This is a genomic window from Starkeya sp. ORNL1 (genome assembly GCF_012971745.1).
Classification (GTDB): domain Bacteria; phylum Pseudomonadota; class Alphaproteobacteria; order Rhizobiales; family Xanthobacteraceae; genus Ancylobacter.
Genome location: NZ_CP048834.1, coordinates 4,958,567 through 5,014,883, shown reverse-complemented (window position 1 = coordinate 5,014,883; position 56,317 = coordinate 4,958,567). Strand labels below are relative to the sequence as shown.

Annotated in this window: 58 protein-coding genes and 1 pseudogene (1 of these 59 only partly in view); 36 read left to right on the top strand and 23 right to left on the bottom strand. The window is 65.9% G+C overall.

Translation table 11 applies throughout. The features are described 5' to 3' along the window. From G3545_RS23690 to G3545_RS23670, 5 genes are all read left to right on the top strand, one after another. Positions 1–10, top strand: partial view of a hypothetical protein gene (locus tag G3545_RS23690; protein ID WP_170016275.1) — the end only. It extends 191 nt beyond the left edge of the window; the window shows 10 of its 201 coding nt (coding positions 192–201); its start codon lies beyond the left edge, outside the window; the stop codon is at positions 8–10. 149 nt (positions 11–159) lie between these two features. Then, the gene (locus G3545_RS23685) at positions 160–1,200 is read left to right on the top strand and encodes a methionine ABC transporter ATP-binding protein (RefSeq protein ID WP_170018252.1); all 1,041 of its coding nucleotides are present in this window, start codon (positions 160–162) and stop codon (positions 1,198–1,200) included. Beyond that, on the top strand, positions 1,190–1,855 hold the full coding sequence (locus G3545_RS23680) for a methionine ABC transporter permease (RefSeq protein ID WP_170016273.1): 666 nt from the start codon (positions 1,190–1,192) through the stop codon (positions 1,853–1,855). The genes G3545_RS23685 and G3545_RS23680 overlap by 11 nt, the downstream gene beginning before the upstream one ends. Before the next feature lie 112 nt (positions 1,856–1,967). After that, positions 1,968–2,750: a MetQ/NlpA family ABC transporter substrate-binding protein gene (locus tag G3545_RS23675; protein WP_170016271.1), complete on the top strand. Its 783-nt coding sequence runs from the start codon at positions 1,968–1,970 to the stop codon at positions 2,748–2,750. 55 nt (positions 2,751–2,805) lie between these two features. Further along, the gene (locus G3545_RS23670) at positions 2,806–4,179 is read left to right on the top strand and encodes an LLM class flavin-dependent oxidoreductase (protein ID WP_170016269.1); all 1,374 of its coding nucleotides are present in this window, start codon (positions 2,806–2,808) and stop codon (positions 4,177–4,179) included. A 4-nt stretch (positions 4,180–4,183) separates the two neighbouring features. Here the strand turns inward: G3545_RS23670 and G3545_RS23665 are convergent, their stop codons facing one another. The 10 genes from G3545_RS23665 to gspD form a co-directional block, all read right to left on the bottom strand. After that, positions 4,184–4,747, bottom strand: a complete 564-nt coding sequence (locus tag G3545_RS23665) for a methylated-DNA--[protein]-cysteine S-methyltransferase (protein ID WP_170018251.1) — start codon at positions 4,745–4,747, stop codon at positions 4,184–4,186. Positions 4,748–4,824: 77 nt separating this feature from the next. After that, positions 4,825–5,193 (bottom strand): cytochrome C oxidase subunit IV family protein, encoded by a 369-nt coding sequence (locus tag G3545_RS23660; protein WP_170016267.1) that lies wholly within the window; start codon positions 5,191–5,193, stop codon positions 4,825–4,827. Positions 5,194–5,198: 5 nt separating this feature from the next. After that, positions 5,199–5,921 carry a heme-copper oxidase subunit III family protein gene (locus tag G3545_RS23655; RefSeq protein WP_170016265.1) on the bottom strand — a complete coding sequence of 241 codons (723 nt, stop codon included), beginning with the start codon at positions 5,919–5,921 and terminating at the stop codon, positions 5,199–5,201. Positions 5,922–5,948: 27 nt separating this feature from the next. Beyond that, on the bottom strand, positions 5,949–6,650 hold the full coding sequence (locus tag G3545_RS23650) for a cytochrome c oxidase subunit 3 (RefSeq protein WP_170016263.1): 702 nt from the start codon (positions 6,648–6,650) through the stop codon (positions 5,949–5,951). After that, the gene (locus G3545_RS23645) at positions 6,647–8,419 is read right to left on the bottom strand and encodes a cbb3-type cytochrome c oxidase subunit I (protein ID WP_170016261.1); all 1,773 of its coding nucleotides are present in this window, start codon (positions 8,417–8,419) and stop codon (positions 6,647–6,649) included. Before G3545_RS23645 ends, G3545_RS23650 begins: the two co-directional genes overlap by 4 nt. Before the next feature lie 39 nt (positions 8,420–8,458). Continuing rightward, positions 8,459–9,265: a cytochrome c oxidase subunit II gene (locus G3545_RS23640; protein ID WP_170016259.1), complete on the bottom strand. Its 807-nt coding sequence runs from the start codon at positions 9,263–9,265 to the stop codon at positions 8,459–8,461. A gap of 53 nt (positions 9,266–9,318) precedes the next feature. Beyond that, positions 9,319–10,173, bottom strand: coding sequence for a DUF2189 domain-containing protein (locus G3545_RS23635; protein WP_170016256.1), 855 nt, complete (start codon positions 10,171–10,173; stop codon positions 9,319–9,321). Between the two features lie 340 nt (positions 10,174–10,513). Then, positions 10,514–11,032 carry a tetratricopeptide repeat protein gene (locus tag G3545_RS23630; RefSeq protein WP_170016254.1) on the bottom strand — a complete coding sequence of 173 codons (519 nt, stop codon included), beginning with the start codon at positions 11,030–11,032 and terminating at the stop codon, positions 10,514–10,516. 1 nt (position 11,033) lies between these two features. Further along, complete coding sequence (locus tag G3545_RS23625; RefSeq protein ID WP_246702546.1) at positions 11,034–11,645, bottom strand: A24 family peptidase; 612 nt, start codon at positions 11,643–11,645, stop codon at positions 11,034–11,036. Beyond that, positions 11,645–13,882, bottom strand: coding sequence for a type II secretion system secretin GspD (gspD, locus tag G3545_RS23620; RefSeq protein ID WP_170016252.1), 2,238 nt, complete (start codon positions 13,880–13,882; stop codon positions 11,645–11,647). Before gspD ends, G3545_RS23625 begins: the two co-directional genes overlap by 1 nt. Positions 13,883–14,352: 470 nt before the next feature. On the opposite strand from gspD, the gene G3545_RS23615 reads away from it, so the two are divergent. From G3545_RS23615 to G3545_RS23560, 12 genes and pseudogenes are all read left to right on the top strand, one after another. Then, positions 14,353–16,038: a GspE/PulE family protein gene (locus G3545_RS23615; protein ID WP_170016250.1), complete on the top strand. Its 1,686-nt coding sequence runs from the start codon at positions 14,353–14,355 to the stop codon at positions 16,036–16,038. A 6-nt stretch (positions 16,039–16,044) separates the two neighbouring features. Beyond that, a complete protein-coding gene (locus G3545_RS23610; RefSeq protein WP_170016248.1) occupies positions 16,045–17,256 on the top strand; it encodes a type II secretion system F family protein in 1,212 nt (403 codons plus the stop codon). 22 nt (positions 17,257–17,278) lie between these two features. Then, the gene (gspG, locus tag G3545_RS23605) at positions 17,279–17,743 is read left to right on the top strand and encodes a type II secretion system major pseudopilin GspG (protein WP_170018249.1); all 465 of its coding nucleotides are present in this window, start codon (positions 17,279–17,281) and stop codon (positions 17,741–17,743) included. A 13-nt stretch (positions 17,744–17,756) separates the two neighbouring features. Next, positions 17,757–18,194, top strand: a pseudogene (locus tag G3545_RS23600) (prepilin-type N-terminal cleavage/methylation domain-containing protein); the annotation flags it as partial. Continuing rightward, a complete protein-coding gene (locus G3545_RS23595; RefSeq protein ID WP_170016244.1) occupies positions 18,172–18,573 on the top strand; it encodes a prepilin-type N-terminal cleavage/methylation domain-containing protein in 402 nt (133 codons plus the stop codon). The pseudogene G3545_RS23600 and the gene G3545_RS23595, both read left to right, overlap by 23 nt. Further along, entirely contained in the window at positions 18,570–19,280 is a 711-nt protein-coding gene (locus G3545_RS23590; RefSeq protein WP_170016242.1) for a prepilin-type N-terminal cleavage/methylation domain-containing protein, read from the top strand. Before G3545_RS23595 ends, G3545_RS23590 begins: the two co-directional genes overlap by 4 nt. Before the next feature lie 143 nt (positions 19,281–19,423). Further along, positions 19,424–20,326 (top strand): type II secretion system protein GspK, encoded by a 903-nt coding sequence (locus G3545_RS23585; protein ID WP_170016240.1) that lies wholly within the window; start codon positions 19,424–19,426, stop codon positions 20,324–20,326. Then, complete coding sequence (locus G3545_RS23580; RefSeq protein ID WP_170016238.1) at positions 20,323–21,387, top strand: PilN domain-containing protein; 1,065 nt, start codon at positions 20,323–20,325, stop codon at positions 21,385–21,387. The genes G3545_RS23585 and G3545_RS23580 overlap by 4 nt, the downstream gene beginning before the upstream one ends. After that, positions 21,384–21,947 carry a type II secretion system protein GspM gene (gene gspM / locus G3545_RS23575; protein WP_170016236.1) on the top strand — a complete coding sequence of 188 codons (564 nt, stop codon included), beginning with the start codon at positions 21,384–21,386 and terminating at the stop codon, positions 21,945–21,947. The genes G3545_RS23580 and gspM overlap by 4 nt, the downstream gene beginning before the upstream one ends. Then, complete coding sequence (locus G3545_RS23570) at positions 21,944–22,525, top strand: general secretion pathway protein GspN (protein WP_170016234.1); 582 nt, start codon at positions 21,944–21,946, stop codon at positions 22,523–22,525. The genes gspM and G3545_RS23570 overlap by 4 nt, the downstream gene beginning before the upstream one ends. Before the next feature lie 161 nt (positions 22,526–22,686). Further along, entirely contained in the window at positions 22,687–23,289 is a 603-nt protein-coding gene (locus tag G3545_RS23565; RefSeq protein ID WP_246702545.1) for a TIGR02466 family protein, read from the top strand. Between the two features lie 26 nt (positions 23,290–23,315). Continuing rightward, complete coding sequence (locus G3545_RS23560; protein WP_170016230.1) at positions 23,316–23,801, top strand: copper resistance protein CopC; 486 nt, start codon at positions 23,316–23,318, stop codon at positions 23,799–23,801. Here the strand turns inward: G3545_RS23560 and G3545_RS23555 are convergent. Then, the gene (locus tag G3545_RS23555) at positions 23,707–26,313 is read right to left on the bottom strand and encodes a fused MFS/spermidine synthase (protein ID WP_170016228.1); all 2,607 of its coding nucleotides are present in this window, start codon (positions 26,311–26,313) and stop codon (positions 23,707–23,709) included. The two genes, G3545_RS23560 and G3545_RS23555, sit on opposite strands and share 95 nt — an antisense overlap. A gap of 237 nt (positions 26,314–26,550) precedes the next feature. Continuing rightward, the gene (locus G3545_RS23550) at positions 26,551–28,458 is read right to left on the bottom strand and encodes a hypothetical protein (protein WP_206151332.1); all 1,908 of its coding nucleotides are present in this window, start codon (positions 28,456–28,458) and stop codon (positions 26,551–26,553) included. A gap of 334 nt (positions 28,459–28,792) precedes the next feature. On the opposite strand from G3545_RS23550, the gene G3545_RS23545 reads away from it, so the two are divergent. The 4 genes from G3545_RS23545 to G3545_RS23530 all read left to right on the top strand — a co-directional run bounded on the left by G3545_RS23545 (position 28,793) and on the right by G3545_RS23530 (position 31,935). Then, positions 28,793–29,677, top strand: coding sequence for a peptidylprolyl isomerase (locus G3545_RS23545; protein WP_170016226.1), 885 nt, complete (start codon positions 28,793–28,795; stop codon positions 29,675–29,677). A 110-nt stretch (positions 29,678–29,787) separates the two neighbouring features. Next, on the top strand, positions 29,788–30,654 hold the full coding sequence (locus G3545_RS23540) for a HupE/UreJ family protein (protein WP_246702544.1): 867 nt from the start codon (positions 29,788–29,790) through the stop codon (positions 30,652–30,654). Positions 30,655–30,700: 46 nt separating this feature from the next. Continuing rightward, entirely contained in the window at positions 30,701–31,306 is a 606-nt protein-coding gene (locus tag G3545_RS23535; RefSeq protein WP_170018248.1) for a HupE/UreJ family protein, read from the top strand. Then, positions 31,303–31,935: a HupE/UreJ family protein gene (locus G3545_RS23530; RefSeq protein ID WP_170016222.1), complete on the top strand. Its 633-nt coding sequence runs from the start codon at positions 31,303–31,305 to the stop codon at positions 31,933–31,935. Before G3545_RS23535 ends, G3545_RS23530 begins: the two co-directional genes overlap by 4 nt. A gap of 227 nt (positions 31,936–32,162) precedes the next feature. Here the strand turns inward: G3545_RS23530 and G3545_RS23525 are convergent, their stop codons facing one another. The 11 genes from G3545_RS23525 to G3545_RS23475 form a co-directional block, all read right to left on the bottom strand. Continuing rightward, positions 32,163–32,912: an outer membrane protein gene (locus G3545_RS23525; RefSeq protein WP_170016220.1), complete on the bottom strand. Its 750-nt coding sequence runs from the start codon at positions 32,910–32,912 to the stop codon at positions 32,163–32,165. Between the two features lie 347 nt (positions 32,913–33,259). After that, positions 33,260–34,381, bottom strand: coding sequence for an ABC transporter ATP-binding protein (locus G3545_RS23520; RefSeq protein ID WP_170016218.1), 1,122 nt, complete (start codon positions 34,379–34,381; stop codon positions 33,260–33,262). A gap of 22 nt (positions 34,382–34,403) precedes the next feature. Continuing rightward, entirely contained in the window at positions 34,404–35,198 is a 795-nt protein-coding gene (locus G3545_RS23515) for an ABC transporter permease (RefSeq protein WP_246702543.1), read from the bottom strand. 16 nt (positions 35,199–35,214) lie between these two features. Next, positions 35,215–36,072: an ABC transporter permease gene (locus G3545_RS23510; RefSeq protein WP_170016214.1), complete on the bottom strand. Its 858-nt coding sequence runs from the start codon at positions 36,070–36,072 to the stop codon at positions 35,215–35,217. 58 nt (positions 36,073–36,130) lie between these two features. Beyond that, positions 36,131–37,159 carry an ABC transporter substrate-binding protein gene (locus tag G3545_RS23505; protein WP_170016212.1) on the bottom strand — a complete coding sequence of 343 codons (1,029 nt, stop codon included), beginning with the start codon at positions 37,157–37,159 and terminating at the stop codon, positions 36,131–36,133. A 212-nt stretch (positions 37,160–37,371) separates the two neighbouring features. Next, a complete protein-coding gene (locus tag G3545_RS23500; RefSeq protein ID WP_170016210.1) occupies positions 37,372–38,307 on the bottom strand; it encodes a glyoxylate/hydroxypyruvate reductase A in 936 nt (311 codons plus the stop codon). 163 nt (positions 38,308–38,470) lie between these two features. Then, entirely contained in the window at positions 38,471–39,061 is a 591-nt protein-coding gene (locus G3545_RS23495; RefSeq protein WP_170016208.1) for a HutD family protein, read from the bottom strand. Further along, complete coding sequence (locus G3545_RS23490) at positions 39,061–39,834, bottom strand: aspartate/glutamate racemase family protein (RefSeq protein WP_170016206.1); 774 nt, start codon at positions 39,832–39,834, stop codon at positions 39,061–39,063. Before G3545_RS23490 ends, G3545_RS23495 begins: the two co-directional genes overlap by 1 nt. 145 nt (positions 39,835–39,979) lie before the next feature. Continuing rightward, positions 39,980–41,161: a nickel/cobalt efflux transporter gene (locus tag G3545_RS23485; protein WP_170016204.1), complete on the bottom strand. Its 1,182-nt coding sequence runs from the start codon at positions 41,159–41,161 to the stop codon at positions 39,980–39,982. Between the two features lie 6 nt (positions 41,162–41,167). After that, a complete protein-coding gene (locus G3545_RS23480; RefSeq protein ID WP_170018247.1) occupies positions 41,168–41,446 on the bottom strand; it encodes a metal-sensing transcriptional repressor in 279 nt (92 codons plus the stop codon). Positions 41,447–41,554: 108 nt separating this feature from the next. After that, positions 41,555–42,499, bottom strand: a complete 945-nt coding sequence (locus G3545_RS23475; RefSeq protein ID WP_170016202.1) for a LysR family transcriptional regulator — start codon at positions 42,497–42,499, stop codon at positions 41,555–41,557. A 90-nt stretch (positions 42,500–42,589) separates the two neighbouring features. Here G3545_RS23475 and G3545_RS23470 point away from each other — a divergent pair, with 90 nt between their 5' ends. The 15 genes from G3545_RS23470 (at position 42,590) to G3545_RS23400 (ending at position 56,247) form a co-directional block, all read left to right on the top strand. After that, positions 42,590–44,059, top strand: a complete 1,470-nt coding sequence (locus G3545_RS23470; protein ID WP_170016200.1) for a 4-hydroxyphenylacetate 3-hydroxylase family protein — start codon at positions 42,590–42,592, stop codon at positions 44,057–44,059. Continuing rightward, positions 44,056–44,547, top strand: a complete 492-nt coding sequence (locus G3545_RS23465; RefSeq protein ID WP_170016198.1) for a flavin reductase family protein — start codon at positions 44,056–44,058, stop codon at positions 44,545–44,547. The genes G3545_RS23470 and G3545_RS23465 overlap by 4 nt, the downstream gene beginning before the upstream one ends. A 134-nt stretch (positions 44,548–44,681) precedes the next feature. Beyond that, positions 44,682–45,101, top strand: a complete 420-nt coding sequence (locus G3545_RS23460) for a RidA family protein (RefSeq protein WP_170016196.1) — start codon at positions 44,682–44,684, stop codon at positions 45,099–45,101. Between the two features lie 16 nt (positions 45,102–45,117). After that, complete coding sequence (locus tag G3545_RS23455) at positions 45,118–45,795, top strand: DUF1028 domain-containing protein (RefSeq protein WP_170016194.1); 678 nt, start codon at positions 45,118–45,120, stop codon at positions 45,793–45,795. Further along, a complete protein-coding gene (locus G3545_RS23450; protein ID WP_170016192.1) occupies positions 45,788–46,219 on the top strand; it encodes a heme-binding protein in 432 nt (143 codons plus the stop codon). Before G3545_RS23455 ends, G3545_RS23450 begins: the two co-directional genes overlap by 8 nt. A gap of 284 nt (positions 46,220–46,503) precedes the next feature. After that, positions 46,504–47,598, top strand: coding sequence for a mandelate racemase/muconate lactonizing enzyme family protein (locus G3545_RS23445; RefSeq protein WP_170016190.1), 1,095 nt, complete (start codon positions 46,504–46,506; stop codon positions 47,596–47,598). A gap of 38 nt (positions 47,599–47,636) precedes the next feature. Continuing rightward, complete coding sequence (locus G3545_RS23440; protein WP_170016188.1) at positions 47,637–48,629, top strand: TRAP transporter substrate-binding protein; 993 nt, start codon at positions 47,637–47,639, stop codon at positions 48,627–48,629. Positions 48,630–48,791: 162 nt separating this feature from the next. Further along, the gene (locus G3545_RS23435) at positions 48,792–49,370 is read left to right on the top strand and encodes a TRAP transporter small permease (protein ID WP_170016187.1); all 579 of its coding nucleotides are present in this window, start codon (positions 48,792–48,794) and stop codon (positions 49,368–49,370) included. Between the two features lie 25 nt (positions 49,371–49,395). Next, a complete protein-coding gene (locus G3545_RS23430) occupies positions 49,396–50,676 on the top strand; it encodes a TRAP transporter large permease (RefSeq protein WP_170016185.1) in 1,281 nt (426 codons plus the stop codon). 7 nt (positions 50,677–50,683) lie between these two features. After that, the gene (locus G3545_RS23425; protein WP_170016183.1) at positions 50,684–51,304 is read left to right on the top strand and encodes a glutathione S-transferase N-terminal domain-containing protein; all 621 of its coding nucleotides are present in this window, start codon (positions 50,684–50,686) and stop codon (positions 51,302–51,304) included. A gap of 33 nt (positions 51,305–51,337) precedes the next feature. Beyond that, positions 51,338–51,787 carry a type II 3-dehydroquinate dehydratase gene (locus G3545_RS23420; protein ID WP_170016181.1) on the top strand — a complete coding sequence of 150 codons (450 nt, stop codon included), beginning with the start codon at positions 51,338–51,340 and terminating at the stop codon, positions 51,785–51,787. A 76-nt stretch (positions 51,788–51,863) separates the two neighbouring features. Further along, positions 51,864–52,754: an ABC transporter ATP-binding protein gene (locus G3545_RS23415; RefSeq protein WP_170016179.1), complete on the top strand. Its 891-nt coding sequence runs from the start codon at positions 51,864–51,866 to the stop codon at positions 52,752–52,754. 14 nt (positions 52,755–52,768) lie between these two features. Next, a complete protein-coding gene (locus tag G3545_RS23410; protein ID WP_170016177.1) occupies positions 52,769–53,809 on the top strand; it encodes an ABC transporter substrate-binding protein in 1,041 nt (346 codons plus the stop codon). 210 nt (positions 53,810–54,019) lie between these two features. Then, on the top strand, positions 54,020–54,859 hold the full coding sequence (locus tag G3545_RS23405) for an ABC transporter permease (RefSeq protein ID WP_170016175.1): 840 nt from the start codon (positions 54,020–54,022) through the stop codon (positions 54,857–54,859). Positions 54,860–54,906: 47 nt separating this feature from the next. Beyond that, entirely contained in the window at positions 54,907–56,247 is a 1,341-nt protein-coding gene (locus tag G3545_RS23400) for an LLM class flavin-dependent oxidoreductase (RefSeq protein WP_170016173.1), read from the top strand. Positions 56,248–56,317: the final 70 nt, after the last annotated feature.

Genomic DNA, 56,317 nt, shown 5'->3' with positions numbered 1-56,317 from the left:
TGCGGCTTGACATGACGATCGGCAACGGACTTCGTCGCTGATGCCATGTCCCAGCACACCGCCACCTTCGTCGCCGCCCCGCCGGCAACGCTGCTCCCGCCATTCGCCGCGGTGCCGTCGACAACGGCCGCACGCCGCGCCACCAATGGCGACCGCGCGATGATCGTGCTCGACGATGTCTGGAAGACCTTCCCGGCGCGCGGCGATGATCCGGCGGTGGACGCGTTGAAGGGCGTGTCGCTGGCGATCCCCCGCGGCGAGATCTATGGCGTGATCGGCCGCTCCGGCGCCGGCAAGTCGACGCTGATCCGCACCATCAATGGGCTGGAACAGCCGAGCCGGGGCGATGTGCTGGTCGACGGCATCGCCGTCAACCGCCTCGATGATAGCGCGCTGCGTGCCGAGCGGCGAAAGATCGGCATGATCTTCCAGCACTTCAACCTGCTCTCCTCGCGCACCGCCTTTGCCAATGTCGCGCTGCCGCTCGAGCTCCTTGGCCTGTCCCGCCGTGAGATCGACCGGCGGGTGACGCCGCTGCTGGAACTCGTCGGCCTCACCGACAAGCGCGACCGCTACCCGGTCGAGCTCTCCGGCGGCCAGAAGCAGCGCGTCGGCATTGCCCGCGCGCTGGCGACCGAACCCAACGTGCTGCTGTCCGACGAGGCGACCTCGGCGCTCGATCCGGAGACGACGCGCTCCATCCTCGCTCTGCTCGCCCGCGTGAATGCCGAGTTGGGCGTCACCATCGTGCTCATCACCCACGAGATGACGGTGATCAAGGAGATCTGCCACCGCGTCGGGGTGATCGATGCTGGTGCCATCATCGAGGAAGGGCCGGTGCACGAGGTGTTCGCCCATCCGCGCACCGCGACCGCCCGCTCCTTTGTCGGCAGCCTGCCCGGCCGCGAATTGCCGCCGGCCATCGCCGCGCGCCTCGGTGCGCCGGAGGCAGGCGCCTCGCAGACCGTGCTGCGCCTGACCCTGACCGGCGAGGCGGCGACGCGTCCGGTGGTCACGCAGCTCGGCCGCGGGCTCGGCATCGATGTGACGCTGCTCGGCGGGCAGATCGACAGCATCGGGGGCGAGCCCTTCGCCCTGCTGTTCGTCGGCGTACCGACTATGAACTGGTCGAGCGGCGCGGTCGCCTCCGCCCTCGCCTCGCCCGACATCGTGCTGGAGGTGATCGGCCATGTCGCCTGAGCTCATCGGTCTCATCGTCGATTCCACCCTCGAGACGCTCTATATGGTCGGCATCGCCGCGCTGCTCGGCACGGTGCTGGGCCTGCCGCTCGGCATCTTCCTCGCCACCAGCGGCAAGGGCGAATTGTTCGAGGCCGTCGCGCTCAACAAGGCGCTCGGCGTCATCGTCAATGCGACGCGCTCGACGCCCTTCATCATTCTCGTCGTCGCCATCATCCCCTTCACCCGGCTGATCGCCGGCACCTCGATTGGTACCACCGCCGCCATCGTGCCACTCACCCTCGCCGCGACGCCCTTCATCGCCCGCATCGTCGAGGCCGCGGTCCGCGAGGTCGACCACGGCCTGGTCGAGGCGTCGCTGGCGATGGGCGCGACGCCACTGCAGATCGTGCGCAAGGTGCTGATTCCCGAAGCGCTGCCGGGGCTGGTGCTGGGCATCACGCTGGCCATTGTCAGCCTGTTGTCCAACTCCGCCATGGTCGGCGCGGTCGGCGGCGGCGGGCTCGGCGATCTCGGCATCCGCTACGGCTATCAGCGCTTCATGCCGGAAGTGATGCTGATCGTCGTCGTCGTGCTGATCGTGCTGGTGCAGGCGGTGCAGAGCTTCGGCGAGACGCTGGCGCGGCGGGTGAACCGGCGGCTGCGCCGCAACTGATATCGGCCGAAGCTGATCGACATTTTCCCTCTCCCCATCGGGGAGAGGGAGAAGCCCGCCGCCACGACGTGCATTCGCAACTCACGAGTCAGGTTCCAAGGACACGGGTCCCATGAAGCTCCAAGGTCTCCTCCTGCTGGCGGGCCTGCTCGCGGCCGCCTCCCCGGCGCCGGCCGCGGAGGTCGTGCGGATCGGCGTCACTCCCGGCCCGCATGCCCAGATACTGGAAGCGGTGAAGCCGATCGCCGCCGCCAAGGGGCTGGAGATCAGGATCATCGAGTTCTCCGACTATGTGGTGCCGAACCAGGCGCTCGACGCCGGCGAGATCGAGGCCAACTCGTTCCAGAACCAGCCTTATCTCGACAACCAGAAGGCCGATCGCGGCTACAGGATCGAAAGCGCGGCGCCCACCGTGAACTTCCCGCTCGGCGTCTATTCGAAGAAGTGGAAGAGCTGGGCGGAAATCCCCGACCGCGCCACCATCGCCATCCAGAACGACCCGACCAATGGCGGGCGCGCGCTCCTGCTGCTGCAGGATCGCGGCGTCATCAAGCTGCGCGAGGGCACCGGCTTCAAGCCGACGGTCGTCGACATCGTCGACAACCCGAAGAAGCTCCGCTTCGTCGAGCTCGACGCCGCGCAGACGCCGCGCTCGCTGGAGGATGTCGACGCCGCCAGCATCAACACCAATTACGCCGTCTCCGCCGGCCTCGACCCGACCAGGGATCCCATCCTCAAGGAGGATGCCAAGGGGCCCTACGTCAATCTGATCGTGGTGCGCACCGCCGACAAGGACAAGCCGTGGGTGAAGACGCTGGTCGAGGCCTATCACTCGCCGGAGGTGAAGGCGTTCGTGCTGGACAAGTTCAAGGGTTCGGTGTTGCCGGCCTGGTGAAGCCGCGCGACGGGTGCGATACGGTGCCCGACAATGCCCGAGGGAGCACGCCAGGATGGCCCGCGAGATCAGGCTCAACGCCTTCGCCATGAACTGCGTCGGCCACATGTCGCCCGGGCTGTGGACCCACCCGCGCGACCGATCGAGCAACTATAATCGGCTCGACCACTGGCTCGATCTCGCCCGCACCCTGGAGCGCGGACGCTTCGACGGGCTGTTCCTCGCCGATGTGCTCGGTGTCTATGATGTCCATGGCGGCACCGCCGACGCCGCGCTGCGCCATGCAACGCAAGTGCCGGTAAACGATCCGCTGCTGCTGGTGCCGGCCATGGCGGCGGTAACGACGCATCTCGGCTTCGGCGTCACCTCGACGCTGTCCTACGAGCCGCCCTTCCCCTTCGCCCGGCGCATGTCGACGCTCGACCATCTCACCGATGGGCGCATCGGCTGGAATATCGTCACCGGCTATCTCGACAGCGCCGCCCGCGCCGCCGGCCGCGAACGGCAGACGGCGCATGACGACCGCTACGATGTAGCCGACGATTATATGGAGCTGGTCTACAAGCTGTGGGAAGGCAGCTGGGACGATGACGCGGTGCTGCGCGACCGCGCCCGCGGCATCTTCACCGATCCCGCCAAGGTGCGGCGGGTGAAGCATGACGGCCCGCATTTCAAGCTCGACGCCATCCACCTCGCCGAACCCTCGCCGCAACGCACGCCGGTGCTCTACCAGGCCGGCACCTCGCCGCGCGGCCGTGCCTTCGCGGGAAAGCATGCCGAATGCGTCTTCATCTCCGGGCCCTCGGCCAAGGTGATCGCGCCACGTGTCGCGGCGCTGCGCGCGTCGATCCGTGATGCCGGGCGCGATCCGGGCGATGTGCTGATCTTCAGCATGATGACAGTGATCCTGGGCAGCACCGACACTGAAGCCGAGGCGAAGCACGCCGAGTATCGCCGCCATGTCAGCCATGAGGGTGCGCTGGCGCTGATGTCCGGCTGGACCGGAGTCGATTTCTCCACCTACGACCTCGACCAGCAGATCCGCCACGTCGAGAGCGAGGCCGGCCGCACCGCCATGGACAATGTGAGCCGCGCCGATCCCGACCGCATCTGGACGGTGCGCGAGGTCGCCGAGCATGTCGGCATTGGCGGCATCGGCCCGCTATTGGTCGGCGGGCCGGAGCGTGTCGCCGATGGCATCGAGGCCTGGGTCGAGGAGACCGGCGTCGACGGCCTCAATCTCTGCTACGCCGTGCTCCCCGAGAGCTTCGAGGATGTCGCCGACCTGCTGGTGCCGGAGCTGACCCGCCGCGGCCGCTACAAGAGCGACTACCAGCCCGGCACGCTGCGCGAAAAACTGTTCGGCCACGGCCGCGCGCGGCTCGTACCGCCGCACCCGGGTGTGGTTCATCGCCATGGGGCGCGCTGAAGCTCTAGAACCCGAACGACTGTTGCTTCGGCGGCGGGGGCGCGACATTGACGCCTTCCAGTTCCAGCATGCGGACCTTGGCGGACGAGCCGCCCGGCGCGGAGAAGCCGCCGACCTTGCCGCCCGCCGCCAGCACCCGGTGGCAGGGGATGAGCAGCGCGACCGGATTCTTCGCCATGGCCTGGCCGACATCGCGCGCCGCCTCCGGCCCGGCGCCGAGTTGCTTCGCCAGCGTCCCGTAGGTCGTGGTGTGGCCCCAGCTGACCTGCCGCGCGGCGTCGTAGATCTGCTTGAAGAAGTCGTCCTGGTCGCTGAGATCGAGCGTGAAGCCGGAGAAGTCGATCTCCTCGCCCTCGAAATAGCGCTTCACCGCGGCGACGGCCTCGACGATCTCTTCTGGCGGCGTGCCGGGCGTGGCGTCCGGGATCCGGCGCAGCAGGTTGCGCTCGGTGGCCTCGGCGCTTCGCGTCGGCAGCTGGAAGCGGGTGATGCCAAGAACGTTCCAGGCGATGCCGCAGAAGCCGCCCGCGGTGTCGAAGATGAGATAGTGCTGCACTGACTGGCCCATCATACGGCCCTCACGTTTCGTATCCCCGTGAAGATCGTAGGCAGCGGCCGGAACTTCAACCCGATCTGCGCGGCCGCTCAAAGGCCCGGGTGGATGCGGGTCATCAGCGTGTAGTCCGACTCCAGCACCATGATGGCGACGAACACCAGCACGGCGCCGACGGGGAGCAGGATGGCGTAGACCAGCGCCAATCGCTCCCACGCCATGTGCATGAAGACGGCGACGATCAGGCCGGCCTTCAACACCATGAACAGCAGTATCAGCGAATAGCGCAGATGCCCCTGCAGGTGGAAATAGTCGACCAGGTAGGAGCAGGTGCTGAGCACGAACAGCCAGCCCCACACCACAAGATAGAGCCGGATCGGATGCTGGGTGCCTTCATGCGTTGTCGTCGCATGAGTTGTCGTCTCACCCGTCGTGCCTGCATGCGCGGCTGCATGTGTCATTTTGCTCACCACAGATAGAAGAATGCGAAGATGAACACCCAGACCAGATCGACGAAGTGCCAGTACAAGCCCATGATCTCGACGTATTCGTAATTTCCCCTTCGGCTGGTGAAGAAACCGCGCCGGCCGGTATCGTAATCGCCGCGCCAGACCTTCCTGGCGATGGCGATCAGGAAGATCACGCCGATGGTCACATGGGTGCCGTGGAAGCCGGTGATCATGAAGAAGCTGGAGCCGAACTGCGCGGCGCCCCATGGATTCTCCCACGGCCGGACGCCTTCGTGGATCAGCTTGCTCCATTCGAAGGCCTGCATGCCGACGAAGGTGGCGCCCAGCACCGCGGTCAACAGCATCAGCACCGCCGTCGTCCGGCGGTCGCGCCGGTAGCCGAAGTTCACCGCCATGGCCATGGTGCCGCTGCTGCTGATCAGCACGAAGGTCATGATGGCGATCAGCAGCAATGGAAACGTCGTGCCGCCGATCTCCAGCGAGAACACCTCGCTCGGGTTCGGCCAGGGCACCGTCGTCGACATGCGCGCCGTCATGTAGGAGATCAGGAAGCAGCTGAACACGAAGGTGTCGCTCAGGAGGAAGATCCACATCATGGCCTTCCCCCAGGAGACGTTCTTGAACGCCCGCTGGTCGGACGAGAGGTCCGCGGCGATGCTCGCGAGGCCGGACGATTGCCCGATCTCCTCAGCCTCGTTCCTCAGCGAGATTTCCGCCATCGATCACTCCTTCGGCTCAGGACATCTTCAGCTCAACACTTGGCGGCAGATTTCAAGGAAATCGCCGGCCCAGCCGGCAATCAGCGCGAACAGGATCAGCCAGACGACGAGCAGGAAGTGCCAATAGATGGCGCACAGCTCGAGGCCGAGCCGCACCTTGCCGACCTCACGGGTGCGCTGCGCACGCACGGTGACGCGTCCGAGCGCGATGAGGCCGCCCAGCACATGCAACCCGTGCAATCCGGTCATCAGATAGAAGAACGCATTCGCCGGGTTGGACGCGAGGTAGTAGCCGAGCGCATTCAGTTCTCGCCAGACCAGCAGTTGGCCGATGACGAAGGCGATGGTGAAGACCCCGGCGCCAAGCAGCCCGAAGCGGACGCCATCCATGTCCGCCTGCCGCGAGCGGGCTTTCGCCCATTCGAGCGCGGCGCTGGCGAAGATGAGCAGCGCGGTGTTGAACCACAGGAGCCGCGGCACCGGCAGCGGCCACCAGTCGGCCGCCTGCAGCCGCATCGAATAGGCGCTGATGGACAAGGCGAACAGCGCGCCGACGACGACAAGGAAGATGCCGAGCCCGATCTTCGCCGTCGGCAGCGGCGCATGTGAACGCGGCGCCTCGCCGATCAGGCCGATCTCCAGCCAGGGCTTGGACATCAGCCGCTGCGAGGACAGCCACCAGGCCGCGACGCCGCCGACGATGGCGAGGAAGGCGATGACGATGCTCATGGCATCCGGCCCGCCATCTCGCCGGCGAAGGGCGGCTGGTTCTGCGGGATGAAGTCCTCGGGCGCGCCGGGCACGTGGTAGTCATAGGCCCAGCGATAGACCAATGGCAGTTCCTTGCCCCAATTGCCGTGCGGCGGCGGGGTCTCGGGCGTCTGCCACTCCAGCGAGCAGGCGCGCCACGGATTGCCGCCGGCGTCCCGCCCGTGCCTGAGGCTCCAGATCAGATTGAACACGAAGGCGAATTGCGCCGCGCCGACCACCAGCGCCACGCAGGTGATGAAGATGTTCAGGTCGTGGGCCGACTGCGGATAGATGGCGGTCTCGCCCATCTCGTAATAGCGCCGCGGCACGCCCATCAGCCCGAGATAATGCATCGGGAAGAAGATCGCGTAGGCACCGAGGAAGGTGACCCAGAAATGGAACTGGCCGAGCGGCACGTTCAACAGCCGCCCGGTCACCTTCGGATACCAATGATAGACCGCTCCGAAGATCACCAGGATGGGCGCCACGCCCATGACCATGTGGAAATGGGCGACGACGAACATGGTGTCCGAGAGCGGCACGTCCACCACCACATTGCCGAGGAACAGCCCGGTCAGCCCGCCATTGACGAAGGTGACGATGAAGGCGAGCGCGAACAGCATCGGCACGGTGAGGTGGATGTCGCCGCGCCACAGCGTCAGCACCCAATTATAGACCTTGATCGCGGTGGGTATGGCGATGATGAGGGTGGTGGTGGCGAAGAAGAACCCGAAATAGGGGTTCATGCCGCTGACATACATGTGGTGCGCCCACACCACGAAGCTGAGCGCGCCGATCGCCACGATCGCCCACACCATCATCCGGTAGCCGAAGATGTTGCGCCGCGCATGGACGCTGATGAGGTCCGAGACGATGCCGAAGGCGGGCAGCGCGACGATGTAGACCTCCGGGTGGCCGAAGAACCAGAACAGATGCTGGAACAGGATGGGGCTGCCCCCGCCATAAGGCAGCCGGGTGCCCTGCTCGAGGATGGCCGGCATGAAGAAGCTGGTGCCTAGCAGCCGGTCGAACAGCATCATCACCGCGCCGACGAACAAGGCCGGGAAGGCGAGCAGCGCCATCACGCTGGCGGTGAAGATGCCCCACACGGTGAGCGGCATGCGCATCAGCGTCATGCCGCGGGCGCGCGCCTGCAGCACCGTCACGACGTAATTCAGGCCGCCCATGGTGAAGCCGATGATGAAGATCATCAGCGAGGCCAGCATGAGCACGATGCCCCAGGCGAGGCCGGGCGTGCCGGCAGTGATGGCCTGCGGCGGGTAAAGCGTCCAGCCGGCGCCCGTCGGCCCGCCCGGCACCAGGAAGCTGGAAAACAGTACCACCACCGCCAGCAGATAGAGCCAGAAGCTCAGCATGTTGGCATAGGGGAAAACCATGTCCCGCGCGCCGACCATCAAGGGGATGAGGTAGTTGCCAAAGCCGCCGAGGAACAGCGCGGTGAGCACATAGACCACCATCATCATGCCGTGCATGGTGATGAGCTGGTAATAGGCATCGGCGTCGATGAAGGAGAGCAGGCCGGGAAACGCCAGCTGCAGCCGCATCAGCCAGGACAGCGCCAGTGCGAACATGCCGATCGACAGCGCGGTGATCGAATACTGCACGGCGATGATCTTGGCGTCCTGGCTGAAGACGTAGTGCGTCCACCAGCTCGTCGGATGATAGAGCTCGACATCTTCAACTTCGGCCGGCGGCACGGCACCCGCGCCAAGCGGAACATCGACCATCGGCAAGACCTCCCCGTCTTCTCTCTTTGCTCGTCTTTTCTATTTCTTCGTTTCGTTTTGCTGCGCCATCACCCGGGTCTGCTGGCCTTCCAGCCACGCCTGATAGGCGACGGCCTCCTCGACCACGACCGATCCGCGCATATAGGGATGCCCGGTGCCGCAGAGTTCGGCGCAGAGGATGTCGAACGTGCCGGTGCGGGTCGGGGTGAGCCAGAAATAGGTGCTCGAGCCGGGTATTATGTCCATCTTGGCCCGGAACTCCGGCACGTAGAAATCGTGCAGCACATCGGTCGAGCGCATCAGCACCTTCACCGGCTTGCCCACCGGCAGATGCAACTCGGCGCCCTGGACGACGACATCGTCCCGGCCATTGGGATCGTTCTTGTTCAGCCCGAGCGGATTGTCGTCGGCGATGCTGTCAATGTCGGTAGCGCCGAGCTTGCCGTCCTTGCCGGGCAGCCGAAAGCTCCACTGCCATTGCTGACCGACGATCTCGACCGTCGTCGCATCGGAGGGAACAGTGATGAAGTGGTTCCAGACGAACAGGCCGGGCGCCAGCATCGCCGCCACCCCGATGCCGGTGACCACGGTCAGCCAGCCTTCGAGCTTGCGGTTCTCCGGCTCGAAGATGGCCTTGCGTCCCTCCCGATGGCGGAAGCGCAGCACGCAGTAGGCCATGAACAACAGGACCGCGACGAAGACGACCCCGGTGATCCAGAAGGTGATGATGATGGTGTCGTCGATATATTGCCAATTGGAGGCGATCGGCGTCCACCACCACGGACTTACGAAATGAAACAAGACCGAGCCGACGGCGAGCAGAACCAGCATCAGGACGACATGCATTGCACTTAATCCTTACCCTCGGTCCTGCTCGCGGTCCTTGTCGAGTTCCAATTCTAGGCGATGACCTTGCGATAGAGATGCCAGGTGGCATGGCCGAGCACCGGCATGACCACCACCAGGCCGACAAGCAGTGGAATGGCCCCCAGCACCAGCCCGCCAGCGACGATGAGGCCCCAGGCGAGCATCGGAACAGGATTGACCATGAAGGCGCGGACCGAGGTACGTACCGCGAGCGACACCCCGACGCGGTGATCGAGCAGCAGCGGGAAGGAAACCACGCTGATTGCCAGCACCAGCACGGCGAACAGGAAGCCGGCCCCGCATCCCAGCACGATCAGCGTCCAGCCGGCCTCGGTGGTGAAGACTTCCCGGGCGAACGACGCGTAGGACACGGGCAGTTCCGCGCCGAACGTCATGCGGTAGATCAACATCGCGGTGAGCAGCCAGACCAGGAAAATGCCGACCAGCAGCAAACCGAGCTCGATGATGGCTGCGAGCGAGGGCGAGCTGAGCACGCCGAAGGCGTCGGTCCATGTCGCCGATTCGCCCCGCTCCCGCCGTCGGCTCATCTCATAAAGCCCGGCCGCGGCAAACGGACCGATGAGCGCGAAGCCGGAGATCAGCGGAAACAGCAAGGGCAGCAGACCATTGCCCATAGTCGCGCTGGCGATCACAAGGCCGGCCAGTGGATAGATCAGGCAGATGAAGATCACGTCGGTCCGGTAGGCGCCGAAGTCATCGAACCCCTTGACCACGGCGTCGCGAAGATCGGCAATGGTGATCCTCCGGACCACCGGAACCAGGACTTCTTGCGCAGGGTGATGAAAAGCGTGCTCCGCGGATCGTACAGCACCGAATGTCTGCTTGATCGCGTCCACGCCCCATTCGACAGGATTTCTGACCGTCATTGACACTCCCCCCCGAACGAGTGCTCGAGAAGTCATCGTCGCGAGGATGACGCGTCCGAGAAATAGTAATCACGGACGTGCCGCGACCTGTAGGAAAGATAGTATACGCCTAGTGACACCCCGTGTCAGCTTGCTTCTTGACCGCCAACTGAAACGAAATAGGTAAACCCTACTTATCGAGCAGTGCAGCACTGCGCGCACGTTCGTTGGTGCTTATAGGAATCGTTGGAATACAAGACTGCGGAGGCCTGCTCTTGCGTCAGCGGCGGGCCTGGCGAAAGGCGCCGACCGGATCGGCGACGGGTCGATTCGGGGTGTTTACGCGCTGGCGAAGCGGGACCTAGCGCACCGGCAACTTTGGGGCAGGTACCCACTGCGTCGCCAGCTGCTGCGCCAGGGCGATCTGCGCGATGCTCATCTTGGTGGCGACGGCGTCGCGCACTCGCATGTACACATCGCGATCGCGGCGCTCGGCCCGCGCGGCGGCAAGGATCAGCCATTTGTGCGCCAGCACGACGTCCTCGGGAACGCCGCGGCCCTTGTCGTAGAGGAGGCCCAGCAGATACTGCGCCATCGGATCGCCCTGCTCGGCACCGCAAACGTACCACATCCCTGCGCGTACAAAGTCCTGCGGCACGCCGTGACCATATTCATAGAGGAAACCGAGCAGGCCCTGGGCGCGGGCATTGCCGGCCTCCGCCATCGGCGTCAGGCGCGCCGCGGCGGCGGCATAGTCGCCGCGCGCATAGAGCGCGAAGGGGTCGGCCGACGACCTTGCCTGCGCTGGACCGCCAAACCCGAACGCCACTGCCAGGGCGATGGCGGCGAGCTTCAATCGGCTCCGCTCCACGCGTCTCATGTCAGCCCCCCACCATGAGCCAACGCCCGAGAGCCCAGCCGAGCCATATTGCCGGTGCGAAGAACAGGCCGAACGGCAGCCGCCCGGTCGATCGGACCGCGCGTCCCACCGCCAGCTGCCGCAGGCCATAGGCGGCAAGCGCGGCGCCGGCGGCGATGTCGATGGCGATGGGGATCATCGTCCAGTCGAGCCAGACCCCGGCCATGGCGGCGAGCTTGACGTCGCCAAGCCCCAGTCCGTCCCGCCCACGCAGCCGGCGATAGCAGGAGCGGATCGCGAGGAACGCCAATGCGACAATCCCGCCCCGCAGCGCCGCGAGCATGAGCCCGTCGGTGACGGACGGTTCCGTCAACCCCGCATAAGCGAGGCCGAGAACGATACCCGCCGCGTTCAGCTCGTCGGGGATGATGAAGCTGCGTCCATCGATGACGGCAATCGCGGTCACCACCAGCAGCAGGTCGGCCGCCAGCACGCCGCTGGGTCCGCTCTCGATCGCGAGGCTCGCGACCACGCCCGCCGCGGCGATCACCGCGACCGCCGCCATGGCGCGGCTCTCATGCCGGGCGAGCGTGACGATCGTCCTGAACGGGGTGGCGCGCATGCTCATGGCCATCAGTTGAACCGCGGCGGCACCGGGCCGCCGGGGGGCGAGCCGATCGCGCCGCGCAGCTTGGCGCGCAATTCCTCGGAAGCGGCATGCGCATCGAAGCTGTCGCGGATGATTTGCGGCCGGATGAAGATGATGAGCTCGGTCCGTCGGACCGTATGGTTGGTGTGGGCGAACAGGTCGCCCACACCGGGAAGCTGGTCGAGGATGGGGATGCCGGTGCGCACGCCGTTATGACGCTCGCTGATCAGGCCGGCGAGCAGCACGGTCTGCCCGCTCATCACCGCGATCGTGCTCTTCACCTTGCGTTGCGATACAGTCGGCGTCAGCGTGCTGCTGCTGTTGCTGCTGCCATTGCCGCCACCACCGCCGCTGCTGCTGCCGCCCGTCGCTTCGGTGCTGACATTGCTGATCTCCTGCTCGATATCGAGCCGGACCTGGCCGTTGACGTTCACCCGCGGCACCACGCGCAGGATGATTCCGGTATTCTTGTATTCGATGGTGTTGACGACGGTGTTGTTGCCGGTCAGCACCGTGGCGCTGCCGGTCGAGACCGGCACCTCGTCGCCAACCTGCAGTGTCGCCGGCTGGTTGTCCACCACGACCAGCGACGGATTCGACAGCACCTTAACGTCGGTGACGGCGTGCAGCGCATCGAGAATGAACTTCGGCTGGCCCTCCGGGCCGACCAGCAGGTTGAAGCCGGGCAGGACCTGGTTGATGGCGGCGTCGGCGATGGCGCTCGACAGCGTGTTCACGATCGAACCATTGTTCTTGCCGAGGCCGAGGTCCTGGCTGGTGAGATAGAATTGCACGCCGTAATTGAGGGTGTCGTTGAGCGTGACCTCCGCCACCGTCGCCTCGATGGCGACCTGGAGCTGCTGCCGATCGAGCTGCACCAGCGTGCGCTCGATGATGCGGTAGTGCTCCTGGCTGGCATAGATGAGCAGCGTGTTGTTCACGGTGTCCGCGGTGATCCGCACGCTCGGCAGCAGCGCCCCCGCCGAGCCCTGCGGGCCGGCCGGAGGCGGCGCATCCATGTCCGAGGCGGCGGATTTGGCACCCAGGCCTCCCGAGGCCGATCCGGTCGAGGAGACGCCGAGCCGCTGCGCCGTGCTGAGCCCCCCGCCCGAGGGGCCGTTGTCGGAGCCGGAATCGCCGCTTGAGCTGACGGACACGCCGGAGCCGGGCGCGATCTGGCTGGCGGTCTGGTCGAGCCCGGTCGACGAGCCTCCCATGAACAGTTCGTTGAGAACCTTTGCCAGCTGCTTCGCATCGCCGTAGCGCACATTATAGACGCGCACCCCGGTCGTCGTGTCGGCGCGGTCAAGGCGGCTGATCCAGGTGGCCGCGGTACGCAGCAGCTCCGGCTTGCGGGTCACCACGAGGATAGCGTTCAGCCGACTAACGACCTGGAACTTGACGAGGTTGTGGCTCAGCCCGCCTTCGCCCGCATCCATCACATTCTCGAGCTCGGCGACCAACGGCTCCGGCGCGCTGTTGCGGACCGGATAGACGCCGACCGACTGGCCCCGCATCCAGTCGGCATCGAATTTGAGCACAGTGTCGATGGCGGCCCGTCGCTCGGCCCCGCTGCCCTGGATCAGCAGGATATTGCGTCCGGGATCGGCGCGCACCGCGCCGGTCTTGGTGGCGAAGCTGTCGAGCAGCGGCATCAGCGTCTGCGCCGACACGTAGCGCAGCGGCACCACCGAGAGACCGTAGCCGGGCTCGGCACGCGCCACGCCGACATCCGCATTGCCGGAACCGACCGCCTCGGCAATCGGCACGAGACGATAGCCGACGGCATCGCGGATCATCGCCACATTGCTGGTCCGCAAGGCGCTCTCCAGCACATAGAGCATGTCCGACTTCGGCACCGGGCGCGCCGAAGCGAGGCTGATCGTGCCCTCCACGCGCGGATCGATGGTGTAGCCGACGCCCATGATGTCGCCGAGCACCACCTTTGCGACGGTGGTCAGCGGTGCATTCTCGAAATTCAGATCGTAGCCTTCGCTGCCACCGCTGGCGCTCGCCTGGCCCGCAGCGACGGTTCCGGTGCGATCGCCGACCGCGGGGGCGCCGGGGGCGTAATATTCGGCCGCCTGTCGATTATCGGGGATAGCCGCCGGCGCGGCGACCGGCGCCGGCTGCCGCGGCAGGAGATCGATGGCCTTGACCTGGTCGATGACGTCGGGCGGACGCTTGTCGTCCGGAAACATGCTGCACGCACTCAGGCTCATGGCGACCAGGATCGCGCCCGCAAAGTACTGTCCGGACAAGATCCGAACGAGCCTGGCCTTTCTTTCCACACACGCCACCCGATGTTTCGATTTTCAAATCGACTGCCGCTCCAGGCAGGTCGCCACCGGCAGACACGCGCCGGAAAATCTTAGTTATCGATCGCATATGACAGAAATATTGGGCTGAGCCGGCGCGAGTAATCACGGGCTCTTCTCAACTTCCCGGCTGTATCAGTAACGTCATGCGCTGTAGCACCAGCGTCATGTAACCGCCGCATAAGCTTCACGGGGCGAGGCGAATATGCCGCTCGCTGTCCTGCGGTGTCGTGCATGGCAAAGCCGTGCTCACCGGCGGTCGCGACGGTCGCTCCGACACCGAACAGATCTTCTCGCTCGGCCGAGCCGCATGGCCCGGGCTACGAAATGTGTGGATGGCGCGCGAACCAATGGACGACGACGGGGACGCGACGATGACAGCCGACAGTACCGGCGACTTCGTGAGCTACCTGGCGCAGGGCAATCATGGCGGCCAGGGGCTCGTCCCATCGCTTCCCCCGAGCGTGCCCGCCGGCCCGAACGCGCTACGCAAGATCTGGGAATCGACCGATCTCGCGGCGGGCGATTTTGCCGATGCGGTGGCGCGCTTCTATCGACTGACGCGGATCGGCCTCCCGCAGCTGATGGCGGCGCCGTCGCTGGTAAAGCGCTTCTCGCCGCGCTTCCTGCGCGAGATGATGGTGTTGCCCTATCGCGCCGCCGACGGCACGGCGTGCCTCGCGGTCGGCGACCCCACCGATACGGCGGGCCTGCGCGCCGCCGAGATCGTGCTCGGCACTCCAGTGGTGCTGATGGTGGCTTCGTTCGAGGATATAGCGACGGCGCTGACCGAGCGCCTCGGCGGCGACGATGCGCCGCCCACCGAGACCGCGGACCCCGCCTCCGAGCGCGCCCATGACGACGTCGACAGCCTGCGCGATCTCGCCAGCGGCGCGCCGGTGGTGCGCGCCGTCAATGATCTCATGGAGAAGGCGATCGAGCTGCGCGCCAGCGACATCCATATCGGGCCGTTCCGCAACGGGCTCGAGGTGCGCATGCGCGTCGACGGCCTGCTGCGCCCGGTTTCGGCGCCGGCCGGCGTGCTGCCGCAGGCTGTGATTTCGCGCATCAAGATCCTTGCCGGCCTCAACATCGCCGAACGCCGCCTGCCGCAGGACGGCGCCGCGCGGCTGCGGCTCGGCCGCTCCGAACTCGATGTCCGCGTCGCCATCATGCCGACGCAGCACGGCGAAGCGGCGGTGATCCGACTGCTGCCCAGGGACCGCGGCCTGCTGTCGATCGAAAAGCTCGGCCTCGGCGCCCGCGATCGCGCCACCCTCACCCATTTGCTGAGCTTGCCGCACGGCATGATCATCGTCACCGGGCCGACCGGCAGCGGCAAGACCACGACGCTGGCGACGATGCTGTCGATCCTCAACGAGCCGACGCGCAAGATCCTCACCATCGAGGATCCGGTCGAGTACGAGATCCGCGGTATCTACCAGTCGCAGGTCAAGCCGGCGATCGGCCTCACCTTCGCGGCGGCGCTGCGCGCCTTCGTGCGCCAGGATCCGGATGTCATCATGGTCGGCGAGGTACGCGACCCCGAGACCGCGCACATCGCGGTGCACGCCTCCCTCACCGGCCATCTGGTGCTGACGACGCTGCACACAGAGACGGCGGCCGCCTCGGTGCCGCGTCTGCTCGATCTCGGCGTCGAAGGCTTCCTGCTGAAGTCGACGCTGCGCGCCGTGATCGCCCAGCGCCTGGTGCGCCAACTGTGCGACCGCTGCAAGAGGACGCGCACGCTCACCTGCGACGACATCGACGCCGAGCCCCGCTATGCCGCGCTGGGCTTTGCCGCGGGCGAGACCGTGCATGAGCCCGGCGGCTGCGAGCGCTGCGGCGGCGCCGGCTATCGCGGGCGCATCGGCGTCTTCGAGATACTGACGCTCTCTGACGAGATCCGCGAACTGATCGACCGCCATGCCGGGGCGACCGCCCTCGACAAGGCGGCGGTCGCGGCCGGCATGACCACCATGCTCGATGACGGCATCGCCAAGTGCCGGGCCGGCATGACCTCGGCCGCGGAAGTCCTTCGCGTCACCACCGTGCGCTGATTTCCGATGGCGAATTTCAACTACCGGGCGCTGACGCAGAATGGCGAGCTTGTAAGCGGATCGATCGCCGCCTCCAGCGCGGCGGAGGTGGCACGGCGCATCGAATTCCTCGGTCTGGTGCCGGTCGAGACCGTGCTGGCCGGCGACGCCTCGGCCATGACGCGCCTCAGTCTGTCGTTCTCCCGGCCGCGTCCGGCCGACGTTACCATCTTCACCCGCGACCTCGCCTTGCTGCTCAGGGCCGGCGCCCGCCTCGACGACGGTCTGGAGCTCCTCGCCGACGACGCCGATCTCGGACGGCTGCGGCCGGTGGTCGGCAAGATCCGCGCGGACGTGATGGCGGGTGAAAGCTTCGCCGACGCAATCGCCGTCCATCCGAAGCTGTTTCCCGCCGTCTATGTCGCGCTGGTTCGGGTCGGCGAAGCGTCGGGCACGCTCGATCGCACGCTCGAACTCCTCGCCGGCGAGCGGGCCCGTGCCGAGGAGCTGCGGCGCACGCTGCTCGAGGCATTGCAATATCCCGCTTTCGTGCTGGTGGCGGCCGGCGGCGTCCTCGTCTTCTTCCTGTTGTTCGTGCTGCCGCAATTCTCCAACGTGCTGCGCGACATGGGCGCCAAGCTCGATCCCGGCGTGGAGGCGCTGCTCGATCTGTCCGACCTCATGCAGGCGCACATGATGGAAGTCGCTGTGGCCGCCGCGCTGCTGCCACTCGCGGCATGGCTGGTGCTGCGCCGGCCCGGCGCCCGCGCCACGGTGGTCGCCGGCCTGGCGCGCCTTCCCATTGTGCGGACCATCCTCACCTTCCAGCGCGCCGCCGTGTTCTGCCGCAATCTCGGCATCCTGCTCGGCAATGGCGTAACGCTGACGTCGGCGCTGCGCATCATCGTCGACGTCATGGCGGTGGGCGACGACGCCGTGGCATGGACCGCGGCAGCCGATCGCGTGCGCCATGGCGGCAGGCTCTCGGAAGCCTTCGCGGCGAGCGACATCCTGCCCCCCATGGCGATCCGCATGCTGCGCCTCGGCGAGGAGACCGGGCAGCTCGCCATGCTGTCGGGGCGCGTCGCCGATTTCTACGAGGCCAAGCTGCAGCGCTCGCTCGCGCGGGTGGTCGCCATCATCGGCCCGCTCGCCATCGTGACGATCAGCGTCGTGGTGGGCGGCCTGATCGTCTCGGTCATGACCGCGCTGCTGTCGGTCAGCCAAAGCATTGGATAGAACAGTGAACAGAGGTCTTGTGATGGGTGCTGCCACGTTGAGGCCACCGCGCCGGCGCCGCCGGGAGCATTGCGAAAGCGAAGCCGGCTATACTCTTGTGGAACTGCTGGTGGTGATCACCATCATCGGGCTGATCGTCGCTCTGGTCGGACCACGGGTGCTGAATTATCTTGGCGAGTCCAAGGTCAAGACCGCCCGAATCCAGATCCAGGGTTTCTCCAGCGCGCTCGACCTGTTCTATCTCGACACCGGCCGCTATCCGATGAGCTCGGAAGGGCTCGGCGCGCTGGTGCAGCGCACCGCCGGCGCCGCCAACTGGAACGGCCCGTATCTCAAGGGCGGCACGGTTCCCGCCGATCCCTGGGGCAAGCCCTACACCTACCGCTCGCCAAGCGACCACGGTCCCTATGACATCATCTCTCTCGGTTCGGACGGGCAGGAAGGCGGCACCGGAACGGCCGCCGACATCACGAGCTGGTCGCGGTGACGACCCCGAGGCCGGCTTCAGCCTGCTCGAGGTGGTCTGCGTGATCGCCATCGTCGCCGCCCTCGCGGCGCTCGCGCTGCCGCGGCTGCCGCTCGGCACCTCGCGCCCGCGGCTGCAGGCCTACGCGGTGGAGGCGGCTTCGCTCATGAAGGCGGACCGCACCGCTGCGATGCGGCGGCGGGCGCCGGTCGACACGCAGGTGAACGCGACGTCACGCTCGATCCGGTCCGGTGCCAACGGGCGTGTCGTGCGGCTGCCGGCCGACGTGCGGTTGCGGGCGACGCTGCCGCAGCGCTGCAACAACCAGCCGGCGCTCTCCAGCATCCGCTTCTTCCCGTCCGGCATGTCGTGCGGCGGTGCTGTCATGCTTATGCGCGGCGGCGCCGGCTTCGAGGTGCGGGTGAACTGGCTGACCGGAGGGGTCGAGATTGTCCCGCGCAACGGCTCGTGAGCGGCGGCGCTCGCGCGCCGGCTTCACCATCATCGAGGTGTTGGTCGCGCTCGCCGTGATGGCCACGTCGCTTGCCGCGATCGGGGCAGTTGCGGCGTCGAGCGCGCGCGGCTCGCGTGCCCTCGACCAGCGGGTGGCGCTGCTGCAGACCGCGCGCGCCGTGGAGACGGGAATCCCGAAACGGCGGGATCTCGCCTTCGGTGAGACCGAGGGCGAGATCGCCGGCCATCGCTGGCAGATGGTGGTGCGCCCGCTCGCCGTCGACGGCGTACCCGACTCGCCCTGGGTGCCGAAGGATATCGTGATCCGGGTTCGTGCCCCGTCCGGCGCGACCATCGAGCTGGAGACCGTCCGTCTCACCCGGAGTGCCGCGGAGTGAGCCCGGCAGCACGCCCCGACCGCGCGGCCCTCGCCGGCTTCACACTGGTCGAGGCGCTGGTGGCGATGGCGCTGATGGGCCTCGTCCTCACCGGGCTCGCCATGGTGACCTCGCAATGGCTGCCGAACTGGCAGCGCGGGCTGGCCCGGGTGCAGAACAGCGAACTCGTCGCCCTCGCGATCGACCGTATCGTCGCCGATCTCGCCAGCGCCGAGTTCGTGCCGCCGAACCGCGCGACCAAGAAGCCGCTGTTCGCGGGATCGGAGGCATCGGTGACCTTCGTGCGTACCGCGCTCGGCCCGAATGCCGCGCCCGGCCTCGAAATCGTCCAACTGGGGCAGGCGCGCGAGCTCAAGGGACCGGCGCTGGCGCGCAGCACCGCACTGTTTGCGCCGCGCGCGCCTGATGCGGGAGCGCCGCGCTTCGGCGAGCCGATCGTGCTCTTGAGCCCGCCCTATCGCGCCTCCTTCTCCTATGCCGGACGCGACGGCGTCTGGCGCGCCGACTGGATCGACGCCGACGAGTTGCCGCGAGCGGTTCGCCTGGTGATCCGCGACACTGTGAGCGGCCGGGCGCTCGGCGCTTCCACCGCGACGGTGATCCACACCGAACTGCCGGTGGAGTGCGTCACTGAAGAGACCCGACGCGGCTGCGGCGCCAACAAGGGGGCGCCCAGCGATGCGGCGGACGGGAAAGGTTCGCAATGACGGCACGTGGCTCTTCCTGGAATAACCACGTCATCCTGAGGCGCGAGCGCCAGCGAGCCTCGAAGGATGCTGAAGCAGGGCGACGGCCATGGATGACGAGCATCCTTCGAGGCTCGGGCGACGCCCGAGCACCTCAGGATGACGTGGCTCTGATAGCGCGGTCGGCTTCTAATACAGACGGCTTCATCCTGGTCGCGGTGCTGTGGATCCTCGCCGCGCTCGCCACGCTGGTCTCGGTCTATGCCGTCTATGTCTCCAACACCGCCATGGCCGCCGTCGCACGGAATGACGATCTCGTCGCCCAGGGCCTGGTCACTGCGGCGGTCGAGCTCGCCGCATACCGCGTTGTCTCCGCGCCGAAGGACAAGCGCCCGACCCACGGCGAGGTCGCGTTCCGCATGGCGAAGGCACGCATCGTCGCCGTGTTCCAGAGCGAGACGGCGCGCATCGATCTCAATGCCGCCTCGCAGGAATTGCTGGCCGGCCTGTTCACCACGCTCGGGGCGAAGGCGGAGGATGCCGAGCAGTATGCGGCGCGGATCATCACCTGGCGGACGCCTGCGTCCGCCGGCGCACCGGACGCTTCAGCCTATCCGGAAGCGGGCCTCGACTATGAGCCGCGCGGCGCGCCGTTCGTGCATGTCGACGAGCTCTGGCTGGTGGCGGGCCTGCCGCCCGCGCTGATTGAGCAGGCATTGCCCCATCTCACCGTGTTCAGCGGGGAAGCCGCGGTCCATGCGGTGGACGCCGATCCGGTGGTGCTCGACTCGCTGCCCGGCGTGGCGGAGCGCCCGACCGAGACGCTCTCCGCAGACGGATCGACCGGCGACGTACGCGCGGTGGCACGGCCCGGCACCACGCTGGAAGGCGGCGATGCGGTGCGGGTGACGGTGCGCATCGACTTCGACAATGGCGGGGTCCACGGCGCCGAGGCGGTGATTTTGGTGCGCGACTTCGGCGACGATCCCTACCGGGTGCTGTCGTGGCGCAACGACATCGAGCTGCGCGCACCCGAGCCGCGCGCGAGAGCGGAGGCGGGGCGATGAGCCTGAGCCGGATCATCGACGGCTTCTCGGCCTGGCTCGATCTGGTGGCGGCGACGATCGTCGCCGCGCTGGCGCGGCTGCACAAAGTCCGATCCGTGCAACTGATCGAAGGGGACGGCGGGGCCTTCTCGCTCCGCTCGATGGGTGCCGGCGCGGCACCCGCTCACCCGCCATTTCGGCTTGACGCAACAGCCGCGGAACTGCTCGGCGCTGTGGCCGCCGAGCTGCACGGCCGCGACGTCGAACTGGTGCTGCAACCCACGCATTTCCTGTTTCGCCCGCTCGAACTGCCGAAGCGCGCCGCCGAGTTTCTCGACGGTATCGTCCGCACCCAGATCGACCGTCTGACCCCCTGGAGTGCGAATGAGGCGGTGTTCGGCTGGACGCCTCCGGCGGGGATGGATGACGACCGCATCACCCTGACCGTCGCGGCAACGGCGCGCGCCCGCATCGAGCCGCACATGCAGGCGCTCAAGGCGCTCGGCGCGAAATCGATCGTCGTGTCCACCCGCGCGGCGGGTGGAGGGGCGGAAGCCCTGCCGATCAAGGTGCTCGAACACGCCGCCTCCGGCATGCTCGGCGTTGCCCGTGTCCGACAATTGGTGCTCGCTTTATTGGTGGGCGTATCGGTGGTCGCGACCCTCGCCACGGTGGCATCCCAGATTTTCGGTGGCGACCTCGACGCACAGCTGGAGGAGCTGAACCGCGGCATTGCTACGCAGCGGCTCGTCCTCGCCCGCGCAGACCAGGGCGGCGAAACATCGGCACTACGCGCGTTAGAGCGGCGCAAGCACGCCAGCGCGGCGACCGTGCTGGTGCTGGAGACGCTGTCCAAGGTACTGCCCGACCACACTTTTGTGACCGAGATGCACATCGAGGGCGACAAGCTGCAGGTGGTCGGCATCTCGCCCGAAGCGCCGACGCTGATCCGGCTTCTGGAGCAGTCTTCGCACTTCACGCAGGCGACGTTCTTCGCACCGACCACGCGCATTCCGCAGGAGCCCGGCGATCGCTTCCACATCGAGGCACGGATCAGGATTCCGGTGGAGGTGAACCCATGAGCCCCATCCGATCGCTCGGTGGCCGATACGACTGGCGCGCCGCGGCCGCCGTGCTCCTCTATGCCGGGCTGGTAGTGACCATCGTCCTTGCGGCCGGCGGTACGGTCACGGATCTGCTGGCACAGCGCGCCGCCGTCGCGGAAGCGAGCGAGATTCTCGACCGGCTGCAAGGCCGCCGGGCAACGCCCACCGATACCGGCGTGCCGGCAAATGTGCCGACGGGATCGCCGTTCCTCGAAGGACCGACCGTGACCGTTGCCGGCGCCGCCTTGATGCAGCGCGTTTCCAGCGCCGTGGCGCGGGCGGACGGCCGCATCATGTCGTCCCGGGTGGAATTGCAGGACACCCAGTTCGGCGCCGGCTTCCTCGGCGTGACGGCCAGCCTGGAGATCGCGCAGCCGGAGCTGCAGACATTGCTCTACGATCTGGAGGCGGGCATGCCGTTCCTGTTCGTCGACCAGCTCGTCGCCCAGAGTTCGACGGCGGCGTCCACCGATTCGCAGGACGGGCGCCTGCAGGTGCTGCTGACCGTGTACGGCCAATGGCAAGGTGCGCGATGAGAGCGCTCGCGACGGTAGTGATCGGGCTGGTCCTGTGCGGATGGGCGGCTGAGGCACCGGCCGCCGGGAATCCTGTGGAGCAGCGCGGCAATCCGCTGTGGGCCATTCCGATCGAGACGCTGGCTGCCACGCGCGAGCGGCCGATCTTCTCGCCATCGCGGCGTCCGCCGCCATCGACCGAGGTCGCGGCCTTGCCGCCGCCACCCCCGCCGCCCGCCGCGCCGAGCGACCCGGTGCTGCCGCCGCTCACGCTGATCGGCACCATCGTCAATGTGAGCGGCGGGTACGGCATCTTCCTCGACCAGGCGACCAATACCGTGATGCGATTGAAGACCGGCGAGGATCACGACGGCTGGATCCTGCGCACGGTCAGCATGCGTGACGCCATGCTGCAGAAGGACCGCAGCACTGCCGTGCTGACGCTGCCCGGACATGAATCCGAGCCAGCGCCACGCCTGCCCGATGCATCGGCGCCGTCCCCCGGCGTGCGGGCGGCGAGCGTACCGAACTCCGGCACACCGCCGGCCGGATCGAAGCGCCCTCCCGAGCCGAAGCTCGAACCCTATCCGGACCACTAGATCCGGCGGCGGCGCTCGCGCCTGCGGTCATGCGGCGGTCATGGACGATAGGGAAAGTGCGCGGCGCGGGTCGCGGCGCCCGGCCCTCCGGCCGAGGCCGGATGCGGCACGCTCCCTCCTCCTTGAATCGGGCAGGCGCCATTGTGAGTCAGGTTATCGGATTGTTCCCGACACCCGTGGTGCGGGTGGAGAGATTGCTGAGCAGCGAGCTGATCGCCTCCATCACCAGCGAAATCCAGAATTCGCAGAAGCACACCAACGCCTTCTCCGACCGGCTGTCGCACACGCCGGTTACCAGTGTCGATGCCAACGAAATCTATGCGCAACTCGGCGAGATCGTGATGCCGAGCGTGGTGCAATTCGGCGAAGTGCTGTTCGGCGAGACGCTGCGCTGGCAGATCAAGGAGATCTGGATGAACGTGCTGGAGCCCGGCGGGCGCCAGTCCATTCACACCCACGCCAACAGCTTCATTTCCGGCGTGCTCTATCTGACGCAGCCGCACCCATCCGCGAACCTCGTGTTCCACAAGAGCCTCGGCGGCACCAACTTCATCTTCAGCAACCATCACCAGGGCGCGCGCATCAACGCCTACAACGGCAGCAAATGGATGATGCCGGAGATCACGCCCGGCGATCTCGTGATGTTCCCGAGCTATCTGCTGCACGAGGTGCCGACCAATCAGGGCGAACAGCGCATCTCCATCGCCTTCAACGCGATTCCCGAGCGGCTCGACAATTTCGGCTACGCCATCCGGTTCGCCTGATCGATCACGGACTCAAGGAGACGATGATGCACTCACGATCGATGGTCGCGGCGCTGGCGCTGCTCGGCTTGACCACGTTGGCCGGCACGCAGGCGCAGGCCCAGTGCGCCTTCGACCAGTCGTCGCCGAATGCGGGCGACGTGCTGCGCGATCCGCAGCCGACGGTGACGCTCCAGTTCATGCTCGAACTGGACCTGCAGCAGGTCCGGATCATCGACGAGAACATGACGGAATGGCCGATCGATTGGGTCCGCACCGCGGGTGAAGTCCGCAGCGCCGAGTTTCGTGCCACCAAGGCGCTGCCGCCCGGCAAGTATCTGATCGAGTGGAACGGCTATCTCCGCCGGCACTATCACCCGGACGGCGGGTCGATCCCGTTCACGATTGCCAGCGCCGACGCGACAGACGCAGCGCCGGCTAGCCCGGCGGCAGGCTCGCCAACAGGCGCCGCGCCTCGGGCCGCCCAGGGTTCGCCCTATCGAGCGTTTCTAGGAGCCCGCGCGCCGCAATAGGGTCGCGGGCCGCGAGCTGCCGCGCCATGGCCAGCACCGGAAGATAGGCGGCGTCGAAGTCCGGGCTGATGCGGACCAGTTCCACGAGCTGGGGGGCGATATTGGCGATCACGCTGCGTGGCCCGGCCATTGCGAGGGTGCGCACGCCGATCTCCAGATAGCGGTCGCGGGCCTTCCAATACGCCGCGAGCCGGCGGTTTGTATCTTCGTCGCTCACGACCTCGCCGGGGCGCGGGTGCAAGGCACCGAGCAGCGCGACCAGCCGATCGCCCGGTGTGTCGGCCATGGCGTAGGCGACGCGCGGCGCCTCGGCCGTGACCAATGGCTGGTCGTCGGTGTTCAGGCGGCCCGGCCCGGCGAAAGCGCGTAGCTCGTCGGTGCCGGCGAGATAGAGCCCGAACAGCGACAGCTCGTCCTTGAGATCGAGCGCTGCCAGCCGCGTGGCGAGGCCGTGATCGGTGACGCGGCGCTGCAGCCAGTCGGCCGGATAGGTCTTCGGTGCCCGCCGCCCGATCAGTGCGATCAGCGGGGTCTCGACGCTGAACTGCGCCAGATAGGCACTGGAATCCGGGAACACGTCGAGGAAGGTGCGGACGATGACGCGCAGCGTCGCGATGTCGAGCTGGTGGAGCGGCAGCCACTGGCAGAACACCCCGTCCTGCGCCAACCGATCCCGGATCGCGGCAAAGTGCTCGCGGGCATAGAGCGCGCCGGAGCCGTCGACGGAAGGGTGGTAGAGGTCGGCGACGATCACGTCATAGCGCTCGCCGGGGGCACGGACGAAACGGCGTGCATCGGCGACGTGGATGTTGATATCCGGATTGCGACCGAGCTGCGGGGCCGAGCCTGCGAATAGCGGAAACGATTCGACGACCTCGGGCACCAGTTCGACGCCATCGGTCACCAGCCCGGGATGGTCGCCCGCCGCCGACAGCGTAGCGCCGGTGCCGAGCCCGAGGAACAGCGCCCGCTTCGGGTCCGGGTGAAGCAGCAGCGGGATGTGCGCCTGGCGATGGTCGGAGCGCTCCGACGCGCTGCCACCCATGCGGAAGTGGTTGTTGACCTGGAGATGCTGGTCCCCGGCGCGATTGCGCACCACGCTCACCGCCGCCATGACACCGTCGCGATGCCACACCAGCGCGCCGCCGGGCGGTATCTGCACGAAGCGCAGCGACAATGGGGATAGCAGCAGTGCCAGCGCTGCGAGCGATATCAGCGCGCTGGCAACGACAGCCGGCCGGCGCAGATTCGGCAGTGCCAGCACATAGGCGACGGCGATCAGGATGAAGCCGAGCTTGGCGCCGACCAGCGGGACGAGCACCGGCCCGAACAGGATAGGCGCCAGCGCGGCGCCGAACGTGTTGACCGCGAGCGCCGCCCCGACGCCGCCGATGCGATCACTCGCGGCCTGCGCCAGCTGGGTGAACAGCGCGCCCATGGCGACGGTGGGCGGCAGGAAGGCAAGCGCCGCGATGCCGAGCTCGGCACCGAGCCGTCCCGTCATGGTCGGCGGCAGCATATTGCGCAGGGTATCGAGAATGACGTCCGACATCGCCAGCACGACTGCACCGGCGATGCAGGCCAGCGAGGTCACCGCGACGAGCGTACTGGTCAGTGCATCGGCGTTGCGGATCCGGGCAAACCGGTTGTGGATCGCCGCGCCGAGCGCGGTGCCGAGCAGATAGGTCGCGAGCAGGATCGCGAATGTGTAGATCGTGTTCTCGAGGATCTGGCTGACCACCCGGATGGTCAGCACCTCATAGCCGATGCCGAGCAGCCCGGTGACGAACAAGGGGGCAAGCACGACCGCGCGCGAATCGCTAGCCAGCTTATTTCTAGCCACAGGCTCGTCGCGCATCCCCCCACCGCAGCGCCACATGGCAGCAGCGCAGATGAAATTGAGGGCGGCGCACAGCGCCAGCGTCGCCGAGAGGCCGAGGGTCGGAATGACCAGGAAGGTGGTGGCGAGCGTGCCGGCGACGGCCCCGGCGGTGTTCGCCGCATAGACGCGCCCGACCACGCCGCCGAGCGCGAACCGCCGGGCCAGCACCGCCTCAAGCGCCGGCAGCGTCGCGCCCATCGCCAGCGTCGCCGGCAGCAGCAGCGCGAAGGGCAATGCGAAAGCGATCAGCCATTGCCGCGCCGGCGCTGCATCGATCGGCATCAGCGCGGGAACGAGATCGCCGACCAGCGGGTGCAGCGGGATCAAGGCCAGCGCCCACAGCCCGATCGCAAGCTCGAGCCCGGCGTACCACAGGGCCGGGCGTGGATTGCCGGCGATGCGCCTTCCCGGCATCAGGCTGCCGAGCGCGATGCCGGCGAACAGCGCCGAGATGACGCCGAGCACCGCCACGATCTCGTGCCCGAGCGAGATCGCGAGCATCCGGCTCCAGACGATCTCGTAGCCGAGCCCGGCGAAACCGGAGAGGCCTGCAATCGCGGTGATGGCGAGGATACGGTGTGGCGCGGCCGCGGCTGGCAAAGCGGTCGGGACGGCGCTGATTTCGGACATGTACGAACCCGGCAGAACGTGCAGCGAAATTAGGACGTGCAGAAAAAACGAACCGGGGGCCATCCTTGGCCCCCGGTCGCACCATCAGTGTTGCTTGCCTGCGCTAGAGCCCTATCCGCTCGGATGGAATCATCCGAGCGACAAGATAGTGCTCTAGATTCAATACGCTGGAGCATGTTCTGATCGCAAAAGTCTTCCAACTTCTTGCGGAGCATGCTCTAGGCGCAGGCGATCCGCTCACTTCAGCGACACCGCCATGGCGGCATTGGTCTCGACCAGAAGCTTCGGCTGGTCGGCGACGCGGATGAAGATCGGGTTGGTGTAGAACCACAGGTCCGCCCACGCGGCGACGTCGTAGCTCGACAACTTCTGACCGTTACGCTCGGCCATGTGCGACGGGCAAGCGGCGTCCGTGCAGAGTACGAACGGACCCTGAGCGCTGTTCTCCGGATCCCAGTCGTTGAGCGGGTTGCCCTGCCCGTCGGTCTCGTTCGGCGTGCTGGGCGGCAGATTGCTGCCGCGGGTCCGGACGTACATGTTGTTCTGCACGTTCTGGATATTGACGACCATCGTGCGCTTCTGCCCGCTCACCGTCCAGCTGTTCTGGTTGAACGAGCCGATGATCTGCGCCGTCGGGTTGGTGCCGTTGGTATAGTTGCCGTTGTTCGGCGAGACGACGCCGGTGACGTTGCCGCGGATGAAGTCGACATTGCGCAGCTTCGGCCGGTTGAGCGGCTCCTGGATGGTGAGCTGGGCCAGCGACGGGTTGTTGAAGCTGTAGGGCGAGTGGTTGGTACCGGTCGGCAGGGTGACCTCGAGGGTGAGGCGCACCGAACGGCCGCGCGGAACCACCAGGGTCTGGCCCATCTTGGCGGTGCCGGCCGCGGCGTAGCCGATGACCTCGGCCTTGTAGGACAGCTCGCTGGTGATCAGGTCGCCCATGACCGAATAGGAATTGCCGGAGCGGACGCCGTCGACGACGAGTTCGGGGCGCAGCGTGGTGCCGCCGGCCGGACGCGGAATGTACAGCTTCTGGTATTCGCCCGGATAGAAGTCGTTGGTCGAGCCGGTCTCATAGATGCTGAACTCGCCGCGATTGTGCCAATCCGAGCTCGCATAGAAGAACCAGTTCCGGCCTTCGCCGAGCAGCGCGTCCCACACGCCGCCGATCTTGGCGCCGTAGACGCCGGTGCCGCCATAGGTCGTCACGCCGACCGAGGGGCAGGTGTCGCCGCAAAAATTGAACCGGTACTCGCCGCGATTATTGCTGGCCTGGTGGCCGGGCTGGGTCTCGAAACCGACCGCAACGGTGGGACCGGCATTGTTGAAGTCGCGGAAGTGCTCGACGTTGAAGCCGTTATTGCCGTTCGGATTGAACACGCCGGCACGCTCGACGTGCGCCGGAACATAATAGCTCTCGAGCGGGTAATTCTTCTGCAGCCACTTGACGCTGGGAACCGCCTTGTTGGCGTGGTTGGTCGTGCCCGAGCCGGTGCCGGAAGCATTCGCGACCTTGCCTTCCCAATTGTGGGTCGGCGCGCCCTTGCTGGTGTCGGTGTCGCTGCGGTCGAAGCGGTATTCGAATTCCGCAACGCCACTGGCGTCGCCGATGTCGCCCCCGAAATTCTGCGGCTTCTGGTTGCCGATCACCGCCATGCTGGTGTGCTCATGGCCGGGGACGTTGGTCTCGATGCCGGCATAGAGCATCGGCTTGTTGAGCTGCTTGGCGAGGCGCGCCACTTCCGGATAGATGATGTCCTCGGCCGCCTGCCAGCGCCACATCGCGCGGTGGCCCTGCGAGGTCGCGAGATCGCCCTTGATCGGCGTCGCGGGGGCAACATCCCAGAACTTGCCGGTGCCGGAGTTGGAGCCGTCGCCTTCGGGGTCGTCGATGCGGCAGTCGCGCGGGCTGCTGCCGCCGTGATCGGCAGCGCCGAGCCACTCGAGGCCATAGCTCTGGACCGCCTTCTTGACCATCGTCTCGATGGACGACCGGCCGTCCGAGCACGGCGTGTGGTTATGGAAATCGCCTGCCATATAGCTGTCGGCAACCGACGGCGTCGACGGCAGGACCACCGCCCCCGTCGCCACTGCCAGGACCGATGCACCCGCTATCAACTGCTGCGACAGCGCTCCGCTCTTCATTCTGTAGCCCCTTTGATGGTGGACATTCCGTTGGAGGAGCACTTCCGTAACGGTGTTCTGTGACTGGCGCCTCAACCGCCAATGAAAGTTTGATGACAGTTACGTAATAGATTAGCCGGCACTTAGGTAATATTTCGAAGTATCCAGATAAATTATCCACCGCAGCGCGTATAAATTGTACTCTGCCAGCAGTGCGAGAGACCTTGTACCTGTGCCGATGAATCCCGGCACACTGTCATGATCGCGACACCTCCGCTCCATTAGTCAGACGCTACGGCAGTCGGCAAAGGGAAGTCCGGCAACGTTCTTTTCCAATCGGGCAGGGAAATCGGAATTGACTACATCGGGTGGAGAACCGGCTGTCGACACCGTCGACGTCGATGGCGCGAAATCCCAAGGTGGCGGCAGGCTGAATCCGGTCTGGCGCTTGCTGCGCGAGCCGCTCCTTCAGTTCATGCTGATCGGCGCGGTGATCTTCGCGGTCCATGCCGCCGTCACGCCGTCGGTCAGCAAGGAACGGCTCATCGAGGTGACGCCGGAGGTGCGCCAGTCGATCATCGACACCTTCAAGAGCGCCCACGAGCAGCGCGAACCTGCCCCCGACGAACTCGCTCCCCTGATCGACCTGTGGATCCTCAACGAGATCACCTTTCGCGAGGCGCTGGCGCAGGGCCTCGACAAGGGCGACGAGATGATCCGCGACCGCATCACCCACAAGATGCGCCTGCTGATCTTCGGCGGCGTCGATGTGAAGGAGCCGACGCCGCAGGAATTGCAGGAGTGGTACGAGAAGCGCCGCATCCAGTACGACATCCCGGACCTGGTCAGCTTCATCGAGGTGCCCTTCACCGGTGCGGACGCCGAGACGCAGAGCCGCGCGGTGCTGCAGGAGATCCTGTCCGGCACCGAGCCCGAAGATGTGAGGATGCGCGCGCACATCTTCGGCGAGCGGCCGCGCCATACGCTGATGCCCTCCTTCGGTCAGAACTTCGTGGACGCGCTGGTCGCGCTGCCGATCGGACAGTGGCAGACGCTTCAGGCGTCGGACGGCTGGCACATCGTGCGCCTCGACACCTTCGTGCCGGGCCGCAAGGTCGATCTGAGCGAAGTGTCGGCGCAGGCCGTGCAGACCTGGAAGGACGAGCGCCGACGCATCCTGGCCATCGCCGCCACGCGTGACCTCGGCAAGGCCTATGTGATCCGGCGCGGCGAGCCATGAGCGGGAAACGCCACCACCGCGCCCGGAGCGGGCGCGCGCTGCTCGCTCTCCTGGCCCTGCTTGGCACCTTCGTTCTGCCGACATGGTCCGCATCGGCCCACGAGGCGTCGATGGCCGTGATCACGCTGCGCGAGATCGCGCCGGGGCGCTATCTCGGCCAATGGACCATGCCGCCGGCCGATATGACGCTGCAGCCGATCTTCCCGCCGCACTGCACATGGGAACCGCCCGAACTGATCTGCGGCGAGCGCGGCCTCGTCGGGCGCCTCAGCTTCATGGGCCTCGGCAAGAACCAGTCGGTGGCGACGATCCGCGTGGTTCCGCACGGCGGACCGATGGAGGCCTATACGGTGAGCGTCGCCAAGCCGTTCGCGACGGCGGCGCGCGACCCGGGCACCGACCTCGCAGTCTGGCTCGATCTCGCAGAGACCTATGTCAATCTCGGCATCGACCACATCTTGCGGGGCATCGACCATCTGCTGTTCGTGCTCGGGCTGATCTGGCTGGTGCGCAGCGGCTGGATGCTGGTGCGCACCATCACCGCTTTCACCATCGGACACAGCCTGTCGCTGGCCGCGGCAACCTTCGGCTGGGTCGGCATCCCCGAGCGCCCGCTCAATGCCACCATCGCGCTGAGCATTGTCTTCGTCGGCGTGGAGATCGTGAAGCTGCAGCGCGGCGAGGTCGGCCTGACGGCACGCTATCCGTGGAGCGTGGCCTTCGCCTTCGGCCTGTTGCACGGCCTCGGCTTCGCCACCGCGCTGACCGCGCTCGGCATCCCGCAGGCGACGCTGCCGATCGCGCTGCTGTTCTTCAATGTCGGCGTCGAAATCGGCCAGCTCAGCTTCGTAATGGTGGTGCTGGCGCTCATCTGGGCGCATCGGCAGGCCAAGGCGGAGCTGCCGCGATGGGGCGCGGCGCTGCCCGCCTACGCCATCGGCGGCATCGCATCATTCTGGTTCCTGATCCGGATATGAGCCGGCTGATTTTCCCTGTGACACATCGAGAGAGTATGTCATGAAAATGGTTCCGTCGAAGGCGAGCCTCCACCTTGCAGCCTTGCTCGCCGCCATACCGTTGGTGCCGGCCCTGGCACACACCGGCACCGGCCTCGCCTCGGGGCTCGAGAGCGGTTTCCTCCATCCTCTCACGGGGCCTGACCACCTGGTCGCGATGGTTGCGGTGGGCCTGTGGGGCGCGCAGCTCGGCAATCCGGCGATCTGGGTGCTGCCGATCACCTTCCCGCTGGTGATGGCGCTGGGCGGGTTGCTCGGGATATCCGGCTTTGAGCTGCCCCTCGTCGAACCAGTGATCGCCCTGTCGGGTATCGCGCTCGGGCTCCTGGTGGCGTTGCAAGTCAGGCCGCCGCTGTGGCTGGCCGCCCTGATCGTCGGCGTGTTCGCGATCTTCCACGGCTATGCCCATGGCCGCGAGCTGCCGGAGGCCGCGGACCCTACTTCCTATGCGGTCGGTTTCGTCCTCGCCACCGGCCTGCTGCATCTGGCCGGCATCCTGATCGGCATCCTCATCGCCTGGCCGTCGGGTGCGAAAGTGGTGCGCGCCTGTGGCGCCGCCATTGGCTGCGTCGGCGTCTATTTTCTCCTCGCGTCGGTCGGCGTGATCGAATGAAGACAGCGACACGTCGCGTCACGACATTTGGTTTGCCGGCGATCATGATGATCGCCGGCATGCCGACTGCCGCGCAAGCTCATCTGGTCGACACAAGGCTCGGCGATTTCTACGGCGGCGCGCTGCATCCGCTGACCGATTTTGAGCAGATCCTGCCATGGGTTGCGCTTGCCGCGCTGGCCGCCTTCCAGGGTCCGCAGCGAGCCCGCTGGATGATCGTGGTGTTCCCACTGGCCTTGCTCGCCGGCGGCGCCGCTTCACTGGCGCTGCCGAACCCGCCTTTCGCTCCGATCCTCGGCATCTCCCTGGTCGCGATCACCGGTCTGGCGCTGGCGGCGGCAGTGCGCCTCCCGCTCCCCGTGCTTCTCGCCATCGCCGCGGTGATGGGGCTGCTGCACGGCTATCAGAACGGCGAAGCCATGGTCGCGAGCACCGACCAGCTGCTGTTCCTCTCCGGCGTGACCGCAATCGGCTATGCCGTACTGACGCTGGTGACCGGCACCGCCATCGCCTTCCTGCGCGGTGCCGGCGGCTGGCGCCCGATCGCGCTACGCGCCGGCGGCAGCTGGGTCGCGGCGGTGGGCATCATGGTGCTCGGCCTGCAACTGGTGACCCCGGCCGCCAGTTGAGAGACAGGTCTTCAATTCCGAGACAGTCGTCATCCCCGGCCTTGTGCCGGGGATCTCGATTCTCGACAGTGCGTCAGAGGCCAAGAGGGCCGGGACAAGCCCGGCCATGACGGGGAGATGTTCCACGCGGATTGAGCCGCCTCTTTCCATCTCGTGCGCAGATACTGCGCCGACAAAAAGAAAGCCCCGGCGAAGCCGGGGCTTTTGCAATTCCTGGTCGCGTAATCTCAGAAGCGATAGTTGATGCCGGCCTTGACGATGCTGAGGTGCTGGTCGGCTTCTCCGCTCGCGCCGAAGGTCTGCGGGCTGTAGTCGAACTCGATGCGGTCGTCGCCGAGCTCGATGTAGTTGTATTCGATCTTCACCGACCAGTTGTCGGCGAACGCATATTCGGCGCCCGCACCGATGGTCCAGCCCCAGCGGGTTTCGTTGGGCTGGTCGCTGAAGTTGAAGCCCGGATCGTCGGGTTGGGTGTAGCCGGCGTGGTACTCCGTGTGGGCCCAGGCTGCGCCGCCCTTCACGTAGAAAAGGGCGCGGTCGAAGGCGGCGCCAAGACGGGCAGTGATGGTGCCGAGCGCGTCGATTTTCGTTTCGCAGGCATCGTTGCTCAGCAGGCAGGTATCGTCGGAATACTTGCCTTTACCGTTGATGTCAGCCCAGGAGGCATCGGCCTCAACGCCGAGCACGAACTGGTTGATCTGCCAGTTGAAGCCGATCTGGCCACCGGCGAGACCGCCTTCGATGTCATATTCCGCGTCCGGCCCATCGACGGTCGTGCCGTTGATCGGGTCGACGTAGTTGCTCCATTCATTCCGGCCCCAGCCGTAACCGCCATGGGCGCCGATGTAGAAGCCGGTCCAGCTGAAGGCCGGCGCGACAACCGGCGGGGCCGCCTTGAGCGGCAGATCCGCCGCGTGTGCGGCACCGACGGACAACACCGCCGCAAGAACGTTCGCAACCAGCAGTCGCTTATGCATTTAATACCCTCCAGAAGCGGATAAAACCTTCCGGAAGGGTTCATAACTTAACTCATCAGGGCGGGCTGTATCCTTACGGCAACAGCGCGTAAAGTAACACTGTCATACCAGTGACAAGAACATTATTTATACATTCGTTATATAGAATAGACGAGTTTTCTTACTGTGTATATTGATTTAGACGGCTACAAACTATAGGGAATATTCTGGGCGCAACCACCTCCGGGTGTGGGTCGTTTGCACCGAGCCGGACAACAGCACCGTCCCGACGCGATTCAATCCCCCGACCTTGCCCAGGGCATCGAGGGCGCATGTTAATTTGCCGGCTGTCGGAACCGTACCGCGGGCTATTCGCCGGCAAGTAGAATGGCGTGGCGAAGATCAACCGTCAGCCCCGTCACCGCGTCGACCGGCCATGCGCCGATGATGTCGGAACCCACGGTGCGCAACTCGATGAGGCCGACATTCTCCACGTCCACCCGCGTAATGGTGTGGGCGCCCTGATAGATGTGGGTGGCGACGCGCCCTCGCATCAGGTTTGCGCCGTCCTCGCCGGGCGATGCAAGCCGAACATGTTCCGGCCGGACGAACGCGCGGACGAGTTGGCCGGAGCTGAATGTCCATTCCGGACGACGCGGCGCCTCCAGGCGAATGCCCTCCCCCAAAGCAAGGGCAATATCGCCCTCGCCCATCTCGATCGGCGCGGGCGGCAGCGCATTGATCTCGCCGATGAAGGAGGCGACGAAACCATTGGCCGGGTTCCGGTAAAGCTCGACCGGTGTCGCCACCTGCTGCACCTCGCCGCGGTTCATCACCACGATGCGGTCGGACAGGCTCAGCGCCTCGCCCTGGTCGTGCGTCACGAAGATCGTCGTCAGCCCGGTGGCGCGGTGCAGCTCGGAGAGCTCGACCTGCATCTGCGCCCGCAGATTCTTGTCGAGCGCGGACAGCGGCTCATCCAGCAGCAGCACCTTGGGCTGGATCACGATGGCCCGCGCCAGCGCCACGCGCTGCTGCTGCCCGCCGGAGAGCTGGCGCACGCGGCGGCTCTCGAAGCCCTCCAGCTTCATCATGGCGATGACGCGCCGCACCTCCTGTTCGACCCGTGCCGTCGGCAGCTTCCGCATCTTCAGGCCGAAGGCGATGTTGTCGAACACGTTCATATGCGGGAACAGCGCATAGCTCTGAAACACCATGCCGATGTCGCGCTTGTGCGGCTCGATGCCGGTGACGTCCTCGCCGTCGACGCGGATGGTGCCTTCGCTCGGCGCCACAAAGCCGGCGATCATGCCGAGCAAAGTCGATTTCCCGCAGCCGCTGGGCCCGAGCAAGGTTACGAACTCGCCCTTGCGAATATCGAGCGTCACATTGGCGACGCCGGTGACGCCGCCGAACACCTTGCTCAATCCGACGATCTCGACCGCCTTTGCCTGGCCAGAGATGTCGGCGCGCGCGTTCGTCCCGTTCATTGCGTCCGGTCTCCAGAGCATCTCAATGCGTGTCGATGGCGAGCACGCGCCGCAGGCCGAACAGCCGGTCCGCGAGCAGCATGATCAAAGTGGTGGCGATGATCAGCATCGCCGAGACGGCCGAGACCGTGGGGTCGGCATATTCGCGGATGTAGTTGTACATCGAGACCGGCAGCGTCTGCGTCCGGCTGCCGGTCACATAGAGCGAGGCGGTGAATTCGGTCAGCGACAGGATCGCCGCCACCAGCCAGCCGCCCGCCATGCCCGGCACGATCAGCGGCAGGGTGATGCGGGTGAGCACATGGAGCGGCGAAGCCCCGAGGTTGGCCGCCGCACGCCCGAGATTGGGATCGACATTGGCGAGGCTGACATAGACCGCGCGGGTGACGAACGGCATCACCAGCACGGTGTGCGCCGCCACGATCATCACATAACCCTGGTTGAGATCGAGCATGCCCCCCAGCAGCAGGAAGCCGAAGCCGAGTGTGAAATGCGGGATGATCAGCGGCGACCACAGCACGCCTTCCAGCAGCCGCCGGCCGGTGAAGTCGTAATGATAGATGAGGAAGGCGAAGCTGGAGCCGATCGCCACGGCGAGTGTCGAGGCGAAGCCGGTGACGATCAGCCCGTTCTTGAACGCGACCTGGAAATCCGGATAGGTCAGCGCCTTGCCGTACCATTTCAGCGAGAAGCCGAGCGGTGGGAAGGCGAGGATCTCGGTCGGATTGACCGAGGTCATGAGCACGACAATGGTCGGCAGCGTCATGTAGGTGAGGATCACCGCCACCAGGCTCCAGAACGATACACGGCGCAGCATGACCGGCATCTCCGCTCTAATTGATGGACAGGCGACGCTCGATGCGGCCCGTCAGGGTCTTCATCAAGGCGAGGCTGCCGAGGGCGGCGATCAAAGCGATCAGGCTCAGCGTTGCCGCGAAGGGCAGATTGAGGGTCGAGAAACCCTGCAGATACGCGAGGTTGGAGATCATCAGTATCTTGCCGCCGCCGATCAGTTGGGGCGTCGAGAAGGCGCTCATGGTCCAGGCGAACACCACCACGAAGCCCGACAATATGCCGGGCACCGTAAGCGGCAGCGTGATGCGCCAGAACACCGAAGCGGGGCTGGCGCCGAGATTGGCGGCGGCCTTCTCGCAATCGCGGTCGACATGGCTGATGGCGGTGGCGAGCAGGATGATCATCACCGGCATGGAGAACTGCACCAGCGCGATCACCACGCCGACCCGGGTGTACATGATCTGCAACGGCAGATCGATCAGCCCCAGCTTGCGCAGCAGGCTGTTGATGAAGCCATCGGAGCCGAGCACCAGCATCCAGGAATAGGTGCGCACGATCTCTCCGGTGAAGAGCGGCGTGATCGAGAGCGAGACCAGCAGCGAACGGACCCAGTCGCGCTCGGCCCGCACCAGCGCATAGGCGACGGGGTAGCTCGCGAGCAGCGCGAACACTGCGGTGAGCAGGCTGATATAGAAGGTGTCGAGCAGCACCCACCAATAGATCGGCCGGTTGATCCGCACGAAATTCTCGAAGGTGAAGCCGCCGACATTCAGCGAGCCGGGAATGAATTCCCGAACGCTGTATTGCAGCACTTCGAAGATCGCCGCCGCCAGGATGACAGCGGCAACCACGGCTGGCGCCAGGAAGGTGATGAAGAACGGTCGGCGTTGGGTCATCGGCACAACAACCGGCCGGCGCCCGGGTGGGTGCCGGCCGAGTTCTCCTTGAACGAGATCAGTGCATCATGTTCTCGGTGAACCACGCCTTCCACACCGGAAGCAGCGTCGCATAGGTCTTGTCGTCGAGAATGATGGCTTCCTTCTCCATCTGCGCCTGGCTGGTGAAGATGCCGGGCATGGCAGCCAGTTCCGGCGACAGCTTGGCCTTGGAGTTCATCGGCGAGCATTTGTGGAACTCGCACAGCTGGCGCTGCATCTCGGGATCGAGCGCGAGGTTGATAAATTCCTGCGCCCGTTCCTTGTTCTTCGAGCCGGCATTGATGCCCCAGACGTCGACGCCGACCACGGCGCCTTCCTTGGGGATCTCGATCTTCACCGGCATCCCCTGCTTGATCAGGTGATAGGCGTTGATGTTGAGCAGCACCTGCACCGGGGTCTCGCCGGTGCGCATCAGGTTCTGGCTGGTGGCATCGGATTGGTAGAACGCCTTGATGCTCGGCTTCAGCGCCAGCAGCTTCGGCTCGACCTTCTTCCAGTCAGCCGGGGCGACGCCCGCGACCTTGGTGGCGGCGATGATGATGTGGCTCGGATCGAAGTCGGGCAGGCCGAGCTTGCCCTTCACCGCCTCGCCCCACAGCACTTCCCAGGAATCGATCTTGAAATCCTTGGGCATCAGATCGGTGCGGAAAGCCGGCGCATAGACATAGACATAGTCGCTGATGGTGTAGTCGCTGCGCTTGGCCACCGGATAGAGATCATTGGAGTTCGGGATCTTGGAGAGGTCGAGTTTCTCCATCAGGCCGTCGGAATGGTAGAGATAGCCGACATGCGCGGTCGTATTGATGAGATCGGACTCAGGGTTCGCCCGCGCGACCTTCGCCTTGGCGAGGCGATCCAGCGTGCCGCCGGTGATGTATTCCACCTGGACGCCGGTGCGCTTGGTGAATTCCTTGCCGATGATCTCGACGCCTTCCTTCCAATTGCCGCCCCAGGTGCTGACGACCAGCTTCTCCTGGGCGGAAGCGGGCGTCGCTGCGATGGCGGCCACCATCGCAGCAAGGCCAATCAATAGCTGCCTGTTCATCGTTCACCCTCTGTGTTGGTGCCGGCCGCGTTTCGCGCCGGCACGTGCACGCCGCCCGTCGAGGGGCAGCGAATTCTTGACGGCCGGCCTCGCTCCGGCGGGCCAGAGCATGTTCCGCAAAAGTTGGAAGACTTTTGCGATCAGAACATGCTCCAAACCATTGACTCTAGAGCGCTATCCGCTCGGATGTTCTCATCCGAGCGGATAGCGCTCTAGTAGCCGCGGTGCGCGTCGACGGCGTGCAGAGGCGGCTCGCCCCGGCGCACCCGCTTTATGCTTTCGGCGACATCGCGCGCTGCCAGCGCCGGCACGGTGATGCTGGCGAGGTGCGGCGTGATCAGCACGTTATCGAGCGTCCAGTAGGGATGGTCGGCGGGCAGCGGCTCGATATCGAACACGTCGAGCGTGGCTTCGCCGATCGCCCCGGAGCGCAGCGCCGCGACCAGCGCTGCCTCGTCCACCACCGCGCTGCGCGAGGCATTGATGAATTTGGCGCCCTTGGGCATCAGCGCGAGCTCGCGAGCGCCCAGCATGCCGCGCGACTCCGGCGTCAGCGGCAGCAGCGAGACCACGATCTCGCAACTGGCGAGCAGGTTATCGAGCGCCTCGGGGCCGGCTGAACAGGCGACGCCCGGCAAATCCTTCTGCGTCCGCGACCAGCCGCGCACGTCGAAACCCATGCCGGCCAGCGTCTGAGCGGCGGGCGCGCCGAGTTCGCCGAGCCCGAGCACCCCGACCTTGATCTCGAACAGCGGACGCGGATGCACATAGTGCCATTCGCCGCGCCGCTGCGCCCGCTCGAAGATGTGGATGTCGCGGGCATAGCGGGTGACGGCGAACACCACGTAGCTGGTCATCAGCGCGACCATGCCGGGATCGGACAGGCGGGAGATCGGCACCGGCACGAGATCGTCGCGCCGGACCAGCCGATCGACGCCGGCACCGAGATTGGTGACCAGCTTGAGATTGGGGAAGCGCTGGAAGAAGCCGGTCGGCGGCACCCAGACCAAAGCGTAATCGATGGTCGCGGGGTCGCCGACATCGGGGTCGACGCGGAAATCGAGATCGGGCAGTTCGGACGTCAGCGCCTCTTTCCACGCGCGCGGATCATCGACCGGGCTGTAGAAGACGAGCGCATCGCGGGTCATCGGGAAAGCAGCCCCGGAGCTGTTCGACGTCCACAGAGGGTCCGGCGCATCACCACCTCACATGACTTTCCTGTGAGGAAATGTTGCGTGTGCGAAGTGGATCGAAAAATACTTTTAACTGTTGCTCAAGATAGGAATTGATGATCCAGGCCTCGCCGAAGCCTCACGGTGGAGAGGTCGGGGACAGGAACGCCACGACAGCCTCGCCGTCGCGCTCGCACGTGGCGCGCAGCGTGCCCTCCTCACGGGTGATCAGGGTCTCGCCCTGCTCGACGATGACGGTGCCGGCGCGATCGCTGACCTGCCATTTCCCCGTCACGGCGTAGAGCACGACATGGCCGCTTTCGGGCGGCGAGAGCAGCGGGTCGCTCGCTCCGGTGATCGCCATGACCTGCGCATTCCAGCGTCCCCTCCGCGTCATCACATTGAGGACGCGCACCGGTCCCGCGCCGAGGCGGGACACCGGCGCCTGCACACTGTCGAAATAAAGCGGCTTCAGCCGTTCCAGCGTGCGCTCCTCTCCACCGAACACGAGCGCGAGCCGGCCGTCGCTGATCAGCGTGATGTGCCGGTCGATGCCTGGAAAGGAAGAGAACGGCCCCTCCTCCACGATGGGAGCAAGGCTCAGGCGGATATCGAAATCCTCCTGCGTCGCCCCTCGCGGAAGCAAAAGCACATCCTGGGTCACGCCGGCGCCGTTCTTCCAGGGCGTCAGTTTGTAATCGGCCGGGCGCAGCACCTCGAAGCGAGACATCAGGCAGCCCCGCCGGCAGCGATGCGGCGGTCGAACAGCCGGCCATAGCCGGGCTTCGCGCCATTGACGTCAAGCACCTCCAGGCAATGCCAGAACGAGGCCTGCACCGCCGACACCACCGGCTTGCCGAGCGCCTGCTCGAGTGCCTCGATGGCGCCGACCGAGCGGAAATTGGTGCAGCTGATGAAGATCGCGCTGGCATCGGGATGATCGATCGAGCGGACGAGATCATAGACCTGCTCCAGCGGGACCTCGGCGAGGGCATGATCGGTGTCGATGCCGAGATTGGCGTGCCGCACCACCTCGTGGCCGTTCTCGGCGAGGAAGCGGACGGCGCGCTCATGGACCGGCGTCACATAGGGCGTGGCGAGCGCCACCTTGCCGGCGCCGACCTCCCTCAAGGCCGCGAGCGTCGCGGTGGACGCCGTGGTCGAGGGGCAGTGCGGCACCCAGGATTTCAGCTTGGCCATCAGCGCATGGTCGTAGGCGGTGCCATGCAGGAACGAGGCGCTGGTGCCGCCGAAGCACAATATGTCGATCGGTGCCGAACCGACCAGCCGGGCCGCCTCCTCGAGCTGCGGCGCGTTCATCATCGCCTCGATGCCCTCGATCGTGACCTTGGGCAGCTTGATGCGCGTGGTATGGACCGCGACGCCCTCGCTCGCCATGGCGGCCATCTCGGCATCCATCACGATGCTGGAGGCGATGTAGATCAGGCCGATCCTGGCGTGGGTGCCGCTGCCGTCGGCGTGGAAGGGCGGGTGATCTGTCATAGGCGGGGTGTCTCAAATCTGCGGTTGGAACGGAAGCTCCCTTGAGCCTAGCGACCGGGTTCCCGTTCCGGCAATGCACGCGGCGCCCGTGGTGCAGACAGATAAATGATGCAGGGCATAGGGTGTGCCTATCCGGCGTGTCGCCTCACGCAGCGAGATGCGTCCAGCCCTGGATGCCGACATAGACTCCGACAAGGATGATCAGCACGCTCGAAAAATAGGGCGCGCGGCGGGCGGCCGTCGAGAACCACGACCAGCGCTTCGTCGCATGCTGCACGCTGAGCGCGGCCGCCGCGCCCACCGTCACCAGCGTGACGGCGAGGCCGATGCTGAAGCACAGCACCAGGGCGGCGCCGAGCGTGATCTCCTTCAGTTGCAGGCAGAGCAGCAGCACGGTGACCGCCGCCGGGCACGGGATCAGCCCACCGGTCAGGCCGAACAGGAGGATCTGCCCGGTGGTGACGTTGCGATCGGCGAAACGGCGGCGGATGTCGTTGGCGTGCGCCAGTTCGTGGGCGTCCTGGTAGCCGTCGGTGGCGACGTCGAGGCCGCGAAGCTCCTCATGCAGGTGATCGTGCCCTTTGGCTGTGGCGACGAACGACACGTCGAAATCATGCGAATGATTGCCGTGGCCAAGGCTCAGCCGAACCATGAAATCGTGCGGGCCCGGCACCGCCTCGCGGGATTCGATGTAGCCGTCCTGCTCCGTGAAGGTGAAGGCCTGCCGGCGCCCGTCCGGACGTTCGGTCTCCAGCCGGACCTCGGCCGCGCCCCACGGCTTGCCGCGCTCGGGCCGGAAGCGCCAGTGCGCGCCGCTCGCATCCTCGCGCAGTTCGAGCAGGTGCAGCCCGTGGCCGGTGTCGATCCGGCGCACGTCGGCGCTCGCGTGCGGATGATCGTGGTCGTGCGGATGATCATGATCGTGGGGACGATCGTGGTCATGAGTGCCATGGCTGTGGCCGGCGGCAGCGCGGGCTTCCTGCTGTTCCTGCCAGGTGCGCCACAGCATCCACAGCGCGATGGCGATGATGATGATCGCCGAGGCGATCTGCAGATAGGGCTCGGCATGTTCGGCATCGAGGCCTTGCCACAGATACATGCCGCCCAGCGCGATGGCCCAGACCACCGCCGTGTGCGAGACCGTCGCCGCCAGACCCAGCATCACCGCCTGCGCCACCGTCCCGCGCACCGCGACGATGAAGGCCGCCATCATTGTCTTCGAATGTCCCGGCTCCAGTCCGTGCAGGGCGCCGAGCAGCACGGCGCTCGGAATGAAAAGCCAGGCATGGGCGGAGCTTTGCTGGATCAGTTCGGCGAACGACGGCATCGGTCCTCACAGATATTTGGTGATCTCCTTGAACTCGTCGATGGCGCGGCGCTGGTCGCGGCCGAGGGAACCCACCGTCTCTTCAAGGCAATGATCCAGATGGTCCTGGATCAGCGTTTTCTTCGCCTGGCCGATCGCCTTTTCGACCGCGTGAAGCTGCTGCGCGATGTCGAGGCACGGTCGCCCGGTCTCGATCATCTGCACGACGCTGCGCAGGTGTCCCTCCGCGCGCTTCAGGCGCTTGGCAATGTCGGCATGGTGCTCGTGTTGATTGGCTTCAGACATATCGAGTCCTATCCCCCTGGTATGGATAGAGTCAATGAGATTATTGTCGGCGTCTGCCGCGAGCCAGAGCCCGCGGCACATGAACATGCTCTAGCAGATGCGGACGCCTCAGCGCACCGTGCGGCGCGGCGACAGGGTGCCGGGCGCGAACACGCCGCCCGCCGAGAATGACGATTTGAGGTGGCGGGCGAACACCTCCACTGCCGGACGCGGCGCCTGGCGGCGCAGTTGCAAGCTCACCACCCGCACCGGCTCCAACTTGTCGGTGATCGGCACCGAGGCGACGCGCCCGCCATCATGCGTGGTCTGGGTGCGCGGCAGCACGTTCTGGATGGTGTAGCCCCGGCCATGGCCCACCAGGCCGCGGGTCAGCTCATAGGCGCGCGAGCGGAACGCGATGTGCGGCTCGATGCCGACCGAGCGGAACAGGCTCATGAAGTAGTCGCGCGAATGCGGCAGGTCGAGCAGGATGAACGGCTCGTCGCGCAGGTCCGCCAGGCTGACGCTGTCGCGCCTGGCCAGCGGATGCTCGGCATGCAGCACCGCATAGGGCGCCAATTCAGCCAGCGGCTCCGCAACGATCTCCTCCGGTCGGGCGAACTCATAGGACAGCGCGATCTCGGTGCGGCCGGAAATCAGTGCGTCGAGGATCAGTTGCTGGTCGCCCTCGTCGAGGCTGACGGTGATACCGGGATGGCTCTCGGCAAAGCCGGACAGCAGGCTCGGCATGAAGTGCGTGGCGATGGTCCAGAAGCAGCCGACCGCGATCTCGCCGCGCACCTCGTCGGCCATGGCCCGCGCATTCTGTCCGAAATCGCGCGCATGATTCAGCAGCAGGCGCGCCTCGTTGATGATGCGGGTGCCGGCGATGGTGGTAGTGACGCCCTTGGCGTGGTGGCGCACGAAGATCTGCACGCCGCATCCCGCCTCGAACTGCGCGATGGCCGCAGAAATTGACGGCTGCGAGACGTTCAGCCGCCGCGCCGCCTCGGTCAGATTGCCGGACTCGGCGGTCGCGACGACGTAGCGGAGGGCGCGGAGCGAGATGTTCATCACAAAAATCTATCTCAAGGAACAACCAAAAATATTTTACCGATCCATTTCGTGCGCACAAGATTTGATCACGAGAAAAGGATGGGCAGGATGATCCGCACGGGTGAGGAGTATCGGCAGGGGCTGCGCGACGGCCGCGAGGTCTGGATCGATGGCGAGCGCGTCGCCGACGTGACGAAGCACCCCGCCTTCAAGCCGATCGTCGATGTGCGGGCGCGGATCTACGACATGGCCCACGAGGCGCCCTATCAGGAGCGCCTCACTTATGTCGCCGACAATGAGCGCAACACCATCTTCTACAAGCCGCCGCGCGAGACCAGCGACTGGACCGACAAGGTCGAGGCGGTCGATGCGGTGATGAAGGACATTGGCGGCGTCGTCACGAGGGTCGGCGACGAGACCATCGGCGAGGTGTGGTCGCTGATCGACGGGCGCGACGTGCTGGCCGAGTACGACCCGCGCTTTGCCGACAATGTCGACCGCCACGTCGCCAGCATCCTCGACAACGACATCTTCCACGTTTCCGCCAACACCGATCCGAAGGGCGATCGCTCGCGCGCCCCGCAGGACCAGGACCCGGACATGATGGTCCATGTGGTCAAGGAGACCGATGCCGGCATCGTCATCCGCGGCGCCAAGTACGAGACCGCCGCGGCCTATGCCGACCAGGCCTTCCTGAAGCCCACCGTCGGCGCCTGGACCAACGAGACGCTGTCGGACTATGCGGTCGGCGGCATCGTCCGCATGGGCGCGCCGGGGGTCAAGCACATCTGCCGCTCCGGCTTTGCCGGCAGGAGCGACCCGGCCGACTACCCGCTGGCCAACCGCTTCGACGAGGTCGAGGCGATGGTGATCTTCGACAATGTGCTGATCCCCTGGGAGGACATCTTCTTCTACCGCCACACCAAGGCGGCGCAGCATGTGCGCGGCACGCTGCACCGCTATTCGGCGTTTCCTTACGTGCAGCGCCTGCTCTATGTCGCCGACATGATGATCGGCGCGGCGATGTGGAACGCCAGGCAGACCGGTCTCGACAAGCTGCAGTCGGTCCGCGAGAAGCTGGCGGACCTCGTCTGCTACCGCGAGGGCATCAACGCCCACCTGACCGCCTCGATCGCGATGGCGCAGAAGAGCCCCGGCGGGCTGTTGATGCCGCACCAGTCGATGCTCTATGCCGGGCGGGTGCATGCCTGCGCCAACCTGCCGGCGATGATGCACATCGCCCGCGAACTGTGCGGCGGGCAGATCTGCGTGACGCCGAACGCCGCCGCCTTCAACGCCGAGGGTTCCGGCGACTGGCTGAAGAAGTTCTACACGCTGAACGACCAGTGGGAGGCGGAGGACCGCCGCAAGCTGCTGGCGTTCGCCCGTGACCTGCTCAACTCCGACTATGCCGGGCACCGGCTGACCTTCGTGCAGTTCGCGCAGGCGCCGCACTTCAATCACCTGGCCGCGGTCTATAACAGCTTCGACTTCGACGGCCCGCTCGACTTCGTCCGCAAGTCCGCAGGACTTTCCGACAAGATCCTTTCCGACAAGGTGCGAGGAGCCGGTAAATGAACGCGCTTGATCCCACCCATTTCCGCGCCGCCATGGGCCGCACCGCCGCCGGGGTCACCGTGGTGACGACCGACGGCGAGGCCGGGCGCTTCGGCGTCACCGTCTCGACGCTCTGCTCGCTCTCGCTGGAGCCGCCGTCGGTGCTGTTCTGCATCCATCGCGAGAGCCGGGCGCTGCCGTACCTGATCGCCAATGACGTGTTCGCGGCCAACATACTCGCCGCCGACCAGCATCGTGTCGCCGACAGCTTCGCCGGTCTGATCCCGGAATGGCGCGAGGACCGGTTCCAGGCCGGGACCTGGGACCGGCGCATCACCGGCGCGCCACTGCTGCACGGCGCGCTCTGCCGCTTCGACTGCCGGATCGCCAGTGTGTTCGATTTCGGCTCGCACCGCATCGTCGCCGGCGAAGTGCTGGACGTCGAGACCGGCAGCGGCGAGCCGCTGATCTATTCCGACCGCGCCTACCGACGACTGCACGCAGCCTGACATGGGGCAAGGATGACCAGCCCGACGACTTTAGATCGTTACCCGAGGAAGCCCGCACCTGTCGCGGGCCTTCTGCGTTGCTGCCGGCCCGCCCGCACCACTCCTTGACCCCTACCGCAGAGAGACCGCGTCCCATGGCTCACAAGCGCCTTCGCCCGTTCAACACCAAGGAAACCTATCCCGAGCAGAAGCTCGATAATGATCTCTCGCAGGGCGTGGTGGCGCGGGGCACCATGGTGTTCCTGCGTGGCCAGGTGGCGCAGGACCTCGACACTCGCGAAAGCCTTCATGTCGGTGATGCCGGCGCGCAGACCGCCAAGGCGATGGCCAATATCAAGCTGCTGCTCGAAGAGGCCGGCAGCGAGATGGCGCACATCTGCCGGATCGTCGTCTACCTCACCGACATCCGCTACCGCGAGGCGGTCTACCAGGAAATGGGCAAGTGGCTGAAGGGGGTGTTCCCCTGCTCCACCGGCCTCGTCGTGCCCGCGCTCGCCCGCCCGGAATGGGTGGTCGAGATCGAGGTGACCGCCGTCATCCCCGATCCCTCGTGAAGCGCGGGAAGCCGGAATGACCTTCTCCATCTCCGCCCGCTGCTCCCGGACCGGCATGTTCGGCATCGCCGTCTCCTCGTCGAGCCCGTGTGTCGCCGCCCGCTGCGCCCATGCGCGCGCCGGCGTCGGCGTGGTGGCGACGCAGAACATCACCGATCCGATGCTGGGACCGCGCGGCCTTGCCCTGCTCACTGAGGGATTGTCGGCGGATGAGGTGATGGCGCGGTTCGCAACCGAGGCGCCGCATTTCGACTACCGGCAAGTGGTGGTGCTGGACCGGCAGGGCCGTGCCGCCGGCCATTCCGGCGCCCACACGCTCGGCACGCACCGCATCGCGCTGGCGCCCGATGCCGCCGCGGCCGGCAATCTGCTCGCCAATCCGGACGTGCCGGCGCGCATGGTCGAAGCCTTCCTCGCCGGTCCGGACCAGCACATCGGCAATCGCATCATCGCCGCCATGCTGGCGGCGTTGGAGGCGGGCGGCGAGGAGGGTCCGGTGCATTCGGCCGGCATGCTGCTGGTCGACACCGTCGGCTGGCCGGTCGCGGACCTGCGCATCGACTGGTCTGAGGCCGATCCGATCGGTGAACTCGCCGCACTGTGGCGGCTGTGGCAGCCGCAAATGGACGCCTATGTCACCCGCGCGCTCGATCCCCGGGCCGCGCCTTCCTATGGAGTGCCCGGCGATGAGTGAGACAACCACGCGCCCTGCCCTGAAGCTGACCCACGCCGCGGCGCTGAAGGCGCTCGCCGGCGCCGTGGCCAAGGCCGAGACGCTCGGCGTGCCGCAGAACATCAGCGTCGTCGATGATGGCGGCAATCTGCTTGCCTTCGTGCGCATGGATGGGGCGAAGCTGCTATCGCGCGAGACCTCGCTGTCGAAGGCGATCACCGCCGCCTCGCACCGGCAGCCGTCCTCGCGGCTCGATCCGAATTACGAGATCAAGCTGGCGATCGCGGCCGGCGGAAGGCTGACCAACCTGGAAGGCGGCCTGCCGATCTTCATCGAGGGGCAGTGCGTCGGCGCGGTCGGCGTCGGCTCCGGCACCGGCGCGCAGGATGTCGAGGTGGCACGCGCCGCACTCGCGGCTATCGGCGCCGAGGATCAGGTGCCGTGATGCGCAACGATTAATCACTCGGACGTTCGAATAATAGCCAAATGCATATTTGCCTCGCTTGAATGCATTTTCTGCAATTGCCTGTTGACTTTCCGTAAGATCAGCAAGATCATTGTAAATATACTTGAGGTATTGGCGTGTATATCGCCTCACCTCACCGTCGCCGGCCGGCGATACATAAGGTGGTGGCGTCGATAGCGCGCATATTCGCCTTGAAAGCTGCACAATTGGCTAAGGCGGACCGTTCGAAACAGGTCCGCCCCCTCCAGGGGTGGGGAACCGACGTGAAGATCAAGGATGTCCGCGTAACCGTTCATCGCTTCGACAATTTCATCCCTCTCATCCACAAGCAGCTGGAGGGCGACTACCGCGTCATCTGCCGGATCGAGACCGACGAGGGCCATGTCGGCATCGGCATGGCATCACGGTTCCTGTGGAACGGCGTCGCCGCGATCATCACCCACCATCTCGCGCCCGCCATCCTCGACATGGACCCGCGCGATCTCGAGGCGATCCACGCGCGCCTCCAGCCGATCGTCTCCGAGCGCGGCATGATGTCGGGCATCAATCTGTCGGCGGTGTCGGCGGTCGACCTCGCACTGTGGGACATCATCGGCAAGGCGAGCGGCCGCACGGTTGCCCAGCTGCTCGGTGGCCACAAGGATTATGCCGACGCCTATGTCACCTACGGCTTTGCCGCCTACGACATCGACCAGCTCATCGAGATGGGGCGGCAGCTCATCGCCAAGGGGCACAGCCGGCTGAAAATGCTGGTCGGCAGCAAGGACGGTATCAAGGTCGATGCGGCGCGGGTGAAGGCGGTGCGCGAGGCGCTGGGCGAGGACATCCTGCTCGCCATCGACGCCAATGAGAGCCTCGGTCTGGAAGACGCCATGCGGCTCTGCCCGATGATCGAGGAATACGACATCGCTTGGTTCGAGGACCCGCTGCGCCGCGTCGACGCCCGCGACATGGGCATGCTGCGCCAGCGCACCAGCATTCCGCTCTCAGCCGGCCAGATGGACGGCCATCCGACGCGCTTCCGCGAATGGATAGAGCATGACGGCATCGACATCTTCATGCCGAACAGCATGTACAATGGCGGCATGACCGAGACCCGGCGGGTCGCTCATCTTGCGCAGATCTACAACAAGCCGCTTTCCGACGCCGGCGGTGGCGGCATCTGGTGCCTGCACCATGTCGCCGGCTTCCGCAATGGCACGCTGGCCGAGATTCACCTGGGATCGGAGCAGGTCGAGGAACAGATGTTCCTCGATGCCCCCAAGGCCGTGAACGGGCGCGTCCAGATACCCTCCGCACCCGGCTTCGGCGTCACGTTGAACGAAGAAAAGCTGCGAGAAACACTCGTGAAGAACTGATCCAGAGCAATAGCAACAAGATACAGGGGAACTAACCGATGATGAATATCCAGAGCGTCAGAAGTCTTCTTGGCGCCGTAGCCATTGGCACGGCGCTGCTGTCGGCCGCGAACGCCGCCGAGCCCCTCAAGCTGCGCATCTCCGGCGATTCTCCCGCGTCCGGCCTCGACATCGTCATGGCCCAGAAGTTCGCCGACAATCTCAAGGCCAAGCTCGGCGATGGCTTCACCTTCGAGCTGTTCCACACCGGCGCGCTCGGCGACGAAGTGGTGCACATGCAGCAGGTGCGCACCGGCCAGATCGATGTCTATCCGTTCGGCTCAGACATCGTGCAGCTCGACAAGAGCTTCTCGGTCTTCGACATGCCGTTCCTGTTCAAGGACCGCACCGTCGTCGCCAAGGTCCTCGACGGCGACGTCGGCGATAAGCTGCGCGTCTCGCTGCGCGACAAGGCCGGCCTTGAAGTGCTGGCTTTCGGCGAGATCGGCTTCCGCCAGATCACCAACAATGTGCGCCCCATCACCACGCCGGCCGATTTCAAGGGCATGAAGATCCGCGTGCCCGGCAGCCCGACCCGCGTGCTGATGTTCAAGACGCTTGGTGCTTCGCCGGTGAATATGAGCTTCTCGGAAGTCTATGTCGCGCTGCAGAGCGGGACGGTGGACGGCCAGGAAAACCCGCTCGCCGACATCGTGGCGCGCTCGCTCCAGGAAGTGCAGAAGAACATCTCGATCTCCAACCACGTCTACACGCCGGTCACGCTGGTGATGAACAAGGCGAAATACGACGCCCTGACGCCGCAACAGAAGACGGCGGTGAAGGCGGCGGCGCAGGAGGCGGCCTTCGCGGTGCGCGAGATCGGCGCGCAGAAGGACATCGAGCTGATCAAGAAGCTGCGCGACGAGAAGAAGATCGCCATCAACGACATCGACGTCGAATCCTTCAAGAAGGCGTCTGCTCCGCTCTATGACGCGATCGGCAAGATCGCCGGCGAAGATCTCGCCAAGAGCACGCTGGCCGCGACCAAGTAGAGCTCGCTTGCGGGCGTGGCGCGCCTCTTGCTCGCCACGTCCGCATCCGGCGCGTCCCGTCTCGGTTCCAGTCCCGGCCCCCGAACGGCTCGACGCCGGGCAGGAGCCGCCTTCGGCAAAGTCGAAGGCGGCTGCGCGCCCGCACCTTGAAGGAAGGATGCCATGCAGAAGCACCATGAACTGGCGGACTTTGCCGGCGCCGGCTCGCCGGTCGACATCGACCTGACCGCCACCGACGTTCTTAGCGAATTCGAGCTTGGCCAGCATCAAGGCGAGAACATCATCGAGCGCGTCGTCGACGGCGTGGTCGGCTTCATCGGCGTCGCCATCCTGCTGACGATCACGGGCCTGGTGTTTGGCAATGCGACGACGCGCTACGCGCTCAACTTCACCGTCATCTGGGCGGATGAGCTGATCGTCGCCCTGATCCCCTGGCTCGCCATGTGCGGCATGTATCTGTCGATCCGCCAGCGCCAGCTGATCCGCATCGAGTATTTCCTCACCATGTTCTCCGCACCGATGCGACGTGGGGCCGAACTCTTCGTCAATATATTCTCCGCCGCCTCCTTTTGTTACCTCGCCATTGGCGGGCTTAATTATCTGAAACTGTTCGGCTCCGACACCACGCTCTATCTCGACCTGCCGACCAGCTGGTTCACCTCGGCGCTGTTCATCGGTGCCCTGCTGATCGTCGCCGGCTTCCTGGTCGAGGCCGCCCGCGTACTGGTCAAGAAGACCTGAGCACACCAACCGAGGAGGTCTTCACATGGTCGGCGCCGCGCTCGGCATCTCGTTCCTCGTCATGCTGCTCATCCTCGGCGTGCCGATGGTGGCGGCCCTGGTCGGGTCGGTCGCGGTCGGCCTGTTTCTCGGCGGCCAATGGGCGCTGGTGATGCCGCAATCCATCATCAACGGCATGAGCGACTACACGCTGCTGTCGCTGCCGCTGTTCGTGCTGGCCGGCGTCATCATGAATGTCGGTGGATTGTCCACCCGGCTGTTCGACTTCGCGCATTCGCTCGTCGGCTGGATGCGCGGCGGCCTCGCCCAGGTCGATGTGCTGACCAGCATCTTTCTCGGCGGCATGTTCGGCTCGTCGACCGCCGATATCGCCGGCACCGGCTCCATCACCATCCCGGCGATGAAGAAGGCCGGCTACAAGGCGGACTTCGCCGCCGCCACCTGCGCGGCCTCCTCCGGCGTCGGCCCGATGATCCCCCCGAGTTCGCCGATGATCCTCTATTCGGCGGTGACCGGAACCTCGCTCGGCGCGCTGTTCATGGCCGGCATCATTCCCGGCATTTTGATGGGCCTCGTCTTCATGGGCGTGGTGTTCGTGCTCGCCCGCACCCGCAATTTCCCGCGGCACGGCGACCTCTCGCTTCCCGAGATCTGGGCAACGTTCAAATCCGCCTTCTTCTCCATCGGCATGCCCGCCATCATCGTCGGCGGCACCACCATTGGCGTCTTCACCCCGACCGAGGGCGGCGCCTTCGGCGTGGTCTATGCCATCGCCGTCTCCATGCTGGTGTATCGCTCGATGGGAGTGCGCGACGTCTATCGCGCCACGCTGGCGGCCGTGCAGTTGTCCGGTGAGTTGCTGCTCATGGTCGGCCTGTCCGGCGCGCTTGGCGTCAGCCTTGCCAGCGCTCACGTTCCCGAGGCGCTGGCGCAGATGATCGACGCCATCACCATCGGCGACAGCATGTTCATGCGCCTTGTCGCCTTGATGATCCTCGCCATCATCGCCGGCATGTTCCTTGATCCGCTGATCCCGGTGCTGGTGCCGGTGATCCTGCCGACGCTGCTCGCCTTCCAGATCGACTTGGTGCATTTCGGCGTGCTGATGGTGATGGCGGTGGTCATCGGCCAATTGCATCCGCCGATCGGCATCGCGCTCATCATCTCCGGGCGGATCGCGGGCGTCGATCAGGTCCAGGTGTTCAAGGCCAACATCCCGTATTTCATCGCCATCATCCTGTTCACGCTGCTGCTGATGGCGGTGCCGGAGCTCAGCACATGGCTGCCCAATTACATGAAGGACTGATGCCGCCGTGAAGCTGTTCCATGCCCCGACCTCGCCATTCGTGCGCAAGGTCATGGTGGTCGCGCAGGAGGCCGGCCTCCTCGACGCCATCGAGATCGTCTTCAACGCCGCCAGTCCGGTGAACCGCGACGCGGTGCTCACCGACGCCAATCCGCTCGGCAAGATTCCAGCACTGGTGCTCGATGACGGCACCGCCCTGTATGACAGCCCGGTGATCTGCGAATATCTGGCGGCGCGGGGCTCGGCGCCTTCCCTGTTCCCCCCGAATGGGCCGGAACGGTGGAACGCTCTCACCCAGCAGGCGCTCAGCGATGGCCTGCTCGATGCCGCGCTGACCGCACGCTACGAGGCGGTCATGCGTCCCGAGGAGAAGCAATGGCGGGTCTGGCGCGAGGCGCAGCTCGCCAAGATCGACGGCGCGCTCCAGCGTATCGAGGCGATCGTGCCGACCCTGGATGATGCCATGACGATCGGCACCATCAGCATGGGCTGCGCCCTCGGCTATCTCGACTTCCGCTTCGCCGAGCTCGGCTGGCGCGAGCGCTGTCCTCAGGCTGCGCTATGGTTTGCCGAGTTCGATGCCCGTCCTGCCATGGCCGCGACCCGCCCGCGCGAGCGCGTGGCCTGACTGCCCTATTCGTCTTGAGTACAGGAGTTCGACATGCCTGCGCCGTATCGGATCGAGATCATCAACGGCCCCAACACCAACCTCTATGGCCTCGACCCCACCGGCCCTTATGGCAGCCTGACGCTGGCCGATATCGAAGCGCGGTGCCGTGCGCGGGCGAAAAGCCTCGGCGCCGAGCTGGAGTGCCGCCAGTCGAACCATGAGGGCGTGCTGATCGACTGGATCCAGCAGGCGCGGGGCAGTGCCGACGGCATCATCATCAATGCCGGCAGCCTGTCCTACACCTCGATCGGCATCCTCGACGCGCTCGCCGCCCTCGGCAAGCCGATCTATCAGGTGCATGTCAGCAACGTCTTCAAGCGCGAGGCTTTCCGCCACCATTCGCCGCTGTCCGCGGCGGTGACCGGATGCCTGATCGGGCTCGGTCCCGCGGGCTACGAGATCGCCGTGGTGGCGATGGTTGAGCATCTGCAAGCGCGCTGAACGCGGGACCAATTGAAAACGCGGCAGGGTCGAAAGGGTGTTGACTCTATAATCTATAGATTTTATCGATTATGATATGTCAACGCCACCCGCCCCTCGCTCTGCCGTCCCGAAGATCCAGCTCAGGATCGATCGCCACAGCTTCGCCATCCGCGACGACAGTGGTCGTGGCAGCGAAGAGTTCGTCGCCATCAACAACGTCGCGCTTGATGTGCCAGCCGGTGAATTCCTCACCATCGTCGGCCCGAGCGGCTGCGGAAAAACCACGCTGCTGGAGATACTGGCTGGCCTCGCGCACCCGACCGAAGGCTCGCTGCGTATCGACGGCCACGAGGTTCGCGGGCCGAGCCTCTCCCGCGGCATCGTCTTCCAGCAATACGCTTTGTTGCCGTGGCGCACCGCGCTGGCCAATGTCGAGTTTTCGCTGGAGGCATCGAGCGGCCTGTCGCGCCGCCAGCGCCGGCAGAAGGCGCAGGACGCGCTGGCGCTGGTCGGCCTCAAGGGCTTCGAGCAGCGTTTTCCGCACGAGCTTTCCGGCGGCATGAAGCAGCGCGTGGCGATCGCCCGCAGCCTGGTCTATGAGCCGGACATCCTCCTTATGGACGAGCCGTTTGGCGCGCTCGACGCCCAGACCCGCGAGCTGCTGCAGGAAGAGCTGCTCGACCTCTGGCAGCGCACCCGGACCACGATCGTCTTCATCACCCACTCGATCGACGAGGCGGTTTATCTCGGCCAGCGCGTCGCGGTGATGACCTCACGGCCCGGCCGCATCAAGGCGCTGATCGATGTCGAGCTGCCGCGCGGCGACCTCGACGCCGACATCCGCTCGCATCCCGATTTCGCCCGCTACCGGCACCAGATCTGGGACCTGCTGCGCACCGAAGTCGCGCGCGCCCGCACCACCGCAACCGTCAGATCGAATGAGCCACCGCGCCGCGAGCGCGAGGCGGCCGCCGTCGCCAATTGAGAGTGAGACCGCCGATGCCTCCCCATTCGACCCGCCGCGCATTGCTTGCCGCCGGCACGCTGCTGCTCTCGCTTCACGTTTTCCCATTGGGCGCCCTCGCCGAGGACGCACCGAAGCTGGAAACCACGACCATCCGCTATCAGTCCAGCACCGGCGCGGACATCAGCCCGCTCGAGCTGGCCGATGCGCTCGGCTATCTCAAGCCGATCACGCTGGAGCGCGTCGGCGACGTGCAGGGCGGTCCCGCCAATCTCCAGGCCGCGGCCACCGGCCAGACCGATATCGCCTCCGCATTCAACGGCGCGGTGCTGAACATCGTCGCCGCCGGCGCTCCGCTCGTCGCGGTGGTGAGTTGGCGCGGCACCAATGAGCTCACCTCGCCGGGGCTCTATGCGCTGGACAATGGCCAGATCAACAACGCCCGCGACCTGATCGGCAAGAAGGTCGGCGTCAACACGCTCGGCGCCAATCAGGAAGCCGTCACCGATCTCTATCTCGCCAAGAACGGACTGACCCAGGACGAGATCAAGCAGGTGACGTTCGTACCGCTGCCGACGCCGAACGTCGAGCAGACGCTTCGCAACGGCCAGATCAGCGCGGCGAGCCTCGGCTTCACCTTCCGCGACGCGGCGCTGGCCCGCGGCGGCATCAAGGCGCTGGCGCGCAATGTCGACCTGCTCGGTACCTACAACGACAATACCGGCGTGCTGCGCGCCGACTTCATCGCCAAAAACCCGAACACCACGAAGCACCTGGTGGCGGGGCTCGCCAAGGCCATCGCCTGGAGCCAGGAGCGCGAGAAGGCGAACAAGCGCGGCGACGTCGTCGAGGTCTACACCAAATATCTGGAGAGCAAGGGCCGTGGCAATCAGACCGCCCCGCTCAAATACTGGCAGAGCCTCGGCATCGAGACCGAAGGCGGCTGGATCAAGAAGCAGGACTTCGCGATGTGGGTCGAATGGCTCAATTCGCGCGGCGAAGTCGACGCCAACGCGCTGAACCTCGCGAAGGTCTACACCAACGACTTCAATCCCTACTGGAAGGGCCAGGACTGAGCGCGGTTGGAGCGTCCGTCCAGACACTGCCAGCTCATACTTCCCTCTCCCCGGTGGGGAGAGGTGGCCCGCGAAGCGGGTCGGTGAGGGGGAACGCGGCTGGGAAGCGAAGAAGACCTCTCACCCCAACCCTCTCCCCGACGGGGAGAGGGAGGGTCGCCGTCGCGGCGGGTGATTGCAATTGCGAGTTAGGCTCTCGGGAGAACCAGCATGTCCGTGACGACTGAGGACCTTCGCCGCGCCGCAGCCGGTGCCAGCCTCACCAGCGGCATTGCCGCGGCCTCCCGGCTGCTCGGCGGCGCGCTGTGGAAGACTGCCTCGCTGCTCGCCGTGTTCGCCTTGTTGGAGCTGTTGCCGCGCCTCAGTATCGTCGACCAGGTGTGGTTCCCGCCGCTCAGCAAGGTCCTTGCCGTGCTGTGGCAAATGCTGCGCTCCGGCGAGCTTCAGAATCATATCGTGGGCAGCCTCACCCGCTCGGTGACCGGTTTCGGCCTCGCGGCGCTGGTCGCCGTGCCGCTCGGGCTCACCATCGGCTGGTATGCCCGGGTGCGCAGCTTCCTCAATCCGGTGCTGGAATTCTTCCGCAACACCTCGGCTTTGGCGCTGCTGCCGGTCTTCATCCTGTTCCTCGGCATCGGCGAGGCCTCGAAGATCGGCATCGTCACCTTCGCCTGCTTCTTCCCGATCCTGCTCAGCACCATCAGCGGCGTGAAGAGCGTCGATCCGCTGCTGATCAAATCGGCGCGCTCGCTCGCGCTCTCGGCTCCGGCCATCTTCGCCAAGATCATCCTGCCCTCGGCGGTGCCGTCGGTGTTCACCGGCTTCCGGTTGGCGGCGCAAAGCTCGATCCTGGTGCTGATCGCCGCCGAGATGGTCGGCGCCACCCGCGGCCTCGGTTATCTGATCAACTACGCGCAGTTCAACTTCCTGCTGCCGAAAATGTATGCCGGGATACTGACGATCGCCTTCATCGGCCTCGCCATCAACCAGCTTCTGGTCACGATCGAGCGCCGCCTCTCCCGCTGGCGCGTACCGGCATCGGGCGAATAGCCCGTCGGATTTCGCTGCCCCGTCCCGCTCCTTGACAAGGTGACACCATGGCTTCGCGTCCTCGCCAGCTACATTTCAACGTCCACGTCTCGACCGGCGGTAACCATGAGGGCGCGTGGCGCCATCCGCGCTCGGAGCCGGTGCGCCTCACCGCGCTCGACTATCAGCGCAAGGTCGCCGGCATCGCCGAGCGCGGCAAGCTCGACGCGGTGTTCTTCGGCGATACGCCTGCGCTCTCCGACAATGTGAAGCTGCGCCCGGTCGAGCAGCTCGACCCGGTGGCGCTGCACGGCGCGCTGAGCGCGGTGACGCAGAATATCGGCCTCGCCGCGACCATTTCCACCTCGTTCAACGAGCCGTTCAACGTCGCCCGCAAGATCGCCTCGCTCGATCTCATCAGCGGCGGGCGGATCGGCTGGAACATCGTGACCACGTCCAGCGAGAACGCCGCGCGCAATTACGGGCTCGACGGCGTCATCGCCCACCGCGACCGCTACCGCCGCGCCGAGGACTTCGTCCAGGTGGTGAAGAAGCTGTGGGACAGCTGGGACTCGGACGCCATCGTCCATGACCGCGCCAGCGGCATCTATGCCGACATCGAGCGCATCCATCCGATCTCGCACGAAGGCGAATTCTTCAAGGTGCGCGGTCCGCTCAATGTGCCGCCCTCCCCGCAGGGCCGCCCGGTGCTGATCCAGGCCGGCTCGTCGGAAACCGGCGTCGCCTTCGCCGCCCGCCATGCCGAAGTGGTGTTCACAGCCCAGCGCACATTGGAGGACGGCCAGCGCTTCTATGCCGAGCTCAAGCGCCAGGTGGCCGAGAACGGCCGCAATCCGGAGCACGTGAAGATCGTGGTCGGCCTCTCTCCGATCATCGCCGGCACCGAGGCCGAGGCGAAAAAGCTCGCCGAGGAGTTGAACGAATTGACCGTGCCGGAATACGGCCTGCGCCAGCTCCGGCAGTTCAGCGGCGTCGATCTCAGTGATTTCCCGCTCGATGCCCCGGTGCCGCTCGACGCCTTCCCCGATGTTGCGGCGGTGGAGGGTCATCGCAGCCGCACTGCACTGGTCATCGAGCTGACGAAGCGCGAGAAGCTGACCATCCGCCAGTTGCTCCACAGGCTCGCCGGGGCGCGCGGCCACCAGACCTTTGTCGGCAGCACCGACCAGCTCGCCGATCGCATCGAGCATTGGTTCAGCAATGGCGCCGCGGACGGCTTCAATTTCATGCCGGCTTATCTTCCCGGCGGGCTGGAGGATTTCGTCGACGGCGTGATCCCGATCCTGCAGCGCCGCGGCCTGTTCCGCCGCGAGTATGAAGGCACCACGCTGCGCGACCATTACGACCTCCCCCGTCCCGAAGGCCGGCGGGAATCCCGGGCGGCGTGAAAGCTTGACCTGCAATTCCCTCTCCCCGTTGGGGAGAGGTGGCCCGCGAAGCGGGTCGGTGAGGGGGAAC

Bases quoted from the DNA above. Each gene is read 5' to 3' on its own strand.
- G3545_RS23685 (WP_170018252.1), top strand. From the start codon at position 160: ATGATCGTGCTCGACGATGTCTGGAAGACCTTCCCGGCGCGCGGCGAT.
- G3545_RS23680 (WP_170016273.1), top strand. From the start codon at position 1,190: ATGTCGCCTGAGCTCATCGGTCTCATCGTCGATTCCACCCTCGAGACG.
- G3545_RS23675 (WP_170016271.1), top strand. From the start codon at position 1,968: ATGAAGCTCCAAGGTCTCCTCCTGCTGGCGGGCCTGCTCGCGGCCGCC.
- G3545_RS23670 (WP_170016269.1), top strand. From the start codon at position 2,806: ATGGCCCGCGAGATCAGGCTCAACGCCTTCGCCATGAACTGCGTCGGC.
- G3545_RS23665 (WP_170018251.1), bottom strand. From the start codon at position 4,747: ATGGGCCAGTCAGTGCAGCACTATCTCATCTTCGACACCGCGGGCGGC.
- G3545_RS23660 (WP_170016267.1), bottom strand. From the start codon at position 5,193: ATGACACATGCAGCCGCGCATGCAGGCACGACGGGTGAGACGACAACT.
- G3545_RS23655 (WP_170016265.1), bottom strand. From the start codon at position 5,921: ATGGCGGAAATCTCGCTGAGGAACGAGGCTGAGGAGATCGGGCAATCG.
- G3545_RS23650 (WP_170016263.1), bottom strand. From the start codon at position 6,650: ATGAGCATCGTCATCGCCTTCCTCGCCATCGTCGGCGGCGTCGCGGCC.
- G3545_RS23645 (WP_170016261.1), bottom strand. From the start codon at position 8,419: ATGGTCGATGTTCCGCTTGGCGCGGGTGCCGTGCCGCCGGCCGAAGTT.
- G3545_RS23640 (WP_170016259.1), bottom strand. From the start codon at position 9,265: ATGCATGTCGTCCTGATGCTGGTTCTGCTCGCCGTCGGCTCGGTCTTG.
- G3545_RS23635 (WP_170016256.1), bottom strand. From the start codon at position 10,173: ATGACGGTCAGAAATCCTGTCGAATGGGGCGTGGACGCGATCAAGCAG.
- G3545_RS23630 (WP_170016254.1), bottom strand. From the start codon at position 11,032: ATGAGACGCGTGGAGCGGAGCCGATTGAAGCTCGCCGCCATCGCCCTG.
- G3545_RS23625 (WP_246702546.1), bottom strand. From the start codon at position 11,645: ATGGCCATGAGCATGCGCGCCACCCCGTTCAGGACGATCGTCACGCTC.
- gspD (WP_170016252.1), bottom strand. From the start codon at position 13,882: ATGAGCCTGAGTGCGTGCAGCATGTTTCCGGACGACAAGCGTCCGCCC.
- G3545_RS23615 (WP_170016250.1), top strand. From the start codon at position 14,353: ATGACAGCCGACAGTACCGGCGACTTCGTGAGCTACCTGGCGCAGGGC.
- G3545_RS23610 (WP_170016248.1), top strand. From the start codon at position 16,045: ATGGCGAATTTCAACTACCGGGCGCTGACGCAGAATGGCGAGCTTGTA.
- gspG (WP_170018249.1), top strand. From the start codon at position 17,279: ATGGGTGCTGCCACGTTGAGGCCACCGCGCCGGCGCCGCCGGGAGCAT.
- G3545_RS23580 (WP_170016238.1), top strand. From the start codon at position 20,323: ATGAGCCTGAGCCGGATCATCGACGGCTTCTCGGCCTGGCTCGATCTG.
- gspM (WP_170016236.1), top strand. From the start codon at position 21,384: ATGAGCCCCATCCGATCGCTCGGTGGCCGATACGACTGGCGCGCCGCG.
- G3545_RS23570 (WP_170016234.1), top strand. From the start codon at position 21,944: ATGAGAGCGCTCGCGACGGTAGTGATCGGGCTGGTCCTGTGCGGATGG.
- G3545_RS23560 (WP_170016230.1), top strand. From the start codon at position 23,316: ATGCACTCACGATCGATGGTCGCGGCGCTGGCGCTGCTCGGCTTGACC.
- G3545_RS23555 (WP_170016228.1), bottom strand. From the start codon at position 26,313: ATGTCCGAAATCAGCGCCGTCCCGACCGCTTTGCCAGCCGCGGCCGCG.
- G3545_RS23550 (WP_206151332.1), bottom strand. From the start codon at position 28,458: ATGAAGAGCGGAGCGCTGTCGCAGCAGTTGATAGCGGGTGCATCGGTC.
- G3545_RS23540 (WP_246702544.1), top strand. From the start codon at position 29,788: ATGGCCGTGATCACGCTGCGCGAGATCGCGCCGGGGCGCTATCTCGGC.
- G3545_RS23535 (WP_170018248.1), top strand. From the start codon at position 30,701: ATGGTTCCGTCGAAGGCGAGCCTCCACCTTGCAGCCTTGCTCGCCGCC.
- G3545_RS23530 (WP_170016222.1), top strand. From the start codon at position 31,303: ATGAAGACAGCGACACGTCGCGTCACGACATTTGGTTTGCCGGCGATC.
- G3545_RS23525 (WP_170016220.1), bottom strand. From the start codon at position 32,912: ATGCATAAGCGACTGCTGGTTGCGAACGTTCTTGCGGCGGTGTTGTCC.
- G3545_RS23520 (WP_170016218.1), bottom strand. From the start codon at position 34,381: ATGAACGGGACGAACGCGCGCGCCGACATCTCTGGCCAGGCAAAGGCG.
- G3545_RS23515 (WP_246702543.1), bottom strand. From the start codon at position 35,198: ATGCTGCGCCGTGTATCGTTCTGGAGCCTGGTGGCGGTGATCCTCACC.
- G3545_RS23510 (WP_170016214.1), bottom strand. From the start codon at position 36,072: ATGACCCAACGCCGACCGTTCTTCATCACCTTCCTGGCGCCAGCCGTG.
- G3545_RS23505 (WP_170016212.1), bottom strand. From the start codon at position 37,159: ATGAACAGGCAGCTATTGATTGGCCTTGCTGCGATGGTGGCCGCCATC.
- G3545_RS23500 (WP_170016210.1), bottom strand. From the start codon at position 38,307: ATGACCCGCGATGCGCTCGTCTTCTACAGCCCGGTCGATGATCCGCGC.
- G3545_RS23495 (WP_170016208.1), bottom strand. From the start codon at position 39,061: ATGTCTCGCTTCGAGGTGCTGCGCCCGGCCGATTACAAACTGACGCCC.
- G3545_RS23490 (WP_170016206.1), bottom strand. From the start codon at position 39,834: ATGACAGATCACCCGCCCTTCCACGCCGACGGCAGCGGCACCCACGCC.
- G3545_RS23485 (WP_170016204.1), bottom strand. From the start codon at position 41,161: ATGCCGTCGTTCGCCGAACTGATCCAGCAAAGCTCCGCCCATGCCTGG.
- G3545_RS23480 (WP_170018247.1), bottom strand. From the start codon at position 41,446: ATGTCTGAAGCCAATCAACACGAGCACCATGCCGACATTGCCAAGCGC.
- G3545_RS23475 (WP_170016202.1), bottom strand. From the start codon at position 42,499: ATGAACATCTCGCTCCGCGCCCTCCGCTACGTCGTCGCGACCGCCGAG.
- G3545_RS23470 (WP_170016200.1), top strand. From the start codon at position 42,590: ATGATCCGCACGGGTGAGGAGTATCGGCAGGGGCTGCGCGACGGCCGC.
- G3545_RS23465 (WP_170016198.1), top strand. From the start codon at position 44,056: ATGAACGCGCTTGATCCCACCCATTTCCGCGCCGCCATGGGCCGCACC.
- G3545_RS23460 (WP_170016196.1), top strand. From the start codon at position 44,682: ATGGCTCACAAGCGCCTTCGCCCGTTCAACACCAAGGAAACCTATCCC.
- G3545_RS23455 (WP_170016194.1), top strand. From the start codon at position 45,118: ATGACCTTCTCCATCTCCGCCCGCTGCTCCCGGACCGGCATGTTCGGC.
- G3545_RS23450 (WP_170016192.1), top strand. From the start codon at position 45,788: ATGAGTGAGACAACCACGCGCCCTGCCCTGAAGCTGACCCACGCCGCG.
- G3545_RS23440 (WP_170016188.1), top strand. From the start codon at position 47,637: ATGATGAATATCCAGAGCGTCAGAAGTCTTCTTGGCGCCGTAGCCATT.
- G3545_RS23435 (WP_170016187.1), top strand. From the start codon at position 48,792: ATGCAGAAGCACCATGAACTGGCGGACTTTGCCGGCGCCGGCTCGCCG.
- G3545_RS23430 (WP_170016185.1), top strand. From the start codon at position 49,396: ATGGTCGGCGCCGCGCTCGGCATCTCGTTCCTCGTCATGCTGCTCATC.
- G3545_RS23420 (WP_170016181.1), top strand. From the start codon at position 51,338: ATGCCTGCGCCGTATCGGATCGAGATCATCAACGGCCCCAACACCAAC.
- G3545_RS23415 (WP_170016179.1), top strand. From the start codon at position 51,864: ATGTCAACGCCACCCGCCCCTCGCTCTGCCGTCCCGAAGATCCAGCTC.
- G3545_RS23410 (WP_170016177.1), top strand. From the start codon at position 52,769: ATGCCTCCCCATTCGACCCGCCGCGCATTGCTTGCCGCCGGCACGCTG.
- G3545_RS23405 (WP_170016175.1), top strand. From the start codon at position 54,020: ATGTCCGTGACGACTGAGGACCTTCGCCGCGCCGCAGCCGGTGCCAGC.
- G3545_RS23400 (WP_170016173.1), top strand. From the start codon at position 54,907: ATGGCTTCGCGTCCTCGCCAGCTACATTTCAACGTCCACGTCTCGACC.